The sequence below is a fragment of the Aliirhizobium wenxiniae genome, from assembly GCF_014201355.1.
In the GTDB taxonomy this organism is placed as follows: domain Bacteria; phylum Pseudomonadota; class Alphaproteobacteria; order Rhizobiales; family Rhizobiaceae; genus Neorhizobium; species Neorhizobium wenxiniae.
Map to the genome: position 1 here is coordinate 1 of NZ_JACHEG010000002.1, position 55788 is coordinate 55788.

At 58.9% G+C, this 55788-nt stretch carries 55 protein-coding genes and 3 tRNA genes (1 of these 58 only partly in view); 32 read left to right on the forward strand and 26 right to left on the reverse strand.

From position 1 onward, the window contains the following. The 3 genes from HNQ72_RS08040 to HNQ72_RS08050 form a co-directional block, all read right to left on the reverse strand. On the reverse strand, positions 1 to 278 hold a 278-nt coding region (locus HNQ72_RS08040), incomplete at its 3' end, for a GTP-binding protein (RefSeq protein ID WP_246450301.1). 202 nt (positions 279 to 480) lie between these two features. Next, positions 481 to 554, reverse strand: a tRNA-Gly gene (locus HNQ72_RS08045). Positions 555 to 583: 29 nt separating this feature from the next. Next, positions 584 to 668: transfer RNA gene (locus HNQ72_RS08050), tRNA-Tyr, on the reverse strand. 197 nt (positions 669 to 865) lie between these two features. Here HNQ72_RS08050 and rlmB point away from each other — a divergent pair. The 3 genes from rlmB (at position 866) to cysQ (ending at position 3353) form a co-directional block, all read left to right on the forward strand. Further along, positions 866 to 1744 (forward strand): 23S rRNA (guanosine(2251)-2'-O)-methyltransferase RlmB, encoded by an 879-nt coding sequence (gene rlmB / locus HNQ72_RS08055; RefSeq protein WP_183991439.1) that lies wholly within the window; start codon positions 866 to 868, stop codon positions 1742 to 1744. 93 nt (positions 1745 to 1837) lie between these two features. Further along, a complete protein-coding gene (locus tag HNQ72_RS08060) occupies positions 1838 to 2419 on the forward strand; it encodes a DUF982 domain-containing protein (protein WP_183991441.1) in 582 nt (193 codons plus the stop codon). A gap of 115 nt (positions 2420 to 2534) precedes the next feature. Continuing rightward, complete coding sequence (gene cysQ, locus HNQ72_RS08065) at positions 2535 to 3353, forward strand: 3'(2'),5'-bisphosphate nucleotidase CysQ (protein WP_210319545.1); 819 nt, start codon at positions 2535 to 2537, stop codon at positions 3351 to 3353. Positions 3354 to 3411: 58 nt separating this feature from the next. Here the strand turns inward: cysQ and HNQ72_RS08070 are convergent. Continuing rightward, a tRNA-Thr gene (locus HNQ72_RS08070) sits at positions 3412 to 3487 on the reverse strand. 258 nt (positions 3488 to 3745) lie between these two features. On the opposite strand from HNQ72_RS08070, the gene HNQ72_RS08075 reads away from it, so the two are divergent. Beyond that, positions 3746 to 4519, forward strand: a complete 774-nt coding sequence (locus tag HNQ72_RS08075) for an NAD kinase (RefSeq protein ID WP_183991443.1) — start codon at positions 3746 to 3748, stop codon at positions 4517 to 4519. Positions 4520 to 4614: 95 nt separating this feature from the next. Here the strand turns inward: HNQ72_RS08075 and prfB are convergent. The 3 genes from prfB to HNQ72_RS08090 all read right to left on the reverse strand — a co-directional run bounded on the left by prfB (position 4615) and on the right by HNQ72_RS08090 (position 9824). Continuing rightward, positions 4615 to 5746, reverse strand: a protein-coding gene (gene prfB, locus HNQ72_RS08080; RefSeq protein ID WP_183991445.1) for a peptide chain release factor 2 whose coding sequence is annotated in 2 segments (ribosomal slippage) — positions 4615 to 5676 and positions 5678 to 5746 — 1131 coding nt in all. Because the reading frame shifts where the segments join, the coding sequence is not laid out codon by codon here. 109 nt (positions 5747 to 5855) lie between these two features. Further along, the gene (locus tag HNQ72_RS08085; protein ID WP_183991446.1) at positions 5856 to 8327 is read right to left on the reverse strand and encodes a penicillin-binding protein 1A; all 2472 of its coding nucleotides are present in this window, start codon (positions 8325 to 8327) and stop codon (positions 5856 to 5858) included. A gap of 261 nt (positions 8328 to 8588) precedes the next feature. After that, the gene (locus HNQ72_RS08090; protein WP_183993046.1) at positions 8589 to 9824 is read right to left on the reverse strand and encodes an N-acetylmuramoyl-L-alanine amidase; all 1236 of its coding nucleotides are present in this window, start codon (positions 9822 to 9824) and stop codon (positions 8589 to 8591) included. 629 nt (positions 9825 to 10453) lie between these two features. Between HNQ72_RS08090 and HNQ72_RS08095 the strand changes: the two genes are divergently transcribed. The 6 genes from HNQ72_RS08095 (at position 10454) to aat (ending at position 17493) form a co-directional block, all read left to right on the forward strand. Beyond that, positions 10454 to 13345 carry an Rne/Rng family ribonuclease gene (locus tag HNQ72_RS08095; protein WP_183991449.1) on the forward strand — a complete coding sequence of 964 codons (2892 nt, stop codon included), beginning with the start codon at positions 10454 to 10456 and terminating at the stop codon, positions 13343 to 13345. A 282-nt stretch (positions 13346 to 13627) separates the two neighbouring features. Continuing rightward, positions 13628 to 14386 (forward strand): DsbA family protein, encoded by a 759-nt coding sequence (locus HNQ72_RS08100; RefSeq protein ID WP_183991450.1) that lies wholly within the window; start codon positions 13628 to 13630, stop codon positions 14384 to 14386. Positions 14387 to 14529: 143 nt separating this feature from the next. Next, positions 14530 to 14967, forward strand: a complete 438-nt coding sequence (gene aroQ, locus HNQ72_RS08105; RefSeq protein ID WP_183991452.1) for a type II 3-dehydroquinate dehydratase — start codon at positions 14530 to 14532, stop codon at positions 14965 to 14967. Positions 14968 to 14996: 29 nt separating this feature from the next. Further along, positions 14997 to 15464 (forward strand): acetyl-CoA carboxylase biotin carboxyl carrier protein, encoded by a 468-nt coding sequence (gene accB, locus HNQ72_RS08110; protein ID WP_183991454.1) that lies wholly within the window; start codon positions 14997 to 14999, stop codon positions 15462 to 15464. A 10-nt stretch (positions 15465 to 15474) separates the two neighbouring features. Beyond that, positions 15475 to 16821 (forward strand): acetyl-CoA carboxylase biotin carboxylase subunit, encoded by a 1347-nt coding sequence (gene accC, locus HNQ72_RS08115; RefSeq protein ID WP_183991456.1) that lies wholly within the window; start codon positions 15475 to 15477, stop codon positions 16819 to 16821. A 54-nt stretch (positions 16822 to 16875) separates the two neighbouring features. Continuing rightward, on the forward strand, positions 16876 to 17493 hold the full coding sequence (gene aat, locus HNQ72_RS08120) for a leucyl/phenylalanyl-tRNA--protein transferase (RefSeq protein WP_183991458.1): 618 nt from the start codon (positions 16876 to 16878) through the stop codon (positions 17491 to 17493). A gap of 17 nt (positions 17494 to 17510) precedes the next feature. Here the strand turns inward: aat and HNQ72_RS08125 are convergent, their stop codons facing one another. From HNQ72_RS08125 to gatB, 5 genes are all read right to left on the reverse strand, one after another. Continuing rightward, on the reverse strand, positions 17511 to 17930 hold the full coding sequence (locus HNQ72_RS08125) for a DUF2155 domain-containing protein (protein ID WP_373289333.1): 420 nt from the start codon (positions 17928 to 17930) through the stop codon (positions 17511 to 17513). Between the two features lie 102 nt (positions 17931 to 18032). Beyond that, a complete protein-coding gene (locus HNQ72_RS08130) occupies positions 18033 to 18431 on the reverse strand; it encodes an NADH:ubiquinone oxidoreductase subunit NDUFA12 (protein ID WP_183991462.1) in 399 nt (132 codons plus the stop codon). Between the two features lie 113 nt (positions 18432 to 18544). Beyond that, complete coding sequence (locus HNQ72_RS08135; protein ID WP_183991464.1) at positions 18545 to 19006, reverse strand: GNAT family N-acetyltransferase; 462 nt, start codon at positions 19004 to 19006, stop codon at positions 18545 to 18547. A 22-nt stretch (positions 19007 to 19028) separates the two neighbouring features. Then, positions 19029 to 19532: a GNAT family N-acetyltransferase gene (locus HNQ72_RS08140; protein WP_183991466.1), complete on the reverse strand. Its 504-nt coding sequence runs from the start codon at positions 19530 to 19532 to the stop codon at positions 19029 to 19031. Between the two features lie 3 nt (positions 19533 to 19535). Beyond that, entirely contained in the window at positions 19536 to 21038 is a 1503-nt protein-coding gene (gatB, locus tag HNQ72_RS08145) for an Asp-tRNA(Asn)/Glu-tRNA(Gln) amidotransferase subunit GatB (RefSeq protein ID WP_183991468.1), read from the reverse strand. Between the two features lie 125 nt (positions 21039 to 21163). Between gatB and HNQ72_RS08150 the strand changes: the two genes are divergently transcribed. After that, positions 21164 to 21484 (forward strand): DUF1294 domain-containing protein, encoded by a 321-nt coding sequence (locus tag HNQ72_RS08150; protein ID WP_183991470.1) that lies wholly within the window; start codon positions 21164 to 21166, stop codon positions 21482 to 21484. On the opposite strand, the gene HNQ72_RS08155 is transcribed toward HNQ72_RS08150, so the two are convergent. Next, a complete protein-coding gene (locus tag HNQ72_RS08155; RefSeq protein WP_183991472.1) occupies positions 21481 to 21993 on the reverse strand; it encodes a GNAT family N-acetyltransferase in 513 nt (170 codons plus the stop codon). The two genes, HNQ72_RS08150 and HNQ72_RS08155, sit on opposite strands and share 4 nt — an antisense overlap. Positions 21994 to 22294: 301 nt before the next feature. On the opposite strand from HNQ72_RS08155, the gene HNQ72_RS08160 reads away from it, so the two are divergent. Beyond that, entirely contained in the window at positions 22295 to 24724 is a 2430-nt protein-coding gene (locus HNQ72_RS08160; protein ID WP_183991474.1) for a membrane-bound PQQ-dependent dehydrogenase, glucose/quinate/shikimate family, read from the forward strand. A gap of 285 nt (positions 24725 to 25009) precedes the next feature. Then, a complete protein-coding gene (locus HNQ72_RS08165) occupies positions 25010 to 25267 on the forward strand; it encodes a YjhX family toxin (RefSeq protein WP_183991476.1) in 258 nt (85 codons plus the stop codon). A 54-nt stretch (positions 25268 to 25321) separates the two neighbouring features. Here HNQ72_RS08165 and HNQ72_RS08170 read toward each other — a convergent pair whose 3' ends face one another. Genes HNQ72_RS08170 through gatC form a run of 4 tightly spaced genes read right to left on the reverse strand, consistent with a single transcriptional unit; the run spans position 25322 to position 27919 of the window. After that, on the reverse strand, positions 25322 to 25588 hold the full coding sequence (locus tag HNQ72_RS08170) for a hypothetical protein (RefSeq protein ID WP_183991478.1): 267 nt from the start codon (positions 25586 to 25588) through the stop codon (positions 25322 to 25324). A 21-nt stretch (positions 25589 to 25609) separates the two neighbouring features. Further along, entirely contained in the window at positions 25610 to 26074 is a 465-nt protein-coding gene (locus HNQ72_RS08175; RefSeq protein ID WP_183991480.1) for a GNAT family N-acetyltransferase, read from the reverse strand. Positions 26075 to 26094: 20 nt separating this feature from the next. Then, the gene (gene gatA / locus HNQ72_RS08180) at positions 26095 to 27576 is read right to left on the reverse strand and encodes an Asp-tRNA(Asn)/Glu-tRNA(Gln) amidotransferase subunit GatA (protein WP_183991481.1); all 1482 of its coding nucleotides are present in this window, start codon (positions 27574 to 27576) and stop codon (positions 26095 to 26097) included. A 55-nt stretch (positions 27577 to 27631) separates the two neighbouring features. Beyond that, positions 27632 to 27919, reverse strand: a complete 288-nt coding sequence (gene gatC / locus HNQ72_RS08185; protein WP_183991484.1) for an Asp-tRNA(Asn)/Glu-tRNA(Gln) amidotransferase subunit GatC — start codon at positions 27917 to 27919, stop codon at positions 27632 to 27634. Between the two features lie 263 nt (positions 27920 to 28182). Between gatC and HNQ72_RS08190 the strand changes: the two genes are divergently transcribed. Continuing rightward, positions 28183 to 29040, forward strand: coding sequence for a M48 family metallopeptidase (locus tag HNQ72_RS08190; protein ID WP_183991486.1), 858 nt, complete (start codon positions 28183 to 28185; stop codon positions 29038 to 29040). A 60-nt stretch (positions 29041 to 29100) separates the two neighbouring features. Here HNQ72_RS08190 and HNQ72_RS08195 read toward each other — a convergent pair whose 3' ends face one another. Beyond that, a complete protein-coding gene (locus tag HNQ72_RS08195; RefSeq protein ID WP_183991488.1) occupies positions 29101 to 29814 on the reverse strand; it encodes a metal-dependent hydrolase in 714 nt (237 codons plus the stop codon). Between the two features lie 238 nt (positions 29815 to 30052). Here HNQ72_RS08195 and HNQ72_RS08200 point away from each other — a divergent pair, with 238 nt between their 5' ends. Both HNQ72_RS08200 and ruvX read left to right on the forward strand, forming a co-directional pair. Next, positions 30053 to 30358, forward strand: coding sequence for an alkylphosphonate utilization protein (locus HNQ72_RS08200; protein WP_183991490.1), 306 nt, complete (start codon positions 30053 to 30055; stop codon positions 30356 to 30358). Between the two features lie 19 nt (positions 30359 to 30377). Continuing rightward, complete coding sequence (gene ruvX / locus HNQ72_RS08205) at positions 30378 to 30872, forward strand: Holliday junction resolvase RuvX (protein ID WP_183991492.1); 495 nt, start codon at positions 30378 to 30380, stop codon at positions 30870 to 30872. On the opposite strand, the gene HNQ72_RS08210 is transcribed toward ruvX, so the two are convergent. From HNQ72_RS08210 to HNQ72_RS08220, 3 genes are all read right to left on the reverse strand, one after another. Further along, on the reverse strand, positions 30809 to 31141 hold the full coding sequence (locus tag HNQ72_RS08210) for a DUF6105 family protein (protein ID WP_183991494.1): 333 nt from the start codon (positions 31139 to 31141) through the stop codon (positions 30809 to 30811). The two genes, ruvX and HNQ72_RS08210, sit on opposite strands and share 64 nt — an antisense overlap. Next, positions 31138 to 31317, reverse strand: a complete 180-nt coding sequence (locus HNQ72_RS08215; RefSeq protein WP_148148002.1) for a hypothetical protein — start codon at positions 31315 to 31317, stop codon at positions 31138 to 31140. Before HNQ72_RS08215 ends, HNQ72_RS08210 begins: the two co-directional genes overlap by 4 nt. Positions 31318 to 31439: 122 nt before the next feature. Next, complete coding sequence (locus HNQ72_RS08220; RefSeq protein ID WP_183991496.1) at positions 31440 to 32084, reverse strand: TetR/AcrR family transcriptional regulator; 645 nt, start codon at positions 32082 to 32084, stop codon at positions 31440 to 31442. A gap of 171 nt (positions 32085 to 32255) precedes the next feature. Between HNQ72_RS08220 and HNQ72_RS08225 the strand changes: the two genes are divergently transcribed. Beyond that, positions 32256 to 33191: an AEC family transporter gene (locus HNQ72_RS08225; protein ID WP_183991498.1), complete on the forward strand. Its 936-nt coding sequence runs from the start codon at positions 32256 to 32258 to the stop codon at positions 33189 to 33191. Here HNQ72_RS08225 and HNQ72_RS08230 read toward each other — a convergent pair. Beyond that, positions 33173 to 34825: an acyl-CoA dehydrogenase family protein gene (locus tag HNQ72_RS08230; protein WP_183991500.1), complete on the reverse strand. Its 1653-nt coding sequence runs from the start codon at positions 34823 to 34825 to the stop codon at positions 33173 to 33175. The genes HNQ72_RS08225 and HNQ72_RS08230 overlap by 19 nt on opposite strands. A gap of 195 nt (positions 34826 to 35020) precedes the next feature. Here HNQ72_RS08230 and HNQ72_RS08235 point away from each other — a divergent pair, with 195 nt between their 5' ends. The 3 genes from HNQ72_RS08235 to plsY are packed head-to-tail and all read left to right on the forward strand — an operon-like array spanning position 35021 to position 37871. Continuing rightward, positions 35021 to 35959, forward strand: a complete 939-nt coding sequence (locus HNQ72_RS08235; protein WP_183991502.1) for an aspartate carbamoyltransferase catalytic subunit — start codon at positions 35021 to 35023, stop codon at positions 35957 to 35959. Beyond that, positions 35956 to 37257, forward strand: a complete 1302-nt coding sequence (locus HNQ72_RS08240; protein ID WP_183991504.1) for a dihydroorotase — start codon at positions 35956 to 35958, stop codon at positions 37255 to 37257. Before HNQ72_RS08235 ends, HNQ72_RS08240 begins: the two co-directional genes overlap by 4 nt. Beyond that, entirely contained in the window at positions 37224 to 37871 is a 648-nt protein-coding gene (gene plsY / locus HNQ72_RS08245) for a glycerol-3-phosphate 1-O-acyltransferase PlsY (RefSeq protein ID WP_183991506.1), read from the forward strand. The genes HNQ72_RS08240 and plsY overlap by 34 nt, the downstream gene beginning before the upstream one ends. Positions 37872 to 37972: 101 nt before the next feature. On the opposite strand, the gene HNQ72_RS08250 is transcribed toward plsY, so the two are convergent. Together HNQ72_RS08250 and HNQ72_RS08255 are read right to left on the reverse strand one after the other, a co-directional pair. Then, the gene (locus HNQ72_RS08250; RefSeq protein WP_183991508.1) at positions 37973 to 39322 is read right to left on the reverse strand and encodes an oligogalacturonate lyase family protein; all 1350 of its coding nucleotides are present in this window, start codon (positions 39320 to 39322) and stop codon (positions 37973 to 37975) included. Continuing rightward, complete coding sequence (locus tag HNQ72_RS08255) at positions 39297 to 40811, reverse strand: MFS transporter (RefSeq protein ID WP_280518251.1); 1515 nt, start codon at positions 40809 to 40811, stop codon at positions 39297 to 39299. The genes HNQ72_RS08250 and HNQ72_RS08255 overlap by 26 nt, the downstream gene beginning before the upstream one ends. A gap of 619 nt (positions 40812 to 41430) precedes the next feature. Here HNQ72_RS08255 and HNQ72_RS08260 point away from each other — a divergent pair. The 9 genes from HNQ72_RS08260 to HNQ72_RS08300 all read left to right on the forward strand — a co-directional run bounded on the left by HNQ72_RS08260 (position 41431) and on the right by HNQ72_RS08300 (position 51455). Beyond that, entirely contained in the window at positions 41431 to 41658 is a 228-nt protein-coding gene (locus tag HNQ72_RS08260) for a hypothetical protein (protein ID WP_183991512.1), read from the forward strand. Further along, the gene (gene dprA, locus HNQ72_RS08265) at positions 41619 to 42764 is read left to right on the forward strand and encodes a DNA-processing protein DprA (protein WP_183991519.1); all 1146 of its coding nucleotides are present in this window, start codon (positions 41619 to 41621) and stop codon (positions 42762 to 42764) included. Before HNQ72_RS08260 ends, dprA begins: the two co-directional genes overlap by 40 nt. Before the next feature lie 417 nt (positions 42765 to 43181). Then, a complete protein-coding gene (gene topA, locus HNQ72_RS08270; RefSeq protein ID WP_183991521.1) occupies positions 43182 to 45863 on the forward strand; it encodes a type I DNA topoisomerase in 2682 nt (893 codons plus the stop codon). A 68-nt stretch (positions 45864 to 45931) separates the two neighbouring features. Continuing rightward, positions 45932 to 48235 carry a ribonuclease R gene (gene rnr, locus HNQ72_RS08275; RefSeq protein WP_183993047.1) on the forward strand — a complete coding sequence of 768 codons (2304 nt, stop codon included), beginning with the start codon at positions 45932 to 45934 and terminating at the stop codon, positions 48233 to 48235. A gap of 2 nt (positions 48236 to 48237) precedes the next feature. Beyond that, positions 48238 to 48672: a DUF983 domain-containing protein gene (locus HNQ72_RS08280; protein WP_183991523.1), complete on the forward strand. Its 435-nt coding sequence runs from the start codon at positions 48238 to 48240 to the stop codon at positions 48670 to 48672. Continuing rightward, positions 48669 to 49352, forward strand: coding sequence for an NUDIX hydrolase (locus tag HNQ72_RS08285; protein ID WP_183991525.1), 684 nt, complete (start codon positions 48669 to 48671; stop codon positions 49350 to 49352). The genes HNQ72_RS08280 and HNQ72_RS08285 overlap by 4 nt, the downstream gene beginning before the upstream one ends. A 10-nt stretch (positions 49353 to 49362) precedes the next feature. Beyond that, entirely contained in the window at positions 49363 to 50547 is a 1185-nt protein-coding gene (locus HNQ72_RS08290; protein WP_183991527.1) for an MFS transporter, read from the forward strand. Between the two features lie 90 nt (positions 50548 to 50637). Continuing rightward, the gene (gene rpmG / locus HNQ72_RS08295) at positions 50638 to 50805 is read left to right on the forward strand and encodes a 50S ribosomal protein L33 (RefSeq protein WP_112457312.1); all 168 of its coding nucleotides are present in this window, start codon (positions 50638 to 50640) and stop codon (positions 50803 to 50805) included. Positions 50806 to 51245: 440 nt separating this feature from the next. Continuing rightward, on the forward strand, positions 51246 to 51455 hold the full coding sequence (locus tag HNQ72_RS08300; protein ID WP_183991529.1) for a hypothetical protein: 210 nt from the start codon (positions 51246 to 51248) through the stop codon (positions 51453 to 51455). Positions 51456 to 51549: 94 nt separating this feature from the next. Here the strand turns inward: HNQ72_RS08300 and HNQ72_RS08305 are convergent, their stop codons facing one another. Continuing rightward, positions 51550 to 52920, reverse strand: coding sequence for a PleD family two-component system response regulator (locus HNQ72_RS08305; RefSeq protein ID WP_183991531.1), 1371 nt, complete (start codon positions 52918 to 52920; stop codon positions 51550 to 51552). Positions 52921 to 52936: 16 nt separating this feature from the next. Further along, a complete protein-coding gene (locus tag HNQ72_RS08310) occupies positions 52937 to 53308 on the reverse strand; it encodes a response regulator (RefSeq protein ID WP_093003064.1) in 372 nt (123 codons plus the stop codon). Between the two features lie 131 nt (positions 53309 to 53439). Between HNQ72_RS08310 and HNQ72_RS08315 the strand changes: the two genes are divergently transcribed. The 3 genes from HNQ72_RS08315 to HNQ72_RS08325 form a co-directional block, all read left to right on the forward strand. Next, complete coding sequence (locus HNQ72_RS08315; protein ID WP_183991533.1) at positions 53440 to 53748, forward strand: DUF3572 domain-containing protein; 309 nt, start codon at positions 53440 to 53442, stop codon at positions 53746 to 53748. Position 53749: 1 nt separating this feature from the next. Next, entirely contained in the window at positions 53750 to 54391 is a 642-nt protein-coding gene (locus HNQ72_RS08320; RefSeq protein WP_183991535.1) for a hypothetical protein, read from the forward strand. A 117-nt stretch (positions 54392 to 54508) separates the two neighbouring features. Further along, a protein-coding gene (locus tag HNQ72_RS08325) for a DNA polymerase IV (protein ID WP_183991537.1) crosses the window boundary here: on the forward strand, positions 54509 to 55788 show its 5' portion. 7 nt of this gene lie beyond the right edge of the window; only the first 1280 of its 1287 coding nucleotides appear in the window; it begins with the start codon at positions 54509 to 54511; its stop codon lies beyond the right edge, outside the window.

Genomic DNA, 55788 nt, shown 5'->3' on the forward strand with positions numbered 1-55788 from the left:
TGTGCGGCACCGGTGATCATGTTCTTGACGTAGTCGGCGTGGCCGGGGCAGTCAACGTGAGCGTAGTGACGGTTCGGGGTCTCATATTCAACGTGCGCCGTCGAAATGGTGATACCACGGGCCTTCTCTTCCGGTGCTGCGTCGATCTGGTCATACGCCTTGAATTCACCGAAAAACTTCGTGATCGCAGCCGTCAAAGACGTCTTGCCGTGGTCAACGTGACCGATCGTGCCGATGTTGACGTGAGGCTTATTGCGCTCAAACTTGCTCTTTGCCATTGAATGCTTCCTGTGAACATAGAGGTGGACCCGGAACCGGGTTTGGTGCAGCCGTTTAAGGCTTTCCACTAGAATGCGCAAGACATAATTACGGCAGGCCAAAGTACAAGGGCGCGGGCGACGAATCGCGGCAAGAATGGCGGAAAATCAACGCCAATCGTCGACTTTTCGAACGCTAACTGCCAATGCTGTGGAGATGATTTGGAGCGGGTAGCGGGAATCGAACCCGCGTATTCAGCTTGGAAGGCTGCTGCTCTACCATTGAGCTATACCCGCGGTATGTTTGGTCCGATCCGGAAACAGAATGGTGGAGGGAGTTGGATTTGAACCAACGTAGGCTGAGCCAACGGATTTACAGTCCGTCCCCTTTAACCACTCGGGCATCCCTCCAGTATTCCGTCTGGATCGTGAGACCAAGTTCGTCAGACCCGGTAGCGTGTCGCCCCGTCGTCTGTGGCGGCTATATGACCGGCTCGTTTCCTTCTGTCAACACGACCTTATTGAAAAAATGACGAAAAAATTACGTTGTCCACCGAGCCCCCTGTGGAAAGGCTTTGCCGGACAGATGCGCGCCTATATAAGGCGGCATGAGCACAAAAGACCCCAAAGACAAATCCGCCCGCGACACCCATTACGCGACGCTGCGCCGTGCGGTGCGCGACCAGAAGCGTGAACGTGGCGAAATCCCGACGCCGCAGCAACAGAGGCGACCTAAGTCCAACAAGGACTGGACCCCGCCACAGCTGCAGCAGGATCAGGTATTACTGTATGGCCTGCATACCGTGCGCGCCGCGCTGGACAATCCAGAGCGCAAGCTGATCAAGCTGACGGTGACCCAGAACGCGTTCGTGCGTCTGGATATCGGTGATTCCACCGCCCAGCCTTTCCCGGTGGAATTTGTATCGCCTCAGGATATCGACAAGGTGCTCGGCCCCGAGGCGATCCATCAGGGCGTGATGCTCGAGACACGGCCGCTGCCGGTTCGCCGGCTCGATGCCCTAAAGGAGAGCCCTCTCCTTCTCGTGCTCGACCAGGTGACCGATCCGCACAATGTCGGCGCTATCATGCGGTCTGCCGTGGCATTCGGCGCAGGCGCCGTTATCACCACCCAGAGACACAGCCCGACGGAATCCGGTGTGCTTGCCAAATCTGCATCAGGTGCGCTGGAACTGATCCCCTACATCCAGATCACCAATCTCGCCGACGCGCTAAACGAGCTGCACAAGCTGGGATTCCGGACGATCGGCCTTGATTCGGAAGGGCCGGCACCGCTGGAAGAAACGCTTGCCGGCGAAAAGGTCGCTCTGGTGCTCGGATCCGAAGGCAAGGGCATTCGGCAAAAGACGCGGGAAACGGTTTCGGCACTTGCCCGCCTGGACATGCCCGGCGCGATCAAGTCGCTCAACGTCTCCAATGCGGCAGCAATCGCTCTTTATGCAACGCGTCTGCACCTAGCGAAGGCATAACCGCCCACGCAGAAACATTAGCAATCACTGATTAATCCATCCTCGCGCAAGCTATCCGTGATCACCTCCTAATACAGAGTTGGGGAGATGCACATGGAAACAGGAGCATGGAAAAATCCCGTCGTGATAGAGATGTATGGCCGGCCGGGAGCGGTGATCGTCATCGGCACACTTGATGCCGCGCTGATGCTGATCGGCGCATGGCCGAAGAAACGGACGGACGCCCATATAGCGGCCGTCCTTTGCTGCCGCGACGTTTTGATGGGCCAGGCAGATGCGGGACTTGCCCGCGTCAATTTCATAGAAGCGGCGCTCGAGGCCGGTTATCGGATCGAACCTGAGACCTTTCTGGGCGACCGATGGGATTTCACTCCGCGGCCGGTGGAGAATACCCGGCCCGCACTCGGGCTGGCCGAGCTAATAAGAAAGCGCGCAACGGCAACCATCGACAGGCATGCCACCGCGGTACTGAACGAAATCCATCAACCGGAACTCTGCACGGTCGCCAACAGCCAACCGTCAATTTTAGCGCCGGAAAGCCGACGTCCCCGTCTCAGGGATCTCCTGGCGCGACTTCTTCAGCTGCTCGGGCTGATCGGAATGGAAATCGGGCGATCGATCTTCATGCCACTCGGTTTTGGCACGGCACGACGCACGAATCGGCAGCCGCAATAAACCCACCAGCCACTTCCGGCTGACCAGATAGAACAGTGACGCGGTCAGCAGCCGAAGGCAAATAGCCAGCCTTCAGACTCCCCTCGCCCGCAAAATCGTGGCATGGGATGTGATCATGACGATCAGCCAACCCAAATCCTCATCGTGGAAATCAATAGCCGCCGTCTTTGAAAAGGCCGCACTTGCAGCCGGCCGGCCAATTCTTGCCATCCACCGGGCCGGAGCGCATGCGCGCTACAAGGCGGATGCCTCGCCAGTGACCGAAGCGGACGAGCAGGCTGAGGCTGTCATTCTGTCGGAACTGCATAAAAGCTGTGCCGGCATTCCGATCGTTGCGGAAGAGCAGGCTGCGGCGGGCCACATTCCGGATATTGCGAGCAAGGCCTTCATCCTCGTCGATCCGCTCGACGGAACGAAGGAATTCATCAACGGGCATCCCGATTTCACCGTCAATATCGCCCTGATCGAGAATGGCGCTCCCGTTATCGGCTTCGTCTATGCGCCGGCACTCGAGATCGCCTATGTGGGCCACCCGGAAGGCGCCGAAAAGCTTTGGGTCGATGAGGAGTTTCGCATCTCCCGCCGTGAACCGATGCGCGCCCGCACGACGCCCGTTCCGAACATAGCCGTGGCGAGCCGCTCCCATCGTTGCGCCCAGACCGACGATTTTCTCAATCGCTGTGGCGCGAAGGAAATCAGAACCGTCGGTTCATCACTGAAATTCTGCCTGATTGCAGAAGGTGCTGCCGATATTTATCCCCGCTTCGGCCGAACCATGGAATGGGACACGGCAGCAGGCGATGCGGTACTGAGAGCCGCTGGCGGCATTACGGTCGATCTTGCGGGACAGCCACTGGTTTACGGCAAGACGGGACGCGAGGGATGCTCGGATTTCGCCAACCCGGATTTCGTGGCGAGGTGCGGCGGCACATAGACGCCTTAGCCGGCCTAAGGTCTATGCAATTTATCAATATTTGAAAAAAGGAAAAAAGTGGTGCCCCCGGCAGGGTTCGAACCCGCGACCCCCTGATTACAAATCAGGTGCTCTACCAACTGAGCTACAAGGGCATCCGTTAGATGCGGGAGTTACCATATTTTATTCTGCTGTAAAGCGAAAACGTCGCAGCGGAACAGATTTGTCCAGTATCTTCAACCGGGAAGGACGGTTGGCAGGGGCCAGAGCGCTTGTCGGGCTGCCGTCTTTTCCTGTACCACTGCTGTGCCAGAGGCTGTTGATCCTCGGGCGATCGACAAATTCAGCCAACGCCATTGAGGGCGGCCCCAAGGGGCTTCATTCAGGGCGACGTTTCAAAGGTCCGCCTTTTCATGCCCATTCATTGCGAGAAGTTATCCTTTATCGCGTCCCCGGCAGCCGAGGCGCAAGCGGCGCTGGAGGAGCTCTCCCGGCTTTACGGCAATCGGCCGGTTGGCGAGGCCGATGTTATCGTGGCACTCGGTGGCGACGGCTTCATGCTGCAGACACTGCATGAAACGATCACGTCCGGGCCGCGCGTCTATGGCATGAACCGCGGATCAGTCGGCTTTCTGATGAACGATTATCGCGTCGAAAATCTTCCGGAGCGGATCTCTGTTGCAGTCGAGAACGAATTTCACCCTCTGCAAATGACCGCGACGGATACGGACGGCGCGATCTCCACGGCGCTTGCCATCAACGAAGTCTACCTGTTCCGCCAGTCCTATCAGGCAGCCAAGCTCAAGGTCGAGGTCGATAGCCGCGTCAGGCTCGACGAACTGATCTGCGACGGCGTGATGGTCGCCACACCTGCGGGGTCGACGGCCTATAATCTATCCGCCCACGGGCCGATCCTGCCACTCGAAGCGCCGCTTCTGGCAATGACGCCGGTTTCGCCCTATCGGCCGCGGCGCTGGCGCGGCGCGCTTCTGCCCAATCATGTCTGCGTCGACATCAGCATTCTCGAGCCGGAGAAACGCCCCGTGAACGCGGTTGCCGACAATGCCGAGGTCAAGTCGGTACTGCATGTGCGCATTGCCCAGTCGACCAAACTAACCGCACGCATTCTCTCCGATCCCGATCATTCCTGGTCCGACCGCATTCTGGCGGAGCAGTTCAGCAACTGATTCGTTTCGCCGTTCGCAAACGATGCCGCTACATCCCCGAACCAACAAAAAAGCCGGACTTTCGCCCGGCTTTTTTCCGTTCATTTGAATGCTGATCAGTCGACGTCGGCGACATCGACATCCGGCTTGCCGCTGATGCGATGTGCGAGGGCCGCTTCCATGAATTCGTTCAGGTCACCATCGAGCACGTCGTCCGGCGCCGTCGAGGAAACGCCGGTGCGCAGATCCTTGACCAGCTGGTAGGGCTGCAGAACGTAGGAACGGATCTGGTGACCCCAGCCGATATCGCTCTTGGACGCGGCTTCGGCATTGGCTGCCTCTTCACGCTTCATCAATTCGGCTTCATACATGCGGGCGCGCAGCATTTCCCACGCCTTCGCGCGGTTCTTGTGCTGCGAGCGTTCCTGCTGGCAGGCGACCACGATGCCGGTCGGGATATGGGTGATACGCACGGCCGAGTCCGTGGTGTTGACGTGCTGACCACCGGCACCCGAAGAACGATAGGTATCGATGCGGCAATCGCTTTCGTTGATCTCGATGTTGATCGAGTCGTCGACCACCGGATAGACCCAGATCGACGAGAAGGACGTGTGCCGCCGCGCATTCGAATCGTAAGGAGAAATACGGACGAGACGGTGAACACCCGATTCGGTCTTCATCCATCCGAAGGCATTGTGTCCCTTGACGAGAATGGTTGCTGACTTGATGCCGGCTTCTTCACCGTCATGCACTTCGAGCAGCTCGACCTTGTAGCCCGAGCGTTCGGCCCAGCGCGTGTACATGCGCAAAAGCATGTTCGCCCAGTCCTGGCTCTCGGTGCCGCCGGCGCCGGAATGCACTTCGACATAGGTGTCGTTGGCATCGGCCTCGCCAGAAAGCATGGCTTCCACCTGACGGCGTGAGGCTTCGGTCTTCAACGCCTTCAGAGCCGCCTCGGCATCCTTGATGATGTCTTCATCGCCTTCCTCTTCACCAAGCTCGATAAGCTCGATGTTGTCGGCAAGCTGCTGCTCCATCGACCTGACGCCGCTCAACGCTTCGTCGAGCTGCTGACGCTCGCGCATCAGCTTCTGGGCTTCCTGTGCATCGTTCCAGAGGGTCGGATCCTCTGCCTTGTTGTTCAACCAGTCCAGTCTTCTTACAGCCTGGTCCCAGTCAAAGATGCCTCCTCAGCAGGCTTATGGCCTGCTTGATTTCGTCGACGACATTCAGCATTTCCGCGCGCATGGCGTATTCTTCTCTCTCTGTGATCTCTGAGGGATTAAGATGCGGTGGGACATAGTTGCGCCGGGGCCGGATGTAAAGGCCGCCCCGGCCGCCGAGCACTCAGACCAGGTCAGTAGAGACCCGAGGCACCGGAGGTGATGGCCTGCTGGGCCTGAGGCGACGAATCCAGAATTTGCTCCTGGCTCATATATTCGCCCTCGCCGATGACCTGGAAGACATCGGCCGGGCCGGTGCCAGGCTTGAAGGCTTCGACAATCGTGTCGGGCTCGCCGTCAAAGGCCATCATGCCGGTCTTGCGGTTGACCGCTATGAACTTCATGCCATCCGGAACCTGGAATTTTTCGGCTGGCATAAGCTTTGCCGCCTGCTCCAGGAACGTCCCGAAGATCGGCGCGGCCAGGCCACCGCCGGTCGCACGGGCTCCAAGCGGAGCTGGCGTGTCAAAACCGAGATAAAGACCTGCGACGATGTTGGGCGTGAAGCCGACGAACCAAGTGTCCTTCGCATCGTTGGTGGTACCCGTCTTGCCAGCAACCGAACGATCCTTGACCGGGATTTTGCCCGCAGCGCTGCCGCGCTGGACGACGCCTTCCATCATCGAGGTGATCTGGTAGGCGGTCATCGGGTCGAGAACCTGCTCGCGATTGTCGACCAGGACCGGTTCTTCCTGGTTTGCCCATCCGCTGGCATTGCAGGCTTCGCAACCACGCTCCTCGTGGCGGAAGATCGTCTTGCCGTAACGGTCCTGAATACGGTCGATGACAGTCGGCTTGATCTGCTTGCCGCCATTGGCGATGACGGCATAGGCCGAGACCATGCGCATGACCGTCGTTTCACCGGAACCGAGAGCCATCGGCAGATAGGGCTGCATCTTGTCGTAGATGCCGAAACGCTCGGCATATTCGGCCACGAGATCCATGCCCATGTCCTGCGCAAGACGCACGGTCATCTGGTTACGGGATTTTTCGATACCGGTGCGCAGCGTCGCCGGGCCGGTGCCATCCTCTTCACCATAGTTGGACGGACGCCAAACCTGGTTGCCGGAAACGATTTCGATCGGCGCATCGAGGACGACGGATGCCGGCGTATAGCCGTTGTCGAGTGCCGCTGCGTAGACAAATGGCTTGAAGGACGAACCGGGCTGACGCATGGCCTGCGTGGCGCGGTTGAACTCCGACTGCGAATAGGAGAAGCCGCCGACCATGGCCAGAACGCGGCCGGTATTTGGGTCCATGGCAACGAAACCGCCCTGAACCTTCGGAGGCTGGCGCAGGCGATAGGCGTTGCCACCAGCCTTCAACGGCTCGACATAGATCACGTCGCCGGCCTTCAGCACGCCATCGGGGCCTTTTGCCGTCTTGCGTTCGTTGGCGGCATCCCGGTAAGCCCATTTCATGTCGTCGGCAGCGATCGTACCGGTATTGCGCTCCGGATCCGTCTTGCTGCCATTCTGAGATTCCAGGCCGATTTCCACTTCATGTGCGGAAGCGTTGAGCACGACGGCAATCGTCCATTCGGGCACGTCGCGCAGCTCGGGAATCTTGTTTTCCGAGAGAAGCTTGCCAAGCGACAGGGCCCAGTCGGGCGAAGTTTCGATCGAGGCAAGCGCGCCGTGGAAACCCCGGCGCTCATCGTAATCCACAAGAGCGTTCTGCATCACGCGGCTGGCGATGACCTGGAGATCGGGATCCAGCGACGTGCGCACGGAAAGCCCACCTTCGTAAAGCGCCTTGTCACCGTAACGCTCGATGAGCTGACGACGGACGGCTTCGGAGAAGTATTCCGACGCCATAACGCTGCCGGAGCCGCGACGCGGCTTGACGCCGAGCGGCTGGGTCTTGGCTTCATCGGCATCCACCTGGGTGATGTAGCCATTCTCGGCCATGCGATCGATAACCCAGTTACGGCGCTCGAGTGCCGCCTGTTCATGGCGGAACGGATGATAATTGTTCGGGCCCTTAGGCAGGGCTGCGAGATAGGCAGCTTCCGCCGTCGTCAGTTCGGTCACCGACTTGTCGAAATAGGTGAGCGCCGCACCGGCGATGCCATAGGCGTTCAAGCCGAAAAAGATCTCGTTGAGGTAAAGCTCGAGGATCTTGTCCTTGGAATAGGCCTGTTCAATGCGGAAGGACAGGATCGCTTCCTTGATCTTGCGGTCCATCGTCTGGTCGGCGGAAAGCAGGAAGTTCTTTGCCACCTGCTGCGTGATGGTCGAGGCGCCTTCAGGGCGACGGCCGGAACCGATATTCTGCAGGTTGTTCAACACAGCGCGGGCAAGACCGAAGGGATCGACGCCCGGATGGTTGTAGAAATTCTTGTCTTCAGCGGAAAGGAACGCCGCCTTGACGCGATCGGGAATGGCCTGGATCGGCAGGAACAGACGGCGCTCGCGGGCATATTCCGACATCAGCGCGCCGTTACCGGCATGAATGCGCGTCGCGACCGGCGGCTCGTAAGAAGCCAGCACTTCGTAGTCAGGCAAATCCTTGGTCATGCCAGTCAAATAGATGGCAGCAGCCGCGGCAACGCCCAAAAAGAGCACGCAGGCCATTCCAAAGAAATATCCAATCAGTCTGATCATATCTGAGCTACCGTTCAGCTTTTTTCTCGGCGCGAAAAGCACCATCGCACGCCAACAGGCCTTTTGCACGACGTTTACGTCAGTGCAAGGGAGACCGGATCAACTCCGCGAAACCGGAGACCGTACGAAATCCATTACCGCGACCTGCTCTTCGAATGTGAGGAAAGTAGGGCTTTTCACAGGTAATTCCGTATCTTCGCAATGCTTCAAGGCAATCGCTGGACCGATGTGGCATCGCAGCCACGTCGCTTGTCCCTGCCCTCACCCGCCATTCGCGACGGAACGGCGGCGGTAACGGTCGACGGCATTGGCAACAAGTCCCGCCACCTTGGCTCTCCAGGCTTCATCGAGCAGAAGCTTCTCGTCCTCAGGATTGGAGAGGAAGCCCATTTCCAGAAGGACGGACGGAATGTCCGGCGCGCGCAGGACCTGAAAGTTGGCTTGCCGGTGCGGATTGTTGATCAGGCCGACCTGTCCCTCGAAGGATTTCACCACGTTATCGGCGAGCGCGACCGAGAATGCCTGGGTTTCGCGACGCGTCAGGTCGAGCAGGATGTCGGCAACTTCCGGCGGGCCGCTCTCGATACTGAAACCGGCCAACTGGTCGGAAAGGTTTTCGCGGACAGCCAGATTTTCAGCCATACGGTCCGAAGCCTTGTCGGAAAGCGTATAGATGGTCGCGCCGCGAATATCCTTCTGCGCCAGGGTGTCGGCATGGAGAGATATGAAGAGATCGGCGTGTTTCTGCCGGGCAATGGTGACGCGCTGCGACAATGACAGGAAGGTGTCGTCCTCACGGGTCAGGAAAGCCTTCATGCCCTCGACCTTGTTCAGACGCTCGGCAAGCAAACGGGCAAAATCCAGCGTCACCGTCTTTTCCGGCGTCTTCGTCGTCGCACCGCTCGCACCGGCATCGATACCGCCATGCCCGGCATCGACCGCAACGGTAAAGACCCCATCCTCGACCACCGGCCCGACATCCTGTGGCGGGACGGCAGCAGAGGTATTCCAGTCCTGCGACTTGAGGATTTCGGCAAACTGTTCCTTGCTGGTCATCTCGGCATCCAGCACGAGGCGAAAGCCCCTATCCTCATTCTTCTGCACTTCCGCCATTACCAGCTTCACTGGCCGATTGACGGTGAATACCATGCGGGCGCTGTCGCTACCCATCGTGCCGTAACGGATATCCTTGAACAGACCGCGTGGAGCGAGATCTGCGGCAGGAAAGCCGAAGGCGGACGCGGAGAGATCGACGATTATCCGCTCGGGACTATCGACATAGTGGATGACGAATTCAGGTTTCTGTTCGAAATCGATGACGACGCGGGTACGGGCATCATCGCCGGCGACCCTTGCCGAAAATGCAAGTATGGGTTGCTGAGATGCATAGGAAGCGGTCGAGACCGTGAGCAGAGCCAGAACTGCCAGAAGACCGATTCGGCTGACGATTCGCAGTTTTTTCGCCGCAACAGGCATCCGGATCGCCTTGCCGATCATCAACACTTCATTCAATTTCAAGCCGCATCCCGCCTCTTTATCCTCCATGCAGCGCCCGTCCGCGCATGAAAGGCCTGCATTTCAGGCATTTCTGTTACAAAGCCTCAGAATCGACGTTGCAACACCACTTTCGATAAGGCCGCTAAATCCATCCACAATATGGCGGATACGGCTTTTCCCTTGCTATTGTGACAGATAAACCATACAAAGCCAGTGAGGTTAGAGGGTTGACGGGATAGTCTGCCGATGGGCTTGCCAGCCTTAAAGGACTGGCGCCAAGTACCGGTAAACATCCGCCGTCGCAACTCTTGGCCTTGCGTAACCGATCACTCCGGCTACGGCCGGAAAAATGCCGGGTGGCACGCCACCCACCGCTCGCACGGAGCACCCCATCGGACCCGCAAGGGTTCAGTTATCGTCATTCTCGCTTGGTCCTTAATGTTGCGGCAAATTTTTCAAGTCTCGGAAAGAAGGAAGAAGCCCACGGCTTCGCTGCCTCTCCGCTTGCCGTCTCGCCTTGACCCCGCGGGATCACCCTTATCCGGCGTAATGACCGTTGTGCATAACGAGCCTGTCCTCGCGGCAGGCTTTCGTGCATTTGTACGGCGGCGCCGAGGAGCAGAATTTCAATGGCAGACAAAATGCTTATCGACGCGTCTCACGAAGAGGAGACGCGCGTAGTCGTTGTACGCGGCAACCGCATCGAAGAATTCGATTTCGAATCACAGCACAAGAAGCAGATCCGGGGCAATATTTACCTCGCCAAGGTAACGCGCGTCGAACCTTCGCTTCAGGCGGCTTTCGTGGATTACGGCGGCAACCGTCATGGCTTCCTGGCCTTCGCGGAAATCCACCCGGACTACTACCAGATTCCGCTCGCGGACCGTCAGGCTCTGATGCAGCAGGAAGCGGAAGACCAGCGCAAGATCGCGGAAGCTGATGCTGCCGATCCGGTCGTGGATCTCGCCAACGAAGAACAGCCGGATGTCGGCATTGCGACTCCTGCAGCCCCGGTGGTTGCAGAAACGGTAGAAGCCAAGGAAGCTCCGGTCGCCGAGGCTGCAGCAGAAGCCGAGCCTGAAAAGAAGGCCAAGCCGAAGCGCACCCGCTCGCGCAAGAAGGTCGTGGAGGCAACTCCGGAAGAAGCTGTAGCCGAAGCAACGGAAACCACGCCTTCCGATGAAGCCGACGATTCGACGCCGGAAAGCATGGCGGCGATGATTGAAACCGATTCGATCTCCGAAGATGTCGATGCCCGCCGCGGCCACGACAGCGACGATGATGACGACGATGACGACAATCACGAGAAGGAAGTAATCGAATCCGTCGGCGCAGAAGATGCCATGGAAGAGGTTCCGGATCGCGTCGTCCGCAAGCCGCGCAAGCAGTACCGTATTCAGGAAGTCATCAAGCGCCGCCAGATCCTGCTCGTTCAGGTCGCCAAGGAAGAGCGCGGCAACAAGGGCGCTGCTCTCACCACCTATCTGTCGCTTGCCGGCCGTTATTCGGTTCTGATGCCGAACACTGCGCGTGGCGGTGGTATTTCCCGCAAAATCACCCAGCCGCAGGACCGCAAGCGCCTCAAGGAAATCGCCAAGGAGCTCGACGTGCCGCAGGGCATGGGCGTTATCCTGCGTACTGCCGGCGCCAACCGCACCCGCGTCGAGGTAAAGCGCGACTTCGAATACCTGATGCGCCTGTGGGAAAACGTCCGCACGCTGACGCTACAGTCGACCGCGCCTTGCCTCGTCTATGAAGAAGGTTCGCTGATCAAGCGCTCGATCCGCGATCTCTACAACAAGGATATCGGCGAGATCATCGTGTCCGGCGAAGACGGCTATCGTGAAGCGAAAGACTTCATGAAGATGCTGATGCCGAGCCATGCCAAGGTAGTTCAGCCTTACCGCGACCTGCACCCGATTTTCTCGCGTTCCGGTATCGAGGCGCAGCTCGATCGCATGCTGCAGCCGCAGGTGACGCTGAAGTCCGGCGGTTACCTGATCATCAACCAGACTGAAGCTCTGGTCGCTGTCGACGTCAACTCCGGTCGTTCGACCCGCGAACATTCGATCGAAGACACGGCACTTCAGACGAACCTTGAAGCCGCTGAGGAAGTTGCGCGCCAGCTTCGCCTGCGTGACCTTGCCGGCCTTATCGTCATCGACTTCATCGACATGGAAGAAAAGCGCAATAACCGCGCCGTCGAGAAGAAGCTCAAGGATTGCCTGAAGAACGATCGTGCGCGCATCCAGGTCGGCCGTATCTCGCATTTCGGCCTTCTGGAGATGTCGCGTCAACGTATCCGCGCTTCGGTTCTCGAATCGACGACACAGATCTGCTCGCATTGCGGCGGAACCGGCCACGTCCGTTCGCAATCTTCCGTTGCCCTGCACGTGCTGCGCGGCATCGAGGAGTACCTGCTGAAGAACACCACGCATGACATTACCGTGCGCACCACTCCGGACATCGCGCTCTTCCTGCTGAACCATAAGCGCGGCACAGTGGTGGATTACGAGAACCGCTTCGGTGTTTCGATCTTCATCGAATCCGACGTCAGCATCGGCTCTACCCATTTTGCGATCGATCGCGGTGAAGCCGTTGAAAATCCGATCAAGATTGAAAGCCTGATGCAGTTTGCCGCGATCCCGGTCGAGGAAGACGATGATGTCGTCATCGACATGGAGGAAGACGAGGAAGAAAACGATATCGAGCCGGCCAAGGCTGTCAGCAAGCCGGAACGCGCCGAGGGCGATGATCAGAACGGTCGCAAGCGCAAGCGCCGCCGCCGCCGTCGCAACCGCAACGGTGAAAAGAACGGCGATAGCCAGGCACAGGGCAGCAATATCGAGGAAATCTCCGAGGACGCCGAGGATGGCGATGACGAGAGCGAGGACGATGCAGCCGAGGTATCCGCAACCTCCGAGGGTTCGGTCGATGCTGAGATGGACGAAAATGGCCGTCGCAAGCGCCGTCGCCGTGGCAAGCGTGGCGGTCGCCGCAATCGCAATGGCGAGGACGGTGTAGAGACGAGCGCGGAAGACGATTCGGATGCCGAAGACGGCGCTGTTGCCGAGGTAACCGAAGTGGTCGAGGCTACGATTGAAGCCGTAGACCCCGCACCTGCAGAAGCAGTTGCGGAAACTGCACCGGCAGAAGTTGTAGTAGAGGCAGAAGCTCCGGCAAAGCCGAAGCGCGCACGTCGTAGCAAGAAGGCCATCGAAGCCGAAGCTGCTGCGGCAGCCGCAGCGACCGAGGCGGCAGAGGTTGTTGCCGAAACGGTGGAAGCCGCTCCGACAGCCGAGACCAAGGCCGAGGAGCCTGCAACCGAGACCGCACCGGTCGAAGCTACGCCGGCAGTAGATGAAGACGCCAAGCCTGCCCGCGCGAACCGCGCCTCCAACATCTCATCCTCTAGCGAGGCTGTCGTGAAAAGCTCGGAAGGCAATTCAACGCCGGAAGGTGACGCTGACCAAGCCAAGCCGAAAAAGGCCGGCTGGTGGCAACGCCGCGGGTTCTTCTGATCCGCAACCGACTTGATAGAAAAATGGCCGCTCACGCGGCCATTTTTGTTTTCGGCTTTCCATTCTCGGCCGTTAGAAAAACAGTTTAGGAAACAGCCGCAAGCTCCTGTATGTTTTTACCTGTCGAAATCTCCGTCGTGCAGTCGCCATACGGAGAATTGAAGCCTTGCTCATGCCGCAATGCACATTTCCTATTTCCCGGATGCGCCGGCTGGCTTAGCCTTGCGGCACAATTACGCCGGCGGCACGAGATTCGTGGTGCCTAGCTTCAAGAGGAATTTCATGACGCGCCTGTTCAAAACCTTCGCCGCAGGAGCGGCGATTGCCGCTTCTCTCGCTGCAGTACCGGCTTTTGCGCTCGACGACAGCCAGAAGAAGGAAATGGGCGCGTTCATCCGAGAATATCTGATCCAGAACCCCGAAGTTATGATCGAGGTCCAGAACGCATTGGAAGCGAAGCAGCAGGCGCAGCGGACGGATCAGTCGACCAAGGCGGTTGCCGCCAACAAGGACGAGATTTTCTCGTCTCCCAATGACATCGTGCTTGGAAACCCCAAGGGTGATGTCACCGTTGTCGAATTCTTCGATTACAATTGCGGTTATTGCAAACGGGCCATGAGCGACATGGACGACATCCTTGAGAAGGACAAGAATATCCGTTTCGTGCTGAAGGAATTTCCGATCCTCGGCCCGGATTCCCTGGCGGCGCATAAGGTGGCCGATGCGGTGCGCATTCTCGCACCTGAAAAATATCCGGAATTCCACCGCGAGCTTCTCGTCGGCCAGGAGCATGCTTCCGAAGCAACGGCGATTTCCGTTGCGACCGAACTCGGCGTCGATGAGGCCCGGATTCGCAAGACGATGACCGAGAAGCCAAATGACGACATCGTTCGGCAGGCCTACCAGCTGGCAAACGCGATCGGAATTACCGGCACGCCGACCTATGTCGTCGGCGATGAAGCGGTGTTCGGCGCTGTAGGCCTGCAGCAGATAGAGGAAAAGGTCGGCAATGTCCGCTCCTGCGGCAAGGCAAGCTGCTGAGACCGGTCTGCCTTCCCACTGTCTTTGACGAATTGCGAATCGATTAGTGGACCAGCGGCGTTTCGGCGCGGCGGGGGCTTTCCCTTGCCGGCCTACCGGTCTATAGGTGGCCGCTGAATTCGGATGGAACAAAAGACTAAGTGATGAGCAAAACGGTTTTCGTCCTCAACGGCCCCAACCTCAACATGCTGGGTAAAAGAGAACCCGGCATCTATGGTGGCCAGACGCTTGACGATGTGAAGCAACTTTGCCTTTCGGCGGGAGCCGATCTTGGTTTCGATGTCGATTTTCGACAGAGCAACCATGAGGGCACGCTGATCGACTGGATTCACGAAGCCGGCGACAAGGCCGTCGGCGTCGCCATCAATGCCGGTGCCTATACGCACACGTCTATCGCGCTTCACGATGCGATCAAGGCGGTGTCGGTGCCGGTCATCGAGCTGCACATCTCGAATGTTCATGCACGGGAAGAGTTTCGCCATCACTCGATGATCGCGCCGGCTGCCAAGGGCGTCATCTGCGGCTTCGGCACGGCGAGCTACATTCTGGCGCTCCATGCCTTGAAATACACAATCGCCTGACAAGATAGAACAGAACAATAGGGTTTGCCATGTCTGAGAAGAAGAACGGGATCGACAAGGGACTGATCCGCGACCTCGCTGACATCCTCAACGATACCGATCTCACCGAGATCGAAGTCGAGCAGGACGATCTGCGCATCCGCGTTTCGCGCGCTTCGGCAACGCAGTACGTACAGGCTCCGATGGCGGCAGCCGCTCCGGTTGCAGCAGCAGCCGTTGCTGCCGCTCCGGCCGCAGCAGCGCCGGTCGCAGCAGCCGACAATAAGAATGCAGTCACAGCACCGATGGTCGGCACGGCTTACCTGTCGCCTGCTCCGGGCGCCAAGGCATTCATCGAAGTCGGTGCGACCGTCAAGGAAGGCCAGACGCTGCTCATCATCGAAGCGATGAAGACCATGAACCAGATCCCCGCGCCGCGCTCCGGCAAGGTCACTGAAATTCTGGTCAACGACGCGCAGCCCGTGGAATACGGTCAGCCGCTCGTCATCGTCGAGTAAGGCGCTTTTCATGATTTCCAAGATCCTCATAGCCAATCGCGGTGAGATCGCGCTGCGTGTACTGAGAGCCGCCAAGGAACTCGGTATCGCAACCGTCGCCGTGCATTCCACGGCCGATGCGGACGCCATGCATGTCCGCCTCGCCGACGAGAGCGTGTGCATCGGCCCTCCGCCGTCGCGCGAGAGCTATCTCAACATCCACCAGATCGTTGCAGCCTGCGAGATCACCGGCGCTGACGCCGTGCATCCGGGCTACGGCTTCCTGTCGGAGAATGCCAAGTTCGCGGAAATCCTCGAAGCGCATGGCATCACCTTCATTGGCCCGACCGCCGAGCACATCCGCCTGATGGGTGACAAGATCACCGCCAAGCAGACGGCTGTCGAACTCGGTATCCCGGTCGTTCCGGGTTCTGAAGGCGAAGTGACGGCGGAAAACGCCATGGAGATCGCCAAGAGCATCGGGTTCCCGGTCCTGATCAAGGCGACCGCCGGCGGCGGCGGACGCGGCATGAAGGTCGCCAAGACCGAAGCCGACCTGCAGGAAGCGTTCGACACCGCCCGCACCGAAGCGCTCAATGCTTTCGGCAATGGCGCAGTCTACATGGAAAAGTACCTCGGCAAGCCGCGGCACATCGAAATCCAGGTGGTCGGTGACGGCGAAGGCAATGCGATCCACCTCGGCGAACGCGACTGCTCGCTGCAGCGCCGTCACCAGAAGGTCTGGGAAGAAGCCAATTCCCCTGCCCTGACGGTCGAGCAGCGCATGAACATCGGCCAGATCTGCGCCGACGCGATGAAGAAGATGAAGTATCGCGGTGCCGGTACGATCGAATTCCTCTACGAAAACGGCGAGTTCTATTTCATTGAAATGAACACCCGCCTGCAGGTGGAACACCCGATCACCGAAGCGATCACCAATATCGATCTCGTTCACGAGCAGATCAGGGTCGCTTCCGGCGACGGACTTTCCGTTTCTCAGGATGAGATCCAGTTCCAGGGCCACGCGATCGAATGCCGTATCAATGCCGAGGATGCGCGCACCTTCGTGCCGTCGCCCGGCACGATCACGCATTTCCATGTACCGGGCGGTCTCGGTGTTCGCGTCGATTCGGGCGCATATGCCGGCTACAAGATCCCGCCTTATTACGACAGCCTGATCGGCAAGCTGATCGTGCATGGCCGTACCCGTGAGGAATGCATGAGGCGTCTGCGCCGCGTGCTCGACGAGTTTGTCGTCGATGGCATCAAGACGACGCTGCCCCTCTTCCGGGATCTGGTGGACAATCCAGATATCCAGAAGGGGGACTACGACATTCACTGGCTGGAAAACTATCTGGCTGGCGGCAACCAACGCTAGGTATATTATGTGCCCGGAGCAGACAGGTTCCGGGCACATTCTTCAGGGAGCGAAATGGCAGGGCGGCGCGGCAGATATTACCCGGCAATTACACCGGACGTTCTGTTGCGAGCGTATTCCATAGGCCTTTTCCCGATGGCGGAATCCGCCGATGACCCGGAGATCTTCTGGGTCGAGCCCGAGATGCGCGGCATCATCCCTCTCCACGATTTCCACATCTCGAAAAGCCTCACAAAAACCATCCGTAGGCAACCATTCGAAATCCGTTTCGACACGGCCTTCGAAGACGTGATCGGCATGTGCGCCCAATCGGCGCTCGACCGCCCAAGCACCTGGATCAATGCGACCATCCGCCAGCTCTATGGCGAGCTTCACCGCATGGGCCACGCGCACAGCGTCGAAGCCTGGGAGGACGGTGTTCTGGTCGGCGGTCTCTATGGAGTGTCTCTGGGGGCCGCCTTTTTCGGGGAAAGCATGTTCTCCCGGAAAACCGACGCATCGAAGATCTGCCTCGTGCATCTGGTCGAACGCCTGAACCGGAACGGTTTCAGATTGCTCGACACGCAATTTACCACCGACCACCTGAAGACATTCGGCGCGATCGATATCCCGAAAGACGAGTATCTAGTCCTGCTGCGCGACGCCGTCGACCGGCCGCACCTGCCCTTCTGAGGGAATGTTCCAATCGATCAATTGGTGGCTTTTGCCGGCGCAGGAATATCGGACTGCGGCTTGCAGCCGGTCAGCCAGACGTCATAGATCGGGTGCTCGACGGCGTTAAGGCCAGGGCTGTCTGCGAACATCCAGCCGGAAAAGATCCGGCGGATCTTGCGGTCGAGGGTGATCTCGTCGACTTCGATAAAGCCGTCGATCTTCTGTGCCTCGGTGTCGTCGCGTGAGTAACAGACCTTGGGCGTCACCTGCAGCGCCCCGTATTGCACCGTTTCGTTGACATAGACGTCGAAGGTGGTGATGCGACCTGTGATCTTGTCGATGCCTGCAAACACGGCAACCGGATTGGAAATCCGGGCAGCAAAAGCCTGTTCCGAGGCAAGCAGCGGTGCTACCGCGATTAGCGCACCGAGAATGAGTTTGCGTGGAAAAGGCATAGTCCGTGTCATTTTCATCCCGTCTCGGCCGCTTTGACGGTCGATGACTAGATTGCGATTATGGCCAAATGACCGTCAAGGTCGGGCCGATCTCCGGCAGTCTCAGTTGCCGGGCGTCCAGGCGTCGTAGTCGCCGGTGACGCGCGGGCGTTCGCCCGTGGAAGCCAGAGAGCCTTTGGGGTGATAGGCGAGCGGCGTGCCGGTCATGTTCGGCTTGTGCGGCTTCTGCCATTCGCGGGCCGCGTAGTTTTCCTGCGACGGCGGAACGTCGGTGCGATAATGCATCCAGCCGTGCCAGCCGGGAGCAATGGCGGAAGCGTCCGCGTAGCCTTTGTAGATGACCCAGCGCTTGGGCTTGCCCCAGGAGGTCATCGGGCCTTCGTAATAGACGTTGCCCATTTCGTCTTCGCCGACCTTCTTGCCGTGCCGCCAGGTGAAGAAACGCGTCCCCATCGTCTGACCGTTCCACCAGGTGAATATCTGCAGCAGAAGTTCTTTCATGGGGTATTCCGTCGCTTTGACAATCGTCGAATTGGACTTGTGGACGCCGAAAGATGGCTATCCTGCTTATGACGCCTGCCGCCGGTCCTGTCCAGCGATTCTAGGCTTCAAGACTACTTGAGCTTCATCTTGAAACCGGTATGGGTCCTGGCAAAGCCCTGCCGCTCGTAGAAACGATGCGCATCGGTTCGAACTGCATTGGAGGTCAATTGCGCCAGCTGACAATCGTGGCGCCTTGCCTCTTGCACAGCATAATCGATCATCCGACCGCCAATACCGCGGCTGCGCATATCCGAGCGCGTCTGCACCGCCTCGATGATCATCGACAGGGATCCTCGCGAGGTGAGCGTGCGGGTATAGAGCAACTGAAACGTGCCGACGACCTCGCCATCCAACTCCGCCACGAACAGCTGTTCGTTGGCGGAAGCATCGATCATGTGGAAGGCGCGAAGATAATCCTCATAGGCTTCGGGATCGGTCGTGTCGCCGTGACCACCTTTTTGGTCATCAGCAAACATGGCAACGATCGCGCTCAGATCCTCCTCATGTGCGCGTCGGATGATCACGTCGGTCATAGCTCTTCCCCCTCGTCCGCATTCAATGCTGCTGCAGGCGTTTTTCCATGATGATGGCGGGCAGGCCCGAATTCGGCGCTCCCCATTCCTCCATGCGGTCGACCTCGGAAAAACCGAGGCGCTCGTAAAAAGACATGGCGCGGACATTCGGAAGGGCAACCTCGACGCGCATGATTTCCGCATCCGGGAAGCAGGTTTCCATCTCGGCGAACAGATCGCGGCCGATACCCTCGTTCTGGCAGGAAGGGCGAACGTAGAGTTGGTGCAGCATCACGGTCTTGGCCATCTTGGGGTAGATGGCCGCATAAGCGATGCCGCCGAGCTTGCGGCCGTCGTCGGCCACCAGAAACTCGCCGTCGCGTTTGCCGATGCGCGAGCGGATCGCATTCGCTGAATGCCAACCGCTCACCATCTTGGCCACCTGATCAGCCCCGTAAAACGGATCATAAGCATCATGAAACGTTTCGCCTAAAAGGACGCGGATTTTCTCCACGTCCTCGTCGCCGGCGGTGCGTACGAAGAACAAGGCTTATTCCTCGATGCCGAGCTTGGCCTTGACCAGCGCCTGCACGGCCTGGGGATTGGCTTTGCCGCCGGTCGACTTCATCACTTGGCCGACGAACCAGCCGGCGAGCGTCGGCTTGGCCTTGACCTTCTCGACCTGATCCGGATTTGCGGCGATGATCTCGTCGACGGCCTTTTCAATGGCACCGGTATCCGTCACCTGCTTCATGCCGCGAGCCTCGACGATTTCCGCCGGGTCACCACCTTCGTTGAGCACGATTTCGAACAAATCCTTGGCAATCTTGCCCGAAATGGTTTCAGCCTTGATGAGATCGATGATGCCGCCGAGCTGAACAGGCGAAACCGGAGTCTCTTCAATGTCTTTGCCGAGTTTGTTCAAGGCGCCAAGCAAGTCGTTGATGACCCAGTTTGCGGCGGTCTTGCCGTCACGGCCTTCGGCCACGGCTTCGAAATAATCGGCAATCGCCTTTTCCGAAACCAGCACCGAAGCGTCGTAGACAGACAGGCCGAGTTCCGCAACAAACCGGGCCTTTTTGTCGTCCGGCAATTCCGTCAGATCGGCGCGCAGGGCGTCGATGAAGGCGTCGTCGAACTCGAGCGGCAGCAGGTCCGGATCGGGGAAATAACGGTAGTCATGCGCATCTTCCTTGGAGCGCATCGAGCGGGTTTCGCCCTTGCCCGGATCGAAGAGACGGGTTTCCTGGTCGATGGAACCACCATCCTCGAGAATGCCAATCTGGCGGCGTGCCTCGTATTCGATCGCCTGACCGATGAAGCGAATCGAGTTGACGTTCTTGATCTCGCAGCGCGTGCCGAACTCTGCGCCCGGACGACGAACGGAGACGTTGACGTCGGCCCGCATCGAGCCTTCGTCCATGTTGCCGTCGCAGGTGCCGAGATAGCGCACGATCGAGCGCAGCTTGGTCATGTAAGCCTTGGCTTCGTCAGAGGAGCGCATGTCGGGCTTCGAGACGATTTCCATCAGGGCGACGCCCGAACGGTTGAGGTCGACATAGGACATGGTCGGATGCTGGTCATGCATCGACTTGCCGGCATCCTGTTCCAGGTGCAGACGCTCGATACCGATCTCGATATCCTCGAACTGCCCCTGACGGTCCGGGCCGAGCGAGATGACGATCTGGCCTTCGCCGACGATCGGGTCCTTGAACTGCGAAATCTGGTAGCCCTGCGGCAGGTCCGGATAGAAATAGTTCTTGCGATCGAAGATCGAGCGCTTGTTGATCTGCGCCTTCAGGCCAAGGCCGGTGCGCACGGCCTGCTTGATGCATTCCTCGTTGATGACCGGCAGCATGCCCGGCATGGCGGCATCGACGAGCGACACGTTACCATTGGCCGGCTTGCCGAATTCGGTCGAGGCGCCGGAGAAGAGCTTCGAATTGGAGAGGACCTGGGCGTGAACCTCCATGCCGATGATCACTTCCCAGTCGCCGGTGGCGCCGGGGATGAAGCGTTTCGGATCAGGGGTACGGACGTCGACTAGGGTCATCTTGAGCTCGTCTCATGCGTGAATTCTTAGAAGTCGTGAGGTAGAACAAATGCCGTGGTGGCGCAAGACTTGAGGGCCTTCGCCGCGCCGTTCATCCGCGGCATGCGGGCAGAAGGAAGAATTTCATGGGGATCAACCCGATCCTGCCGCTGGCGGCACTGGCTGTTGCCTATAACGCGCTCGTATTCGGCGTCTATTGGTGGGACAAGCGGGCGGCGCGTAACGGCAGCTGGCGCGTCAGGGAATCGACGTTGCTGCTGATGGCGTTTACCGCCGGCGGGCCGGGCGCGCTCGCGGCACAGCGACTGCTGCGCCACAAGACCCGCAAGCCGCCTTTCAACTTCGCCTTGCCCTTGTTCTTCGTCCTGCAAATGGCATGGCTTGTGGTGGCGATAACAGCACCGGAGGCAGCAATCACGCTGCTGGAAAAGCTTGGCCTCGGCTAGAATTCCTGACCGTACATCGCCGTCGGCGGCACTTCGACAAGCATCTTGGACAGCCCGACGGACTGGACGTCGCGATCGATCTTAGGAGAATAGGCCACTGACAGCCAATGGATCGCGTAGCCGTGCTTTTCGAAAAAGCCGATAGCCTCATTGTTCTGCGCATGTGTCTCGATACGCGCTTTCTTGAACCCCTGGCGGAGGATTTCTGCCTCGACCTCCTCAAGCAGCGCCCTGCCCAGACCTTGTCCCTGATATTGCGGATCGATCCAGAAATCGGAGATCAGTTCGTCCAGATGCTCGCGCGCAGCCCATCCGGCAACAGTTGAGAACTCCTCCACCACCGTGATTGTGAGCCAGGAGGAGCGGGTGAAATTGGTGAAGGCTTCGCGTGCGCTCGCTCGCATATCAGCCATCTCGCCTATCGCTTCCATCGCCTTCTCCCAAGCGCGAAATCCGATTTCGGCCAGGACATCGACATCATCTTCCCGTGCGTTGCGTGTCGTGGCCATTCTTTCCCCTGTCACCTGCCTTTTTTCCCCGGGCGAGAGAACATGATGCGCGAAATCCGGCCAGCGAGATGGTCCCGTACCGCCGTTTCATCGACAAAACCACTCTCAATTGCAGCACCTTGCTTGGCAATTGACAAAACGCACGACAACACAACTTTGAAAGCATTGTGTCCAAGAATTATGCGGCTTACCTCCTTCATCGTAGGGCCGCGGCCTTACGCCGCACCGACTAAGGTCGCTTGACCCTCTCAAATTCAATTTTCGACCGCAATTCCTGAACCCAATAAAGGAGCACATCGAAATGATGTCTCGTATCGGAGGGGTTATTACCGCTCTGCTTGGCCTGGCTATTCTCTGGTATGGAGCAAAGCTGGCGCTGGCGGGTGGCTCCCCATTTTATGTTATCATGGCCCTCGGCCTCATCGTCTCGGGCGTATTGCTGATTGCGCGACGCCAGGCCGGTCTCTGGATCTATGCGCTGACGCTGGCAGTCACCTTCATCTGGACGCTTTACGAAGTCGGCTTCGACAAGTGGCAGTGGATCCCCCGCGGAGCGCTGGTCATTTTCCTCGGCCTGCTGCTGAGCCTCTCCTTCGTCACCAACAGCCTGAGTGACCGCCCGCAGAAGCCCTGGGCACCGAGCCTCAAGAATGGTGTCTTTGCCCTGCGCGCCGTCGTCGCCGTGATTGCCGTTCTTGGCGTCGTCGCCTGGTTCTACGATCCGCTCTCGATTACCGGGAAGCTTGAAAAGACGGCTTCCGTAGATGCTGCGACCGATCCGAGCGGTATTGCCTATCCGGCAGACGACTGGACGGCCTATGGCGGCACCAATCTCGGCCAGCGCTATTCGGCTCTGAAGGACGTCAATATTGAAAACGTCAAAGGCCTGAAGGTCGCCTGGGAACATCACACCGGCGACCTGCGCAAGGAAGATCAGGACTCCAAGGAATACACGTTCGAAGCAACGCCGATCAAAGTGAACGGCGCGCTCTATTTTTGCTCGCCGCACAACATCATCCAGTCGCTCGAGCCGGAAACCGGCAAGGTGCGCTGGTCGTTCGACCCGATGATGAAGCGTGATCCGTTCTACCAGCACCAGACATGCCGCGGCGTGTCGTGGAACGATTCGACGGCCTATGCCAGCCCCGCAGACAGCACGCCGGAACAACAGGCGGCAACGACTGCTGCGGTTGCCGAGTGCCCACGCCGCATCCTTGCCTCGACAGTCGATGCCCGCCTGTTTGCACTCAACGCCGATACCGGCGAGCTGTGCAAGACCTTCGGCACCGACGGTTATGTCGACCTGATGGAAGGCATGGTCGATACCAATCGCGCCACCTATCAGCAGACCTCCGCTCCGCTGGTGACCAAGGATCTGATCATCCTCGGCAGCGCGATTGCCGACAACTACTATGAAAACAATCCGTCGGGCGTCATCCGCGCCTTCGACGTGCGCACCGGCAAGGTCGTGTGGAAGTTCGACGCCAGCAAGCCGAACGACACCGCTCCGCTTGCACCCGGCGAACATTACGAACCGAACTCGGTGGTCGCCTGGACGCAGTTTGCAGCCGACGAAACTCTCGGTCTCGCCTATATCCCCTTCGGCAACGCCTCGCCCGATCAGGTCGGCATTGCGCGCACGCCCGAGCAGGAAGCCTTCGTCGATGCGCTTGCAGCTCTCGATCTCAAAACCGGTCAGCTGAAGTGGAAATTCCAGACTTCGCATCACGATCTATGGGACCGCGACAACCCTTCCCAGCCGGTTCTCCTGAACCTGCCGAAGGATGGCGTCGATACACCGGCGATCATCATTCCGACCAAGATCGGCAATCTGTGGGTTCTCGACCGTACCAACGGCAAGCCGATCCTGCCGATCAGCGAAGTGCCGGTAAGCACCAATACCGACATTGCCGGCGAGAAACTTTCGCCGACACAGCCGATGTCCTCGCTCAACTTCACACCGGCACCGCTGCGCGAAGCCGACATGTGGGGCGCAACGCCGTTCGACCAGATGGCATGCCGCACGACCTACAACCAGTATCGCTATGACGGCAATCCGTGGACGCCGCCGACAACGACCGGTTCGCTCGTATGGCCGGGCAATATCGGAGTGTTTAACTGGGGTTCTGTCGCGATCGACCCGGTCAACAAGTGGCTGATCGGCACGCCGCAATATCTCGCCTATCTCTACAAGCTCTATCCGCGTCAGGCAGGCGACCTCAACAAGCGCGTGTTCGGCGGAGATAACTCGGGCGGCGAATCCAAGCCGGGCAACGAAAACCTCGGCGGCCCTTATGCCGTATCGATCCAGCACTTCCGTTCGGCGCTCAACGCTCCGTGCAATGCCCCCGCCTGGGGTGTGCGTGTCGGCGTCGACCTGAAGACCGGCAAGACCGCCTGGAAATATCGCAACGGTACGGTGGCCGGCCAGCAGTTTGCAGGCATCAAGTTCCCGATCCCGTTCGAAATGGGCATGCTCGCCCATGGCGGAACGCTGACGACCGCCGGCGGCGTTGCCTTCACGGCAGCAGCCCTCGACGACTCGATCCGCGGTTACGACATGCAGACCGGTGAAGTGCTGTGGAAAATGGCTCTTCCGGCCGGTGGTCAGGCAACGCCGATGACCTATCGCGGCAAGGACGGCAAGCAGTATATCGTGGTTGCCGCTGGTGGCCACGGCTCGCTTGGCACCACGCCCGGCGATTCGGTTATCGCTTACACGCTCGACTGAGCGGAGCGATCATTCCGAACCTGAAAACGCGTCGGGCAACCGGCGCGTTTTTTTGTGCCTGGCAGCAAGCACTGCGACGGTTGCAAAACTTGACCGCCGCCCGCAAGGCGTTTAACCGGAAAGAGCATTCATGGAGTTTTGATGTTCTCGTCCCAAGAGGCCCGTTGAGGGGCCGGTAGCCGTCAGGCGACTGGCCCAGACAAAAACGCAAGCCCCGGCACCTTCACGGGTATCGGACACGTTTTTGCGCGCTTTCAGTCAAGCGCATCTCCGGACATCGAAACAATGGACATTTCCCGCGCTGAACAGCGCATTCTGCACCTGCTCGCCCAGGGCGGCAGGATCGAAATCACCCGTGACGAAAATCACAGAATAGAAAAACTGCAGTTGATTACCCGCGAAGGCTGGATCTTTTCGGCTCTCGATCTCATCACCTTCCGCAAGCTGAAGCAGAAGAAGGCGATCAGATCTCAGGCCGGAAAGCCATACCGGATCACAGAAAGAGGTCTGGTTCTGGTGAGAGCCGAGCAAGACAACCGGTAAAGCAGTAGATTCCGCCGCGCGTCGCCATATGGCGCGCGGCGAACCTCACGCATCTCAAGCAGCAGACAGTTCCGCCCTCATGGCCGCCCATTCTTCGCCGATAGCGCCCATACGCCGCTTGCCTGCACGGCGATACCAGTAATCGGCATTCCAGTCGTCACCTTCAATACGGTGGCAGAGAGCATGCCCCCAATCGAAAACCTGTTCGCCTTCGTGCCGCTGACAGAGATCATGTACCTCTTCCCACTCGGCACTCACCGTAAAACCGGCAGCGGCCAAGCCGTCGAAAGCTGCGATCAACGAAGTCAATTCGGAATTCATTGCAGTCCCCTCAGCGATTGGTCAGGTCAGTGACTGTTCCAGATGAACCTTTTCCAGGTCCATTCCCATGCTCTTGGAATATTCCGTGCCACGCCAGACGATCGTAAAGCCGCAGCGCTGGTAGAGCCTGATCGCACCAACGTTTCTGGCATGCGTGTGGATGGTGGCGGTGGCGTGACCTTCCGCCTTGATGCGGTCGATCGAATGCAGGACCAGAGCCTTGCCTATCCCTTTGCCCTGGTGATCCGGCGAAACCCAGACATCGGAAATGTAATTGGGTGCGCCATCCCGGGCTGACCAGCCGACGACCTCGCCATAGAGATCAGCAATCCAGACTTCGCCCTTGGTTTCGCCGGCGAAGATCTCGTAGGCCTTGGCGGTCCGCCCCAGCACGTCGGCTGAAAGTTCAACGCCCTTGAAAGCATCGCTGGAATTCCAGGCCGCAAAACCGACTTCGCCGACCACAATGTGATCGGCGACAGTCATTTTCCGAATTTTAAGTCCGCTTACCACCACTTGGCCGGCGTGAACTTGCCGGCAGCCTGTTCGATGACATGGGCGGTGCGGAAGAGTGTTTCTTCCTCGAACGGCTTGCCGATGAGCTGCAGGCCAAGCGGCAGGCCCTTCTTGTCGAGGCCGGCGGGAACGGCGATGCCCGGAAGGCCGGCCATGTTCACAGTCACCGTGAAGATGTCGTTCAGGTACATGGCGACCGGATCGGCTGCGAGATTTTCGTCAGCGATGCCGAAGGCGGACGACGGCGTGGCCGGCGTCAGGATCGCGTCGACGCCTGCGTGGAAGACGGTCTCGAAGTCGCGCTTGATCAGCGTACGAACCTTCTGCGCCTGCAGGTAATAGGCATCGTAATAACCAGCCGACAGAACATAGGTGCCGATCATGATACGGCGCTTGACCTCGGTGCCGAAGCCGGCGGCGCGGGTCTTTTCATACATGTCGGCAATGTCCTTGCCGTCTACGCGCAGGCCGTAACGGACGCCGTCATAACGGGCAAGGTTGGACGAGGCCTCTGCCGGAGCGACGATGTAGTAAGCCGGCAAGGCGTATTTCGTGTGCGGCAGGGTGATGTCGACGATCTCGGCACCGGCATCCTTGAGGAAGGCGATGCCCTGTTGCCAGAGCGCCTCGATCTCTTCCGGCATGTTGTCGACGCGATATTCCTTCGGAATGCCGATCTTCATGCCCTTGACCGACTGACCAAGCGCCGCCTCGTAATCCGGGATCGGCAGGTCGACAGACGTCGTGTCCTTTTTGTCGACGGATGCCATCGACTTCAGCATGATCGCGGCATCACGCACGTCGCGAGCGATCGGACCTGCCTGGTCGAGCGAGGATGCAAAGGCGACCGTGCCCCAACGCGAGCAACGGCCGTAGGTCGGCTTGATGCCGACGGTGCCGGTAAAGGCTGCCGGCTGGCGGATCGAGCCGCCGGTGTCGGTTGCGGTAGCGCCGGCGCAGAGATGGGCAGCAACGGCTGCGGCCGAACCGCCGGAGGAACCGCCCGGAACGAGCTGCTGGTTCGAGCCTTCAGCCTTCCACGGGTTGATGACCGGGCCGTAGAAGGAGGTCTCGTTCGACGAGCCCATTGCGAATTCGTCCATGTTCAGCTTGCCGAGCATGACGGCGCCATCGTCCCAGAGGTTCTGGGTGACGGTCGATTCGTATTTCGGCTTGAAGCCGTCGAGGATGTGGGAGCAGGCCTGGGTATGGATGCCTTCGGTGGCGAACAGGTCCTTGATGCCGAGCGGAATGCCTTCCAGCGCGCCGACCTTGCCGGATGCACGGCGTTCGTCGGAGGCCTTGGCCATGTCCATCGCCTTTTCCGGCGTGGTGGTGATGTAGGCGTTGAACGTGCCGTTGAATGCGTCGATCGCGTCGACATAGGCCTTGGTCAATTCGACCGAGGTGATTTCCTTCGAGGCGAGCTTTTCGCGGGCTTCGGCAATGGTGAGGCTGGTGAGTTCGGTCATGGGCTCTTCAAAATGTTCGAATGCGTGGAGAGGGTCGGAAGCGCTTTGAAGCGGCTTATTCGACGACCTTCGGCACCAGGAAGAAATTGCGATCGGTGGACGGCGCGTTGGCAACGATGTCGTCGGCCTTGTCGCCATCGGTCACGGCGTCAACGCGCTTGCGCATGTCCATCGGGGTGACAGACGTCATCGGTTCGACGCCGGTCACATCGACCTCGCCCAATTGCTCGACGAAATTGATGATACCATTCAGCTCGCCGACCATGCGATTGGCGTCGTCTTCAGTGACGGCAATGCGGGCAAGGCGCGCAACGCGCTTTACGGTGGCGAGATCGACGGACATGGCTCAACTCCGGGCAATAAAAATCTACTTCGCTATAATGGCCATGCACGACCTTCGCAACTGCCTAAGCCTCGGGTAGCGCGGTAAATCCAATGAACGGCGTACACTGCCCGCGGCCTGCCAAGTTTCAATCCACATGGATTGATAGTTGCAAATTTCTCGTAGGTTGCAGATTTTTTCCCTTCCTTTTCAATCAGTCACTGATTAATCGGGACTCGCAAAATACTTGAATAAAAAAATCATATATATGGAGAGGGTAATCCATGGATTTCAAAATCTCGAAAGTTCGCCATTCCAAGGAGAAGCTATACGGCAGCGTAATGCTGGTGATCGGCATCCTGATCTGGGCAATCGCTGCAATTGCAATCATAGCCGTCGCGATGCTTCAAAGCGTTGCCATCGTTTTTATGGTAGCGGTCTATATCGCGATCTTCTGGTTCATCAGCTTCGTAGGACGCGCACTCGTACGCGCCTACATGATCGGCCACTACGTGATGGTCAGCGAACAGCAGTTTCCACATATTCATGCAATGGTCCAGGACGGTGCAAAGGCGCTTGGCCTGAAGGAAGCTCCGCAGGCTTTCGTCTACAATTCCAGCGGCGTCATGAACGCCATGGCGCTGACACTGGTCGGTCGCAAGCGCTATATCTGGCTGACGTCTCAGCTGATCGATGCCGACAATGACGAGCAGGTGAAATTTGTGATCGGCCATGAGCTCGGCCATCACGTCGCCGGTCACCTCGACACCTTGCCGGGCATCCTGCGGCTTCCGGCCTATATCGTGCCGTTTCTCGCCCAGGCCTATTCCCGAGGTCGCGAGCTGACCTGCGACCGCGTCGGCCTGATCGTCTGCCGCAACCTGCAGGCTTCTCGCACCGCATTGCAAATGCTGGCATGCGGCAGCGCCAAGCTGAATGCGCAGATGAACCCGGCAGCCTTCGAGGCACAGGAGCGCATGGTGCCGTCGATCGCCGGTTTTTTCCTGCACATCTTCTCGCTCTACCCGCGTCTCACCCGCCGCGTTGAGGCCGTGAGCCAGTTCGCGCAACAGCTGTCTGCCGGGGCCTCGGCTTCCAGGACACGTGAGCCGGGCGTTCGTACCGACGCTCAGCCGGCCTGAACCAGCGACCTCAAGAGAAATGCATGCCATGCCGGTCCTGCCGGCATGGCTTTTTTATATTCAATCGTAGCTCAGCACCGTGCCCGGTGTCGGCGTCTCGACACGGGTGCGGCTGCCTTCCATGCCCTTGACGAATTTTTCCGGAGTCTGGTCGATGATCGGGAACGTACCGTAATGGCAGGGGATGGCGTGCTTGAAATCGAAGAAGCGCTGGCAGGCGAGAGCCGCCACCGCGCCGCCCATGGTGAAGCGATCACCGACCGGCACGATGCCGATATCGGGCTGATGCAACTCGTTGATCAGGCCCATGTCGGTGAAGATGTCGGTATCGCCCATGTGGAGAACCGAAAACTCATCGTCGAAATGCAGCATCAGGCCGTTGGCCGAACCGAGCGAGTGGGCAACGCCCATTTCATCGACCTGGCCGGAGGAATGCAGCGCCTGGGTGAAGGTAGCGGTAAAGCCATCGAAACCGACGGTACCACCGGTATTTCCCATCTCAATCTTTTCGACGCCCTTGGTGCCGAGCCATGAGCCGAGATCGGCGTTGGCTAGAACGACCGCCCCCTTTTCCTTGGCAATCGCAACCGTGTCGCCGACATGGTCCGCGTGGCCGTGGGTGAGCAGGATATGGGTGACACCTTCGCTGACATCCTTGATGTTCAAACCGGCATCAGCAAATGGCTGGTTATAGCTGAGGAAGGGATCGATCAGAATTTTCGCCTTGGCGGTCTCGATACGGAACGCGGCATGGCCGAGCCAGGTGATCTTCATGGGGAACTCCTCGAAATACAGGGGAATATGAGGGGCGAATATAAGGTGGTTCGTGCCTGCGGCAACGCTCTTCGACCTCTACTCCATTCTGGCGGTCTGGCGACAGACCAGAAGTAGAGAAGCTTTCCGGCAGCGGTTGCAAGCGATGGGAGCGTAAGCTAAGCGACGCCAGGCCGTTGCTACCTTCTACGAGGAATATCGGCAGCGGAACGATTTTCATAACGTTCAAGGAAAAAACATGGCCGGTAATGACGACGAATATATCTATGACGAAGCGACAGGCGAATGGCTGCCTGCTTCGGAAGCAGCAGCAAAGGCGGCCGCAGCTTCGGCTGTGTATGACAGCGCCGGCAATGTGCTCGCGGATGGCGACGCCGTCACGCTGATCAAGGATCTGAAGGTCAAGGGTGCCGGCCAGACATTGAAACAGGGCACGGTCATCCGCTCGATCCGCCTGACGGATAATCCGGAAGAAATCGACTGCCGTCATGATACGATCAAGGGACTGGTGTTGCGCACCGAGTTCGTGCGCAAGAAGAATTAAAGTTTAGGACTGAAAAGACATGGCAACATTGACGATCGAGGAACTCGCCGAGGCACTTCAGCCGAACCAGGCAATTGCCGGGCTCGACCTCGGCACGAAAACGATCGGGCTTGCCATGTCTGATCTCGGCCGTCGTTTTTCTTCACCACGGCCGGTGATCAAGCGGGTGAAATTCACGCAGGACGCCGAAGTGCTTCTGGCATTTGCGGAAAAGGAAAAGGTCGCGGCCTTCATCATCGGCCTGCCGATGAACATGGATGGCTCGGCGGGCCCTCGCGTTCAGGCGACCCGCGCCTTCGTGCGTTCCATGTCGGACAAGACCGCCCTACCCTTTGTCTACTGGGACGAACGGCTCTCGACCGTCGCGGCTGAAAGGGCCTTGCTGGAAATGGACGTTTCTCGCGCCAAGCGGGCCGAACGGATCGATTCGGCTGCGGCAAGCTTCATTCTTCAGGGGGCGCTGGACAGGCTCTCGTCTCTGCGTACGGCAACGACGTCTTCCTTCGAAGACTGACGCTTGCGCCACCAGGCAGCAATCGCCTTGCGCTTTCTGAAGGCGATGATCGCAAAGACGATCAGGCTATCGAACGCAATCGCCCTTGCAACGAGTGGCGGGATGGTTTCGGGCGGAATGCCGAGGATGTTTCCATAGACCTCGAAGACGAGATCGTGGGTGTGCCGCGTCAGCATGAAAAAGCCGAAGCTCATGTCATAATAGGATAAGCCGTACCAGCTCGACAGTAGAGCGACCGGACCTGCCCAGAGTATCAAGAACCACTTCATGCGGCCTTACCTTCAAGCTCTGCCAGACCCAAATCCGCCGAGACAACCCATCTCGACAGCGCCATAACACTCAGCACCAACGCAGGGACCGCGATGTTGAGCGCCAATGCGGCGAAAGCCCCCGTCAGGACGATCAGCAAAAGGCGCTCTCTGAGGAATGTTACCACAGCTGGCATTTGTCTTACGAAACTCGGTTAACAATACATTAACCAGCCTAAAGACGCAGCAGTTCAGCGCAACGGAAACCCATGGTTATGGTTAATTTCCGAGGTGTGACTGTGGACAATGAGGGTTTGGATCAGCCGTATATGGCCCGAACGAGGCGGCGCACCGCGGCAGCCACCTTTTCCCAGTCCTTTTCCGTCTTCAGCGGAACGCCTGCGAACTGGCCGCTTACCGAAGCGGAAATCACCAGATGCTGGATGGACGCAAATAGGAGCGCATTGGTCGTGGCGGTATCGACGCCTTTCGGCGGCTTCAGATTGCCCTGCATCCGCTCCAGCCATTTGCCGAGCGCCTTCATGCGCGACTCGGAAAGGCGACGAACCTGCGGCGTGTCCTGAGAGACTTCCCAGGCAACAATCTTGCAGACCAGTGGATCGTCGCGCAGTGCTTCCATGAAATACATGGAGAGCTTTTCCATCAGGTCGCCATAGGTGAGGACGAACATGCCGCCGGTATCCTGCGGGATCTTGTCGCTCACCCAGCTGCCGAGCTCTTCGCCGATCGCATCGAGCAAACCATCGAGACCGCCGTAATAGCGGTAGATGAGTTGCTTGTCGCAGCCGGCACGACGCGCCACCGCGTTGATCCCGAAACCCTGGAAACCGTGTTCGGACAGGAGGTCACGCGCCGCCAGAAAAATCGCACGCTCGGTATTGGCGCGATTGCGCGGCCGTAATGGCTGGTTCTGTTGCGCGGTCATCTCGGGGATCTGCAGCATCGTCGGCCTATTCTTCAAGAAACACAGCATAGGCGATAATCCCCCGGCCGGCGAGCAGCAAGCGCGTTGCGACATGATGCACAGAATTGCGGCCATTGCCTTGCCAAGGATTACATGCAGAGTATCGCACGGGAGGAATAACATATAAACTGATAAGCGCGCCCCCGGCTCATGCTGACCATATTCGAAAGCATTTTACCTGTCTTCCTGCTCGTCCTTCTCGGCATCGGCCTCAAGCGGACAACTGTCATCAACGGCAATTTCTGGGAGGGGATGGAGCAGTGCAGCTATTATGTGCTGTTTCCCGCCCTTCTCTTCCAGACCATGGCAAAGGCCGATTTCTCGGATGCAAGCAGCATCCATGTCAGCCTGATCGCCATCCTTGCCTTCACCACGATGTCCATCGTCGTGCTCGCCTCATGGCCGGTTCTCAAACGTGGCCGGATGACGCCATCCACCTTCACCTCGCTCTATCAGACGTCGACGCGCTGGAACGGCTTCATGGCGCTCGCAATCGCGGCCAAGACTTATGACGCACATGGGCTGGTGGTGGTCGGCATGGTCATGGCAGCGGTCATCGTTCCGGTCAATGCCGGAAGCATCGCGGTACTTGCCGTATTCTCCGGGCAGAAACGCGACTATCGCGCCATCGCGATCAAGATCATCAGCAACCCGATGATCATCGCGACCATTCTCGGCATCGGCATCAACCTGATCGGCTTGCCGCTCTATCGGCCGGTGATGGCAACGGTCGAGATGTTGTCGCAGGCTTCCCTCAGCCTCGGCCTGATCACGGTCGGAGCAGGTCTCAAGGTGGCGGATGCGCTGAAGCCGAGCATCGGCGTGCTGTCGGCCGTAGTCATGAAACTGGTCGTATTTCCGGCTCTCGCCATCGCAGTCGGCCTTGCGGTCGGACTTACCGGCACCAATCTGGCGCTGCTCGCCCTCAGCGCCGCAGTCCCTACCGCGATGAATGGCTATGTGCTTGCCAAGCAGATGGGCGGCGACGCAGATTTTTACGCTGCAGCCGCAACCGTGCAGACGGCGCTCGCCTTCTTCTCCATTCCGGTCGCGATGTTCGTCGCGAACTACGCTGCCGGCGGATAAAGAAGGTCGACGATATAGCTGGCGTCGAAACGGGCATCGAGCATGCCGTAGGTCGAGCGCCAGCCACCAGCCAGACGGGTTTCGAGATAGGCATCGGCAATCTTGCCGGCGCCCAGGCGCGCCAATTCGGCGGCACCGGCGGCAAGCGCCAGTTGCTCGACAAGCAGGCGCGCCGCGCCCTCATCCCGTTCGCAAAGCGCCATGGCGGCCCTCAGAACCTCGATTGTCTTGCGGCCGGATGCCCCCAGATCCCGCTCGAAACCGGAGAGCACCAGTTCGAACAGGTCGCGACCGCGTGAGAGGACGCGCAGGACATCGAGCGCCATGACGTTGCCGGAGCCTTCCCAGATCGCGTTGACCGGTGCTTCCCGGTAGTGACGCGCGATCGGGCGTTCCTCGACGTAACCGTTGCCACCGAGGCATTCCATTGCCTCGTAGATCAGCGACGGGGCGATCTTGCAGTTGAAATATTTGACGACCGGGGTCATGACGCGGGCAAAGGCCGCGTCCGCCGGATTGCCGGCGGCGCGATCGAAGGCTTCGGCAAGACGGAAACCGAGCGCCGTCGCTGCAGCAACGTCCAATGCCATATCGGCAAGCACGCGCGTCATCAAAGGCTGATCGACGAGCTTGCGGCCGAACACATTGCGGCCGCGGGTGAAATGAACGGCCTCGGCGAGCGATGCGCGCATGATACCAGCAGAAGCGACTGCGCAATCAAGCCGCGTGAGCGTGACCATATCGAGGATGGTGCGAATACCCGCACCCGGTTCACCGAGCAGATAACCGAATGCATCGGAGAACTCGACTTCGGCCGACGCGTTGGAGCGATTACCAATTTTGTCCTTCAGTCGCTGGAACTGCAGACCGTTGGCCGAACCGTCTTCCAGAAGACGGGGAACGAGGAAGCAGCTGATATCATCCTTGGTCTTTGCCAGCATGACGAAACCGTCACTCATCGGTGCTGACATGAACCATTTATGGCCATTCAGGCGATAGATGCCCTCACCTACCCGCTCGGCAGAGGAGCGGTTGGCGCGCACATCGGTGCCGCCCTGCTTTTCCGTCATGCCCATGCCGAGCGTGATCGCGCTTTTCTGCATGGCCGGACGATTTGTTGAATCATACTTGCGCGACAGGATTTTCGGAGCCCATTCCTTTTGCACCCGTGGCGACGCCATCAGGGCTGCAACGGAAGCGCTGGTCATGGTCAACGGGCAAAGGTGGCCGCTTTCAAGCTGCGCTGTCAGATAGAATCGGGTCGCACGCGCCTTGTGTTCGCTGCCCTTCGCTTCCGGGATGTTTTCCCATATGGAGGAATGAAGGCCCGTCTGCATCGAACGGCGCATCAGCGCATGCCATGCAGGATGGAATTCGGTTACATCGAGACGCTCGCCGCGCGGACCGTGGGTCTTCAGCTTCGGCGGGTTTTCGTTCGCCATACGCGCCAGCTCCTGCGCTTCTGGCGACGTCACGTAACGTCCGAGCTGGTCGTATTCCTCGCGAATGACGCGATTGAGCCCACCCGTCAAATCGACCAGAAGCGGATCGGAGCGATAGGCATTGATGCCGGACCAGGGCGCAGGCTGGTTCAATTCGGCGAATTTTTCTTCGGCGCGGCTTAACTCGTTCATGCTCCGCTTCTAGCGGAAGTTAACGGGAGTGGGAACGGGCGCACGACCCTAAATTGGGCTTCTCAACAAATGGCCGTTTCCGCCTGCCAAAACACAGGCAGAATGAAGAAAGTGGGATGGTATAATGCACCATGCCGCTTGCAGCTTGCCCCCCCAAACCTTATAGACCGCCGAACGCAAGCGGAGACACGCCCAATGGTCTTCTTCCCTCATCGCCACCTCCTCGGCATCAAGGGTCTCAAAGAACAGGACATCACCTATCTTCTCGACAAGGCCGACGAGGCCGTGAAGATTTCCCGGCAGCGGGAGAAAAAGACGTCCACCCTACGCGGCCTTACCCAGATCAACCTTTTCTTCGAGGCGTCGACGCGCACGCAATCGTCCTTCGAACTTGCCGGAAAGCGGCTTGGCGCGGACGTGATGAACATGTCGGTCGGCAATTCATCGGTAAAAAAAGGCGAAACGCTGATCGATACGGCGATGACGCTGAACGCCATGCGCCCCGACGTGCTGGTGCTTCGCCATTCTTCCGCCGGTGCGGCAGCGCTTCTTGCCCAGAAGGTCGCCTGCTCGGTGGTCAATGCCGGCGACGGCCAGCATGAACATCCGACCCAGGCGCTGCTCGACGCACTGACGATCCGCCGCGCCAAGGGTACGCTGACCGGTATCACGGTGGCGATCTGCGGCGATGTCTTGCACTCGCGCGTCGCCCGCTCGAACATCATCCTTCTCAACGCCATGGGTGCCCGCGTCCGTGTCGTTGCTCCTTCCACCCTTCTCCCATCGGGCATCCGTGACATGAGCGTGGAAGTCTTCCACTCTATGGAAGACGGCCTGAAGAATGCCGATGTCGTGATGATGTTGCGCCTGCAGCGCGAACGCATGGCCGGCTCGTTCGTGCCGTCGGTTCGCGAATACTTCCACTTCTACGGGCTTGATGCGGAAAAACTGAAGGCGGCCAAGGAAGATGCGCTCGTCATGCATCCAGGTCCGATGAACCGCGGCGTCGAGATCGCCTCCGAGGTCGCAGACGGCCCGCAGAGCGTCATCGAACAGCAGGTTGAAATGGGGGTCGCCGTGCGTATGGCCGTGATGGAGACGCTTCTCACATCCAACCAGGGAGAACGCGCATGAAATCAACCGTTCTCAAAAATGTCCGCATCCTTGATCCGTCGCGCAATCTTGACGAGACAGGCACGATCATCATCGGCGAAGACGGACATATCCTTGCTTGCGGCAAAGACGCCCTGAACCAGGGCGTACCGCACGGCGCGAGCGTCCGCGACTGCCAGGGTCTGGTTGCCACACCCGGGTTGGTCGATGCCCGCGTTTATGTCGGCGAACCGGGTGCCGAGCATACAGAAACGATCGAATCGGCCAGCCGTGCGGCGGCTGCCGGCGGCGTCACCTCCTTCATCATGATGCCGGAGACCGATCCGGTGATCGACGATATCGCGCTCGTCGAATTCGTTCACAAGACCGCTCGCGACAAGGCACTCGTCAACGTTCATGCCGCTGCCGCCCTGACCAGAGGGCTCGAAGGCAAGGAGATGACCGAATTCGGCCTGCTGCAGGAAGCCGGCGCCGTCGCCTTCACCAATGGCCGACATGCGCTTTCCGACTCGCTGCTGCTTCGCCGCGCAATGACCTACGCACGGGAGTTCGATGCGGTGATTTCGCTCGAGCTCAGAGAAAAATATCTCGGCAACGGGGTGATGAACGAAGGGCTGTTTGCCAGCTGGCTCGGCCTGTCCGGCGTGCCGAAGGAAGCAGAAATCATTCCGTTGGAACGTGATCTGAGGATCGCGGCTCTCACCAAAGCCAAATACCACGCAGCCAAGATCTCGGTGCCGGAATCGGTCGAGGCGATGAAGGTTGCCCGGTCGCGCGGCGCCAATGTCACCTGCGGCATTTCGATCAATCATCTTTCGCTCAATGAAAACGACATCGGCGAATACCGCACCTTCTTCAAGCTGTCGCCGCCTCTTAGAACCGAGGACGACCGGATCTCGATGGCGGATGCGCTGGCCGCGGGCGATATCGACATCATCGTGTCGTCGCATGATCCGCAGGACGTCGACACCAAGCGCTTGCCGTTTGCCGACGCCGCCGATGGCGCGATCGGGCTGGAGACGATGCTGTCGGCAGCACTTCGCCTGCATCATGACGGACGCGTGCCACTGATGCGGCTGATCGACGCCATGTCGACACGCCCCGCACGGATATTCGGCCTCAACGCCGGCACGCTGAAAGTGGGAGCGAAGGCCGACATCACACTGATCGATCTCGATGATCCCTGGATCGTTTCCAAGGATGCGATCATCTCGCGGTCGAAGAACACACCGTTCGACGAAGCGCGCTTCTCCGGCCGTGCGGTCGCCACCTATGTGGCCGGCAAATGCGTGCATGCAATCGATGGGGGCCGAGCGTGAGCGAACTCTTCAACTGGCAGATCACCCTGCCGATCGCAGCCGGTGCGCTGATCCTGGGCTATCTGCTCGGCTCGATCCCTTTCGGCCTTCTCCTCACGCGTGCGGCAGGCCTTGGCGATATCCGCTCGATTGGGTCGGGGAACATCGGCGCAACCAATGTATTGCGCACCGGCAACAAGAAACTCGCCGCAGCGACGCTTCTGCTCGATGCGCTGAAGGCGACGGTCGCGGCACTCATCGGCTGGCATTTCTTTGGTTTCGAAGCCGGGTTGTTGGCAGGCTTTGCAGCCTTCATCGGCCATCTCTATCCAGTCTGGCTCGGCTTCAAGGGCGGCAAGGGCGTTGCCACCTATATCGGCACCCTGCTTGGCGTTGCGCCATGGATGGTATTGGTCTTTGCCGTAGTGTGGCTGACGATCGCCAAGCTCAGCAAATATTCGTCGCTTTCCGCTCTGGTGGCGACGCTTATTGTCCCCGTTGTGCTGTGGTTCATACAAGAGCCCAAGATTGCGGCCGTGATGGCCGTCATGACCGTGATTTCCTGGGTAAAACACAAGACCAATATCGAGCGGCTGATCGCCGGCACCGAAAGCAGGATCGGCTCTAAGGGATAACCCCTTTCAACCAGACCTCCGGTCATTCAACGAACAATAAAGATTACGACAAGCGGGGCTGAGCAAAATCGTTCAGCCCCATTTTTTTTCAGGTCGATGCGCTAACCGACATCCACGGCATAGGTGTGCACGTCACCATGCATGTTGGAGCGAAACACCAGGCGCTTCCCGTCGGGAGTGAAGGAGAGGTTCGGCTCCAGCCGGTAGTTATGGTGCTTCATATCGACCAAGCGCACAGCGCGTAGCACGCCAGGGCTGATCAGCTCGCCGGCATTGTCTGCAGAGATTCCCGCCACATCCGGAATTGCCTCGGGGACAAATAGCGAGATCCATTTCCCGTCCTTGGCATGAGCGACCATCTCTTCGTCACCCCCATCACCGGCGAAGCAACTGCCGTCGGGTGACACGTTGAAATGAACCGACCAGAAGTCCCGCTCCAGGGCGTACCAATGCCGCCTTCCGCTCTCAAGTTCGTGGCCCGCCAGCCAAAAGACTTCGCCTCGCGGCGTCTGGAGATCGTACCAGATGGTTTTACCGTCATGGCCGAAGAATTCGTGCCCGGCGATCTCCATGTTCATGCTGCGTGTATGCACACGAAGCGGTACGCAGGGATCATTGCCCAGGCGCATTGTCCAGATGCGGTCCACCTTGTGCCACGGACCTTCGTGGCAGAACATGATCTGCTGCGGGTCGGCAGGAGAAAACTGCAGGTGGTTCAGCCAGTCGGTGGCATGGTAGACATCGCGACGCAGACCGGTCTTTAGATCGACGACGAAGATGGTCATCGGAAGGCGTCTCTCAAGTCTCCGATTGATATGCACCTCCTTCTGTTCCGCGAATGTCAGCCGCTGGCCCGTGACGGGGTGGTACATGTCGCTATCGACCATCCACTCACCCTGTGGATTGGCCTTGCCTCCGGCCGCTTCAGACGAACCGGAGGTAAACTCGTCGTTGAACGCCCTGCCCTCATGGGTTTCGCTTCCGAGCAGCAGCGTTTCATCGGCGTTGACCGCGAAGACCGCCTCGGATGGCGACAGCCGATAGTGGCTTCGCTGCAGTCGGCCTTCAAGGTCAATAGTGCGCACTTCACGGCTCGGACCACTGCCATCAATGTACCAAAGCCGCGAAGTTTGCCTGCCGACCATCAGCACTTCGGCGCCTGGGTCGGCCAGGATGAGGTTGTTGCGCCGACTACCCAGTTCGATCACGCCAATTCCGTCAGGTCGGCTGACGACCATGCGTTGTCCATCATGGCTATAGGCATGCTGATGGAAATAGAGGGAGGACGTACCCGCTTGCGCCGACAGCCGGATAATCTTCTTTCCCGTCACCTCATCATGCCATGCGACCGGAATGCCGTCCTTTGCTGTCGGAAAGTCGTCTGGTTCAGCCATCATAATTTGTCCATTCCTTTCAGTGCGGGCTTCAGCGTGCTGCGGCAGCCGCCACATGGTGTTCCGTCGCCGCAGCTGGTTCCTGCCAGCATTGCTCATAGGGAAGACCGGTCAGCAGTTCGACAGTTGCGCGGGTTTGCGGATCAACCGCACTGCGGTCACCGCCATTTTTGAGGCGTGCAATTTCCTGCAGCACGATCAGGTGGTTCTCGCGGTTGAGCTTGAAGCGCTTGGAAATGATGATGCCCCATAGCCCGAAGCAGAATGGCACGCAGGTGTAGATGGCGATGATACTGGTAACGGTGGATTCCGGCTGGACATCCACGCCCTGCTGAAAGCCGGTGGCCGACAAGACCAGACCGAGGGTGAACATGATCGATGCCTGAATGACGGTATCGACAAAGTTGAACACGCCGGAGAACAGAGCTTCACGCCGTTCGCGGGTGACCATTTCGTCGACATCGGGAATGAATGACATCAGGTAGAAAGACGCGTTGGCAATGCCGGTCTTGCCGAAATTCAAGACGATCGTCAGACCGATCAGCCAGATCTCCGCGTGAGGCGGGCGTACCAGTGCCAGCCAGGCGAAAGCGGCAAAGACAAGCAGCGTTACCCATGCGCCGAGGCGGAACGAGGTCGCACCGTCAGTCTTGATCGTGTACCAGAGGAAAAAGGACAGAAACAGCAGGCCTAAAAGGTAAGCGACGCTGTTGGCACCGGCAACGACGGTCGGGCTCATCAACATGACGAAGATGATGAAATAGGTATTGACGTATCCGGAGATGGTACGCTCCGAGATCTGCGCAACGAACATGGCCAGCAACTGACGAAATGCACGGACCCGTAGCGTGGAACCCAGATCGCGGAACATCAACTTCATTTCCTGCCAGGCGCTTCGGCCCGGGGTGAAATGCAGTTCCTCCGCCGGCCGTTCGAAGCTCCACTTGTATTGCAGGAACAACGCCACGCAGGCCAGAACGTCACAGATGATCATGGTCCAGGTGAAGGCAGCCAGATCCTTGCCGAAATAGAGAAACATGATGCCGGGCAGCGCCGAAAGTGCCGTGGTGGCGATCGCACCAACGGCCTGCTTCATACCCTCGATCTTGGCGCGCACGGTCGAATCCGTGGTCATCTCCGTTGTCAAAGTGGGGATGATGATCTGCGGAACACGCAGCACGCAATTATAGAGAATGTAGATGAAATAGTAGTAAGCCACCCCCATGCCCGGGAGCCACACCAACGGAAAGAGGATGGTGTGGACCGGAATGATGGCGAGAAGCCAGAAGCGTCGACGTCCAAATTTTTTCCCGAGGCGGGTCTGGCCAAATTTGTCCGACAGTTCACCGAAGAACAGAGAGAAAAAGGCCCCGGCCAGTTTGCTGATCGCAAACAGGGTCCCCACCGCCATTATCGACAAACCGGCATATGTTGTGTAGTAATACATCAACCATGCAGATAAAACGTTCTGCGTGGTGGCAATAAAAATATTAACGGAAGACACGCCGAAGTAATTCTTCCAGGTTATTTTCCTTGCTGCATTCATTTTCTTGGGTCTTTTCTGTTTTCAGAGAAAAAAGGAAGCCCATCGCATTGTGTCTCTCACCACAATACGGTCGGGAAATTCGTTATTTGATGAAGGCAACGACGCAGCAGATCACGCCGCCGCCATTCGGCAGCGGAAGCTGGTCATCTGGATCAGAGCAAACCGTATGCGCGAGCAGCCGGTTTTGTCCGGGCGTGAAGGCAGAACGGCGCGCTACCATTAAGAACGACGGGCAGCAGATAGCGCTTTCGTCGTCCCAATTGCCGTGCGTAGCCTTACGCAAAATCGCTTACGGCAGCGGCACCAGATACGGCGCGTCTCAAACGCCTTTCGCGGCCTGCCATAACTGTGATGTAAAGATTGTCCTCCCTATCCTCCTGATAGTTTCCGCTCCCTGTCGTCCTGTTTTAATTTTAGGACCCGGCCAGTACCTTAATTTTTTCGCCATCAAATCCGGCTGCTTGGCTTTCCTGTAAAGAAAACCACAAAGGCGGATCAAAGCCGACCGTTCGACGACACGAAAGCCGATAGCCCTTGCGGAAAATCGCCAGCGTCACGTCAAGCGGCGCTCGCTGCTGCTGCCTCACTCGCCGCCACCAGGCCCGGCGGTTCGCAGCGCATGGCACCATTTTCCGCCCTTGCCTTTCCGGTTGCGTCGTGGTTCATACATGCCGTCAGGATTGCAGCCATGCGGACAATCATGACCGTAATCTTCTGGGTGGAGCTCAACACCAATATCGAGCGGTTGATCGCCGGCACCGAAAGCAAGATCGGCTCAAACGGGCAATCTGCCCGAAGAGGCGATTCATGCCTGATGGCAGCGCGCGGAGATCGGGAATTGCGCTGACCGAGAAGCAGAGGATCGCCTGGCTAAGGCTGATCCGCTCCGACAATGTCGGCCCGGCCACTTTCCGGCAACTGATCAACCATTGCGGCTCTGCGGAAAATGCACTCGCCATGATGCCGGAACTTTCTCGGCGAGGCGGCGCCACGCGCTCGTTACGTATTGCCAGCATCGAGGATGCCGAGCGGGAGCTTGAAATCGCCAGCAGACATGGGGCGTGCTTCGTCGGCATCGGAGAGCCGGACTATCCGCCCGCGCTCAGGCATATAGACGGCGCTCCACCGCTCGTCGCGATCAAGGGCGACCTGACAAGAGCCACACGTCCGTCTGTCGGCATCGTCGGCTCGCGCAACGCTTCGGTCGTCGGCGCCAAATTTGCGGCGATGATCGCCAGGCGCTGCGGCCAGAACGGTTATGTGATCACATCGGGGCTGGCGCGCGGGATAGATACCGCCGCACACCGGGCCAGCGTCGAGACCGGAACGATCGCCGTGCTCGCTGGTGGATTGGACCGCCCCTACCCGCCCGAAAATCTCGGACTGCTGGAAGAGATTACCAATGGTGCGGGTCTTGCGATCAGCGAAATGCCGTTCGGCTGGGAACCGAGAGCACGGGACTTTCCCCGCCGGAACCGGCTGATCGCCGGCATTTCGCTCGGCGTCGTCGTGGTCGAGGCAGCGGAAAGATCCGGCTCGCTGATAACTGCGCGGATGGCCGGCGATTTTGGCCGGATCGTGTTTGCCGTGCCCGGTTCGCCGCTCGATCCGCGCTGCCACGGAACAAACGCCCTGCTCAAGCAGGGTGCGGTCGTAACGACAGGACCGGAAGACGTACTGGAAGCTCTCGCGCCGTTATCGCAACTCGATCTTTTCGAACCGCCCATGATCGAGGAGCCAGATACGCAGACAGGCGCCATCGTGCCGCCAGATGACGATGACCGATATGCGATCATCTCAGCCCTCGGCCCGACACCCGCAGAGATAGATGACATCATCCGCCACACGGGTCTTCCCGCGTCGTCCGTCTATCTCGTACTGCTAGAACTCGATCTGGCCGGACGTCTATACCGCCATCCCGGAGGATCTGTTTCCATCGCGCTTTCCGGCTGAGCGCGGCCGCCGGCCGGACTTGATATCACCGGCTTCGACATAGGCCATCTCTATGAGATAGCAGAGCATGTCTGCCCCTTCGGCGAAAGCGACCTGCCGCAGCTCGCCAAGCATCTGGCATATATATGCAACGTTATCGACAGAATGCCCCTCGCGGAGCTCACCTATGTGAATCGACATGCCCCACCCCACCAGAAGTTTCAGTGAATTTTTATTCACTACAAGAAACTTTATGGACTTTATTTGAAATATTCATGATTGCAAGTCCGATTAAAGCAGCTACCGATTGCATCCTTCGAAATGTGCTAATTTCACTTAAGCCCTTGACCGCGGGACAAACGCCCTCCATGTCGGGAAGCAAATCTCCGCCTGGACCGAACTGGGTCCCGGGCCCTGCTCTATTACAGAGAACCAAAAATGAATGTTGTCGTTGTAGAATCTCCAGCCAAAGCCAAGACGATCAATAAGTATCTGGGCTCGGGTTATAAGGTTCTCGCATCCTTTGGCCACGTCCGCGATCTTCCCGCGAAAGACGGCTCCGTGCTTCCCGATCAGGATTTCGAAATGTCCTGGGAGGTCGATAGCGCGTCGCAGAAACGCATGAAGGATATTGCCGATGCCGTAAAAGGCTCCGACGGACTGTTTCTCGCGACCGACCCGGATCGCGAAGGTGAAGCGATTTCCTGGCACGTTCTCGATCTCCTGAAGAAGAAGAAGGTGCTGGGTGACAAGCCGGTGAAGCGCGTCGTGTTCAACGCCATCACCAAAAAGGCTGTGCTCGATGCCATGGCCGCCCCGCGCGATATCGACGTGCCGCTGGTCGATGCCTATCTCGCCCGCCGCGCACTCGACTATCTGGTCGGCTTCAATCTGTCCCCGGTCCTGTGGCGCAAGCTGCCCGGCGCACGGTCTGCCGGCCGCGTGCAGTCGGTGGCGCTGCGCCTAGTCTGCGACCGCGAAAACGAGATCGAGCGTTTCGTTTCCGAAGAATACTGGAACCTGTCTGCGCTGTTGAAGACGCCGCGCGGTGACGAATTCGAAGCAAAGCTGGTGGCGGCCGACGGCAAACGCCTTGCACCCCGCGCGGTCAAGACCGGCGAAGACGCCAATCGCCTGAAGACACTGCTCGAAGGCGCATCTTATGTGGTCGACAGCGTCGAGGCAAAGCCGGTCAAGCGCAATCCCGGCCCGCCCTTCACTACGTCGAGCCTGCAGCAGGCCGCTTCATCGAATATAGGTTTCAACGCTTCGCGCACCATGCAGGTGGCGCAGAAGCTTTATGAAGGCATCGATATCGGCGGCGAGACGGTCGGTCTCATTACTTATATGCGTACCGACGGTGTGCAGATGGCACCCGAGGCGATCGATGCGGCCCGCGCCGCCATCGTCGACCAGTTCGGCAACCGCTACCTGCCGGAAAAGCCACGCTTCTATTCCACCAAGGCGAAGAACGCTCAGGAAGCCCACGAAGCGATCCGCCCGACCGACTTTAACCGGACGCCGGATCAGGTACGCAAGTTCCTCGATGCAGATCAGGCGCGTCTCTACGAACTGATCTGGAAGCGCGGTATAGCGAGCCAGATGGCGTCCGCCGAGATGGAACGCACGACGGTCGAGATCGTCGCCTCCAATGGCGGCGACAAGGCTGGCCTGCGTGCCGTTGGCTCCGTTGTCCGCTTTGACGGCTTCCTCAGCGCCTATATGGATCGTCGCGACGAAGACGAGAAGTCGGAGGATGACGACGAGGATGGTCGCCTGCCGGAGATCAATGCGCGCGAAAACCTCGCCAAGCAGAAGATCAATTCCAGCCAGCACTTCACCGAGCCGCCGCCGCGTTATTCGGAAGCCTCGCTGATCAAGAAGATGGAAGAGCTCGGCATCGGCCGCCCGTCCACTTATGCCGCGACGCTGAAGACGCTATCCGACCGCGAATATGTGGTGACCGAAAAGCGCAAGCTGATCCCGCATTCCAAGGGCCGTCTCGTTACCGCATTCCTGGAAAACTTCTTCACCAAGTATGTGGAATACGATTTCACTGCCGATCTGGAAGAGAAGCTCGACAGGATCTCCGCCGGCGAGCTCGACTGGAAACAGGTCCTGCGCGATTTCTGGCAGGATTTCTTCGCCCAGATCGAAGACACCAAGGAATTGCGCGTCACCAACGTACTGGACGCTCTGAACGAAGCTCTTGCGCCGCTGGTGTTCCCGAAGCGCGAGGACGGTTCGGATCCACGCATCTGCCAGGTCTGCGGCACCGGCAACCTGTCGCTGAAGCTCGGCAAATATGGCGCCTTCGTCGGTTGCTCGAACTATCCGGAATGCAATTTCACCCGCCAGCTTTCCTCCGATGGCGCGGAAGCCGATGCCTCCGGTCTCAATGAGCCGAAGGCGCTTGGCGCCGATCCGCATACGGGCGAAGAACTGACGCTGCGGTCTGGCCGTTTCGGACCCTATATCCAGCGCGGTGAAGGCAAGGAAGCCAAGCGCTCCTCGCTGCCGAAAGGCTGGAAGCCGGAAGACATAGACCATGAAAAGGCGCTGGCTCTGATCAACCTGCCGCGCGACGTGGGTCAGAACCCGGAAACCGGAAAGATGATCTCCGCAGGTCTTGGCCGCTACGGGCCGTTCCTGCTGCATGACGGCACCTATGCCAACCTTGAAAGCATCGAGGACGTGTTCTCGATCGGCCTCAACCGCGCCGTGACCGTGCTTGCCGAAAAGGTTGCCAAGGGTCCTGGTGGCCGTGGCCGCGGCACTCCGGCAGCGCTCAAGGAACTCGGCGATCATCCGGACGGCGGCGCGGTCACCGTACGTGACGGTCGTTATGGTCCCTATGTCAACTGGGGCAAGGTCAATGCGACCCTGCCGAAGGGCATGGACCCGCAGTCGGTGACGATGGAACAGGCCATGGCGCTGATCATCGAGAAGGGCGGTAAGCAGCCTGCGGCAAAATCCAAGGCGAAGCCGAAGAAGGCCGCAGCCAAGGCTGACGGCGAGACCAAGAAGGCGGCACCGAAAAAGGCGGCAGCCAAGACCACTGCGGCCAAAAAAGCGCCGGCGAAGAAGACTACCGCGAAAACAAAGAAGACGGATACGTGAGCGAAGAGCAGGACGACGACATCAGATCGCACCGGCAGCGGAAGCGCGCCGAAAGAGCCGAACGCGGAATGGCGACCGGCTCGAAAGGCCAGCCCGCCATCATCCAGGGCGTTATCCCACCGCGCGAAGTCCTGCTCGAATTCATCTCCGACAGCCCAGACAAGGCCTCGAAGCGCGAAATCTCCAAGGCTTTCGGGCTGAAGGGCGAGACGCGTGTCGAGTTGAAGGACCTGCTTCGCCAGCTCGAAGACGAAGGTCTGCTGACGAAGAACCGCAAGTCCCTGGCGCGTCCCGGCGCCCTGCCCCCGGTAACCGTTCTCGACATCACCACCCGCGACAAGGATGGCGAGTTGATCGGTCGTCCGGCGGAATGGCCGGAAGATCTCGGTGCGGCACCGGCCGTGCTGATCCGCCAGTCGTCGGAACAACGCGGCAAGGGCAAGGCGCCCGCCGCCGGTCTCAACGACCGGATTCTGGCAAAAATCTTCCCCAACAAGGACCGTACCGGTCCCGCCTATACGGCGCGCGTCATCAAGGTGATCGACAAGCGGCGCGGCGCGACGATGGGCGTCATCCACAAGCTTGCCGACGGCGAGGTCCGGCTTCTGCCGATCGACCGTCGCGGCGAGGAGATGGTGATCGAGCGCGATGGTCTGGGCGAGGCCAAGGACGGTGATCTGGTCGAGACGGAAACCGTTCGTTCCGGCCGTTTCGGCCTGCCGCGTGCGCGTGTGCTCTCGGTAGTCGGCTCCGTGGCGTCGGAAAAGGCGATCTCGATGATCGCCATCTATTCGCATGGCATTCCGCATATCTTCCCCAAGCAGGTGATGGATGAGGCGGAGGCTGCAAAGCCCGCCTTGATGTCGAAGCGCGAGGACTGGCGCGATGTGCCGCTCGTCACGATCGACCCCGCCGACGCCAAGGATCATGACGACGCCGTTTACGCCGAGCCGGACCCGTCTGCCGACAATCCGGGTGGCGTGATCGTCACCGTCGCGATCGCCGATGTCTCCTGGTATGTGCGCACCGGCTCGCCGCTCGACCGTGAAGCGCTGAAGCGCGGCAATTCCGTCTATTTCCCCGACCGCGTCGTGCCGATGCTGCCGGAGCGGATTTCCAACGACCTCTGCTCGTTGCGCGAAGGCGAAGACCGGCCGGCAATGGCCGTCAGGATGGTGTTTTCCAAGGAAGGCCGCAAGGCCGGCCACACCTTCCATCGCATCATGATGAAGAGCGCTGCCAAGCTGTCATACCAGCAGGCACAGGCTGCGATCGACGGCAAGCCGGACGACAAGACCGGGCCGCTGCTCGAACCGATCCTGAAGCCGCTCTGGGCCGCCTACAAGATCATGAAGATCGGCCGCGACCGCCGCCAGCCGCTTGAACTCGATATGCCGGAGCGCAAGATCCTCCTGAAGCCCGACGGCACTGTCGATCGCGTCTTTGTGCCGGATCGGCTGGATGCACACAAGCTCATCGAAGAGATGATGATCCAGGCGAATGTCTGTGCCGCCGAAACGCTGGAGAAGAAGCGCCAGCCGCTGATCTACCGCGCCCATGACGGCCCGTCGCTTGCCAAGCAGGAGACGTTGCGCGAGTTCCTCAACACCCTTGGCATCTCCATGGCCAAGGGCGGCAACATGCGCTCCAATTCGTTCAACGGCATCCTGTCGCAAGCGCAGGGCACGCCGCATCAGGTGATGGTCAACGAGATGGTGCTGCGCTCCCAGAGCCAGGCCGTCTACAGCCCGGACAATATCGGGCATTTCGGCCTCAACCTGATGAAATATGCGCATTTCACCTCGCCGATCCGCCGTTACGCGGACCTGATCGTGCACCGCGCACTGGTCGGTTCGCTGGGTCTCGGCGAAGGCGGGATTACGCCCGAGGAAGAAGCGCAGCTCGACGATATCGCCGCGGAAATCTCCACCTTCGAACGCCGCGCCATGGCTGCCGAACGCGACACGATCAACCGTCTTGTCGCCCATCATCTCGCCACTCGTATCGGCGAGGAATTCGAAGGACGGATTTCCGGCGTCACCAAGGCCGGGCTGTTCGTTTCGTTGCCGACCTATGGGGCTGACGGTTTCGTGCCGGTCTCGACAATCGGCAATGATTATTACATCTATGACGAGGCGCATCAGGCACTGACGGGCGAACGCTCCGGGCTTGGCTACCAGCTGGGCGATACGGTGGATGTGCGCCTGAAGGATGCCATTCCGCTTGCCGGCGCGCTGCAGTTCGAGATGCTGAGCGAAGGCAAGAAACTGCCGACGGCAATGCGATCCTTCCACAAGGCGGGCAAACGCAACAGGCCGGGTGGCGGACCGAAGAAGCCGGGCACACGCCCTCCCCGTGGACGCAGGAGATAGCAATGGACCAGCGCGCCGGATCGACCATCAAATATGGCGGTGAAGGCGCGCCCGAGCGTCCCTTGGGGCGCTCCATCAAACGCGGCCTTGCCTGCCGCTGCCCGAATTGCGGTGATGGCCGCCTGTTCCGCGCCTTTCTCAAGCCAGTCGATCACTGCGCCGTCTGCGGCGAGGATTATACGCCTCAACGCGCCGACGACCTGCCGGCCTATCTCGTCATCGTCGTTGTCGGCCATGTGCTGATGACGGGCTACCTTTTGACCGACATGATCTGGCGCCTCTCACCCTTCATTCACATGGCAATCTGGATACCGCTTGCCGTGCTGACCGCAATCGCGACGGTTCAGCCTATCAAGGGTGGTGTCATTGGCCTGCAATGGGCTTACAGGATGCATGGCTTCAGCAAGGAGCCGGAGCACGGCGATCCTTCCGCATGAAGCCGACAGGCGCAGATGTCGTGGAGCCTGACGATCGTTTTGAGGTGCCTAATCGCGTCCGCACGCAGGATGCGGCCTGCCTGATCCTTGTTGATCGCTCCGGCCCTCAACCGAAGATCCTGATGGGCCGCAGGGCGGCCAAGCATGTGTTCATGCCGGATGTCTATGTATTTCCCGGCGGACGGCGTGACCGTGGCGACCATGCGCGCCCCTTCAACAACGATCTCCATCCACAGGTAATGGAGAAGCTGCTAGCCCACACACCTCGCCGCATGGGACCGGCGCGCGCTAGGGCGCTCGCGCTTGCGGCGCTTCGCGAATTGCAGGAGGAAACAGGCATCCGTCCGGTCAATGCCGATGGCCCCAACCTCGGCATGTTACGTTATGTCGCGCGGGCAGTGACCCCGCCTGGAGCCGTTCGCCGCTATGACACCCGGTTCTTTCTTGGGTTTTGCGAAGAGACTGTCTTCGACATGTCGCATTTCGGCGATACGGACGAATTGGAGGACTTGCAATGGCTTGACATTGCAGCGGTTTCCAGTCTGAAACTCGCGCGGATCACTCAGACGGTACTGGAGGACGTCAAGGACCTGTTGAAACTCGATCCTTCCGTCTCTTTCGGAAATCCCGTCCCCTTCTATTCGATGCGTCGCGGGCGCTTCGTCCAGACAAGACTGTAAGGAAGAATGAATGCCGCAGCCTGCGACCGACGAAAACGGGCATGTCGAGAAAATCCACTGGCCGTCCCTCGTTGCTGCGATTGCGGCCATCAGTGCGGTCGGCATAGCGATCGGGCTCGGACTTCCGCTTCTTTCCATCATTCTTGAAAAGCGCGGTATCCCCTCGACGCTGATCGGCCTCAATGCGGCCATGGCCGGCATAGCCTCGATGCTGGCGGCGCCGGTTACCACCAAGCTCGCGCATGATTATGGCGTGGCGCGCACGATGATGTTCGCCGTGGTCGTAGCCTCCGTCAGCGGGCTCGGTTTCTATTACGCGCAATCCTTCTGGATGTGGTTCCCGTTGCGCTTCGCCTTTCACGGTGCGACGACCACGCTGTTCATCCTGTCCGAATTCTGGATCAACGACGCAGCCCCGCCGCGCCGCCGCGGGCTGGTTCTCGGCATCTATGCCACCGTACTTGCAATCGGCTTTGCAATAGGCCCCCTGCTCTTCTCGACGCTGGGCAGCGACGGCATTCTTCCCTTCCTGGTGGGCGCCATCATCATCCTGCTCGCATTGATCCCGATTTTCATCGCGCGGCACGAGAGCCCGGTCCTCAACACCAAGCCGGATCGCCATTTCTTCCACTACATCTTCCTCGTGCCGACAGCGACGGCAGCCGTCTTCGCCTTCGGCGCGGTTTCTGCCGGCGGGCTTTCGCTGTTTCCTATCTATGCGCTGCGCGAGCAGTTGCAGGAATCACAAGCTGCCGTGCTTCTGACCGTGATGGGCATCGGCAACATGGCATTCCAGATCCCGCTCGGGCTTTATTCCGACAGATTGAAAGACCGTCGCCCATTGCTCGCAGCCATGGCCATTCTCGGCGTCATCGGTTCGCTGGCCTTGCCGATGCTGATCCACAACTGGATCTTGATGGCTGTCGTGCTGTTTTTCTGGGGCGGCTGCGTCTCCGGTCTCTACACGGTGGGCTTGGCACATCTGGGTGCGCGACTCAGCGGTGCGGATCTCGCAGCCGCCAATGCAGCATTCATTTTCTGTTATGCGGTCGGCACGGTGGTCGGTCCGCAGGGCATCGGGGCCGCCATGGATGTCGTCGGAAACGACGGTTATGCGTGGGCGCTGGCCTCATTCTTCGGCTTTTACGTGCTGATTGCCCTGTGCCGTACGCTTTTCCATTCAAAACGGAGTTGACTTTTGGCGCGCGATTTGTAATTTCGCGCCAGATTTAGCCGGGGCGCACGCTGCGCTCGCGGCTTCCTATTTTCTAGAGGCAGAACAACCATGGCGAAAGCTACGACCATCAAGATCAAGCTGCTGTCGACGGCTGACACCGGTTTCTTCTACGTCACGACGAAGAACAGCCGTACGTTCACGGACAAGATGACCAAGACCAAGTACGACCCGGTTGCCAAGAAGCACGTTGAATTCAAGGAAACCAAGATCAAGTAAGACTTGATCTTTAGGGTTTGAACAAGGCGCCGACCGCAAGGTCAGGCGCCTTTTCTTTTGCCTGCTGATCTGCCGAATAGCGCGCCTTAAGCTGAAACGAAAAAACGCCGCGTCCCGTCAGGGAGCGGCGTTTTAGATTGGGGGTCGACCAGCCTGCAATAACGGCACGAGGAACCGCATTCATATGCCTGCCGGTCGACCGACCCCACGACCCAGGAGATGCGGCGGACCTGAGCATCATGGGGTATGGCAGTGCCGCATATGGCACATATTTGTCGTTAGGTTCAAAATTGCGCAAAGGAAAAAGAAAATCAATAGATTCTTAACTGGGAGAAAAAAATGGATTCGCTGTTGGTTAAAATTTGCGCCTCACGGCGCCCAACCACTTAACGCTCTTCAATAGCAGCGAAGTAAAACGGACCCGAAGGCGGGGTGTTTTCTTGACCGGTACAACCGCAACGGAATTAATTCCGCGGGAAAATGAAATTCAAGCACAACCGACCGTCGAATTACCATCAACTAAACTCGGCTATCCTTTTCACAGCAATTCCATCCGAGGATTTCAACCAGTCGGAAACAATGAAACAGCGTGCGGCATTTTGCACCGGCTCATTACGCTCAAGAATTTCCAGATCACTACAAAACTGTGATTAATCCCGTCGGTAAATCGCCACCACGGTACGCAACCATTGAACGAGATCAACCGCTTACGAAACAGCTGTCATTTCTGTCGCTGATTCGTGATCAAGCCGCGTTTGCAACGACGCGGTTTCGTCCGTCGGCCTTGGCCTTATAAAGTGCCTGATCGGCCTGCTTCAGCAATTGTTCCGGTGTCTCGGCATCGCCGGTACTGCAGGAGAGACCGAAAGATGCCGTCAGCTCGATTGCGGTTCCGGCAGTTTTGAGCACGAACGGCGTCTTCTCGATGATGGCGCGCAAACGCTCTGCGACAGCAGCCGATGCTGTCGCATCTGTGTCCGGCATGACAACGACAAACTCTTCACCGCCGTACCGGCAGGCAAGATCAGCCCCTCGAACCGTCGAGCGGACCCGGGAGGCGAACTCGCGCAGCACTTCATCGCCGGCATCGTGGCCGTAGGTGTCGTTCACTGACTTGAACCGATCGATATCCATGAGGCAGATCGACAGAGGGCGCGAGCGAACTGCGGCTCGGCTGAAGAGTATCTTGAGATGATTGTCGAGATATCGACGATTATTCAAACCCGTCAGGGCATCTGTGACGGCGAGCTCGATCGTGTGCTTGACGCTCATCCGCAGGCGATCGTTATAACGCTTGCGCTTGATTTGGGTGAGCGTGCGCGCCAGCAGTTCATTCGGGTCGACCGGACGAACGATGTAGTCGTTGACGCCTAGATCGAGCGCGCGAACGATCATGTCCTCGGCACCAGCTTCGGCCGCCAGCAGAATCGGCAGGAAGCGCGTACGTTCCAGTGAACGCAGCTGGGAGCATAGTCGCAGAGGATCGTAGTCGTCGAAATTGGCATTGACGATGACAAGATCGAAACTGTTTTGCGCGGCTTCGAAGATCGCGGCCTGCGGATCAGACATCGCGACGACGTTGCAGACGGGCTTCAGCGCCTTGGTGATACGTTCCTGCGAGCTTGCGCGACCGTCGACAAGCAAAACCTGGCCGATATCGTCGCGGCCGTCTACGCCCTTGAGTATATCCTCAATGACGAGGCTATGAGCCGTGTCGGCCCGAATGCGCAACTCGTCGCTCAGCGCCTTGAGGCGCACGAGGCTGCGAACGCGGGAAATGAGCTGGACGTCATTGACCGGCTTGGTGAGAAAATCATCGGCACCGGCTTTGAGCCCGCGCACGCGGTCCGAGGGCTGGTCGAGCGCCGTCACCATGACGACGGGGATATGGGCAGTCTTGGGATTGGCCTTCAGCCGCTCGCAGACCTCGAAACCATCGATGCCGGGCATCATGATGTCGAGGAGGATCAGATCCGGTGGGGTGCTTTCGCAGATCGCCAGCGCCTGGTAGCCGTCATCGGCCGTCAGCACGTCGAAATATTCGGCCAGCAGACGCGCTTCGAGAAGCTTCACATTGGCCGGGATGTCATCGACCACCAGTATCCGCGCCGTCATGCCCATGCTCCCCGCATCATGCGTCGCCGAGGTAAGTCTTGATTGTTTCTATGAATTTCGGCACCGAGATCGGCTTGGAAACATAGGCTTCGCATCCACCCTGACGAATGCGTTCTTCGTCGCCCTTCATGGCAAAGGCCGTGACGGCGATGACCGGTATGACGTGAAGTTCGTCGTCTTCCTTCAGCCATTTGGTGACTTCCAGGCCAGAGACTTCCGGCAGCTGGATATCCATCAGGATAAGGTCGGGGCGATGCTTGCGGGCAAGATCGAGCGCTTCCATGCCGTTGCGGGTCTGGATTGTTTCATAGCCCGACGCCTCGATCAGATCGCGGAAGAGCTTCATGTTCAGCTCGTTGTCTTCGACAATCATGACCCGTTTGGGCATTGCGATCCATTCCTCAAATCGCGCCTTCAAAAGCGTATGTTCGATATATAAGCTTCAAGATGGTTGATTCCATCGAGCTCTGTTTCCTCAAGACTAGGGCCATTTGGTTGAGAAGAGGTAACTCCCCGACAATGCCGCCAAAAACGACTGAACAGGACGCAAGACGCATCAATGCCGAAGAGACGGCTGCTGCCGTGCTCGGCTGGATGGCCGGCGAGCCGGACATGATGCAGCGGTTCCTCGCCTTGTCGGGCGTCGCGCCGGATCAGATACGGTCCGCCATCTCCGATCCCGGCTTTCTGGCCGGCGTGATCGACTTCATCATGAGCCACGAGCCGACGCTACTTGCCTTCTGCGAAGCAACAGGCACCAAGCCGGAAACGGTCATTGCCGCCCATCAGCATTATTCCGGCCCCTATTTCGGGCCCGGAGACTATTGAGATGAGCGAGATCCTCGATCTTTCGCATGTCAGCCTGAAGGACCGGCCTCTGATCGTCTGCGACGTGGATGACGTGGTGCTGCAATTCTTCGCACCGTTCGAAACCTATCTGAAACAGGACGGGCTGGAGCTTCTACCGCGGTCATTCCGGCTAACCGGCAATATAGTTTCGGTCGGCACCGAGATCGCAGTCGAAGACGTGGCGGTCAAACAACTGATCGGTTCGTTCTTCGAGCAACAGGAAGAATGGCAGACACCTTTCGATCTCGCGCTCGATACGCTGAATGCGCTTGGCGCCGACGCCGACGTCATGTTCCTTACCGCGATGCCGCCACGCTACAGCGAGCCACGACGACGCCTGCTCGACCGGCTCGGCTTCGACTTTCCGCTTGTCGCAACGGAAGAACCAAAGGGACCGGTAATGCGACGCATCCATGGCGAACGCGCCCTGCCCTGCGTCTTCATCGACGACATGGCCCATAATCTTCACTCGGTACGCGACCATGTCGGTAACTGCCTTGTCCTGCACATGATGCCGGATTCCCCGCTACATCTTCTGGCGCCGAAGCCGGATGACGGCATTACAAGGGCGATGGACTGGGCACAGGCCGGAAATCTTATTCGCGCGCATATCGGCCGTTAGTTCGTAAAAGAGCAAAACGAGCATCCACCGGCAACAAACCGTTGTAGACCTGCCTCATCCCCTTGAGTGCCGATCGATTGCGGCCTATCGTGCAGATGTTCAATCTTTGTTCCTGACATGACTTCTTCGACCGACACACTATCCGGTTTCTGTCGCGACTGCCTTACCGAGCAGAATGTCGAAACGCGTCGTTGCCGCAAATGCGGCTCGCCACGTCTCCTCTATCACCGTGAACTCTACGACCTGACGCTGGCGCATATCGATTGCGACGCCTTTTACGCGACGATCGAAAAACGCGACAATCCGGAGCTTGCCGACAAGCCGGTCATTATCGGCGGCGGCAAGCGCGGTGTCGTATCAACGGCCTGCTACATCGCCCGCATCAGCGGTGTCAGATCGGCAATGCCGATGTTCAAGGCACTGGAGCTCTGCCCCAACGCTGTCGTCATCCGCCCCGACATGGAAAAATACGCAGGCGTCGGCCGGCAAGTGCGGCAGATGATGATGGAGCTTACTCCCCTAGTTCAACCGCTTTCGATCGACGAGGCGTTTCTCGAACTCGCAGGGACCGAAAGGCTGCACCGCGATCCGCCAGCACGCATCCTCGCGAAGTTCGCGAAGCGTGTCGAAAGCGAAGTCGGAATTTCGATTTCCATCGGGCTTTCCTATTGCAAGTTCCTCGCCAAGGTCGCTTCCGACCTGCAGAAACCGCGCGGTTTTTCTGTCATCGGCGAGGCCGAGGCGAAGGACTTCCTCGCCCCTCGTCCCGTCACCACCATCTGGGGGGTCGGCAAGGCGTTCAACGCCACGCTCGAGGCCGATGGCATCCGCACGATCAGCCAGTTGCAGCAGATGGAGGAAGGCGACCTGATGCGCCGCTACGGCTCGATGGGCCAGCGTCTCTACAGGCTTTCCCGCGGAATGGACGAGCGCGAGGTCCATACAAATGACGAGGCGAAAAGCGTCTCCGCCGAAACGACCTTCTTCGAAGACATTTCCCGACATGATGACCTCGTACCTGTCCTGCGACGCCTTTCGGAAAAAGTTTCCGCACGATTGAAAAAGCACGAGATCGCCGGCCATACCGTCGTGCTCAAGATGAAAACGGCCGACTTCAAGAGCCGGACGCGCAACAGGCGGCTGGAAGACCCGACACAGCTTGCCGACCGGATTTTTCGCACCGGCCTGTCGCTGATGGAGAAAGAAACAGACGGAACGAAATTCCGGCTTCTCGGCATCGGCGTCACCGATCTTTGCGATCCGGCACTGGCGGACCCGCCGGATCTCGTCGATCAACAGGCAGGTCGGCGGGCGGCGGCTGAAGCTGCAATCGACAAGCTGCGTGACAAGTTCGGCAAGGCGGCTGTCGAGACTGGTTACACGTTTGGCGACAAACG

What these genes read in the sequence shown, in the direction of transcription:
- rlmB (WP_183991439.1), top strand. Translation starts at nt 866, where the DNA reads ATGAGCACAAAAGACCCCAAAGACAAATCCGCCCGCGACACCCATTAC.
- HNQ72_RS08060 (WP_183991441.1), top strand. Translation starts at nt 1,838, where the DNA reads ATGGAAACAGGAGCATGGAAAAATCCCGTCGTGATAGAGATGTATGGC.
- cysQ (WP_210319545.1), top strand. Translation starts at nt 2,535, where the DNA reads ATGACGATCAGCCAACCCAAATCCTCATCGTGGAAATCAATAGCCGCC.
- HNQ72_RS08075 (WP_183991443.1), top strand. Translation starts at nt 3,746, where the DNA reads ATGCCCATTCATTGCGAGAAGTTATCCTTTATCGCGTCCCCGGCAGCC.
- HNQ72_RS08085 (WP_183991446.1), bottom strand. Translation starts at nt 8,327, where the DNA reads ATGATCAGACTGATTGGATATTTCTTTGGAATGGCCTGCGTGCTCTTT.
- HNQ72_RS08090 (WP_183993046.1), bottom strand. Translation starts at nt 9,824, where the DNA reads ATGATCGGCAAGGCGATCCGGATGCCTGTTGCGGCGAAAAAACTGCGA.
- HNQ72_RS08095 (WP_183991449.1), top strand. Translation starts at nt 10,454, where the DNA reads ATGGCAGACAAAATGCTTATCGACGCGTCTCACGAAGAGGAGACGCGC.
- HNQ72_RS08100 (WP_183991450.1), top strand. Translation starts at nt 13,628, where the DNA reads ATGACGCGCCTGTTCAAAACCTTCGCCGCAGGAGCGGCGATTGCCGCT.
- aroQ (WP_183991452.1), top strand. Translation starts at nt 14,530, where the DNA reads ATGAGCAAAACGGTTTTCGTCCTCAACGGCCCCAACCTCAACATGCTG.
- accB (WP_183991454.1), top strand. Translation starts at nt 14,997, where the DNA reads ATGTCTGAGAAGAAGAACGGGATCGACAAGGGACTGATCCGCGACCTC.
- accC (WP_183991456.1), top strand. Translation starts at nt 15,475, where the DNA reads ATGATTTCCAAGATCCTCATAGCCAATCGCGGTGAGATCGCGCTGCGT.
- aat (WP_183991458.1), top strand. Translation starts at nt 16,876, where the DNA reads ATGGCAGGGCGGCGCGGCAGATATTACCCGGCAATTACACCGGACGTT.
- HNQ72_RS08125 (WP_373289333.1), bottom strand. Translation starts at nt 17,930, where the DNA reads ATGCCTTTTCCACGCAAACTCATTCTCGGTGCGCTAATCGCGGTAGCA.
- HNQ72_RS08130 (WP_183991462.1), bottom strand. Translation starts at nt 18,431, where the DNA reads ATGAAAGAACTTCTGCTGCAGATATTCACCTGGTGGAACGGTCAGACG.
- HNQ72_RS08135 (WP_183991464.1), bottom strand. Translation starts at nt 19,006, where the DNA reads ATGACCGACGTGATCATCCGACGCGCACATGAGGAGGATCTGAGCGCG.
- gatB (WP_183991468.1), bottom strand. Translation starts at nt 21,038, where the DNA reads ATGACCCTAGTCGACGTCCGTACCCCTGATCCGAAACGCTTCATCCCC.
- HNQ72_RS08150 (WP_183991470.1), top strand. Translation starts at nt 21,164, where the DNA reads ATGGGGATCAACCCGATCCTGCCGCTGGCGGCACTGGCTGTTGCCTAT.
- HNQ72_RS08155 (WP_183991472.1), bottom strand. Translation starts at nt 21,993, where the DNA reads ATGGCCACGACACGCAACGCACGGGAAGATGATGTCGATGTCCTGGCC.
- HNQ72_RS08160 (WP_183991474.1), top strand. Translation starts at nt 22,295, where the DNA reads ATGATGTCTCGTATCGGAGGGGTTATTACCGCTCTGCTTGGCCTGGCT.
- HNQ72_RS08165 (WP_183991476.1), top strand. Translation starts at nt 25,010, where the DNA reads ATGGACATTTCCCGCGCTGAACAGCGCATTCTGCACCTGCTCGCCCAG.
- HNQ72_RS08170 (WP_183991478.1), bottom strand. Translation starts at nt 25,588, where the DNA reads ATGAATTCCGAATTGACTTCGTTGATCGCAGCTTTCGACGGCTTGGCC.
- HNQ72_RS08175 (WP_183991480.1), bottom strand. Translation starts at nt 26,074, where the DNA reads ATGACTGTCGCCGATCACATTGTGGTCGGCGAAGTCGGTTTTGCGGCC.
- gatA (WP_183991481.1), bottom strand. Translation starts at nt 27,576, where the DNA reads ATGACCGAACTCACCAGCCTCACCATTGCCGAAGCCCGCGAAAAGCTC.
- gatC (WP_183991484.1), bottom strand. Translation starts at nt 27,919, where the DNA reads ATGTCCGTCGATCTCGCCACCGTAAAGCGCGTTGCGCGCCTTGCCCGC.
- HNQ72_RS08190 (WP_183991486.1), top strand. Translation starts at nt 28,183, where the DNA reads ATGGATTTCAAAATCTCGAAAGTTCGCCATTCCAAGGAGAAGCTATAC.
- HNQ72_RS08195 (WP_183991488.1), bottom strand. Translation starts at nt 29,814, where the DNA reads ATGAAGATCACCTGGCTCGGCCATGCCGCGTTCCGTATCGAGACCGCC.
- HNQ72_RS08200 (WP_183991490.1), top strand. Translation starts at nt 30,053, where the DNA reads ATGGCCGGTAATGACGACGAATATATCTATGACGAAGCGACAGGCGAA.
- ruvX (WP_183991492.1), top strand. Translation starts at nt 30,378, where the DNA reads ATGGCAACATTGACGATCGAGGAACTCGCCGAGGCACTTCAGCCGAAC.
- HNQ72_RS08210 (WP_183991494.1), bottom strand. Translation starts at nt 31,141, where the DNA reads ATGAAGTGGTTCTTGATACTCTGGGCAGGTCCGGTCGCTCTACTGTCG.
- HNQ72_RS08215 (WP_148148002.1), bottom strand. Translation starts at nt 31,317, where the DNA reads ATGCCAGCTGTGGTAACATTCCTCAGAGAGCGCCTTTTGCTGATCGTC.
- HNQ72_RS08220 (WP_183991496.1), bottom strand. Translation starts at nt 32,084, where the DNA reads ATGCTGCAGATCCCCGAGATGACCGCGCAACAGAACCAGCCATTACGG.
- HNQ72_RS08225 (WP_183991498.1), top strand. Translation starts at nt 32,256, where the DNA reads ATGCTGACCATATTCGAAAGCATTTTACCTGTCTTCCTGCTCGTCCTT.
- HNQ72_RS08230 (WP_183991500.1), bottom strand. Translation starts at nt 34,825, where the DNA reads ATGAACGAGTTAAGCCGCGCCGAAGAAAAATTCGCCGAATTGAACCAG.
- HNQ72_RS08235 (WP_183991502.1), top strand. Translation starts at nt 35,021, where the DNA reads ATGGTCTTCTTCCCTCATCGCCACCTCCTCGGCATCAAGGGTCTCAAA.
- HNQ72_RS08240 (WP_183991504.1), top strand. Translation starts at nt 35,956, where the DNA reads ATGAAATCAACCGTTCTCAAAAATGTCCGCATCCTTGATCCGTCGCGC.
- plsY (WP_183991506.1), top strand. Translation starts at nt 37,224, where the DNA reads ATGCGTGCATGCAATCGATGGGGGCCGAGCGTGAGCGAACTCTTCAAC.
- HNQ72_RS08250 (WP_183991508.1), bottom strand. Translation starts at nt 39,322, where the DNA reads ATGTGGCGGCTGCCGCAGCACGCTGAAGCCCGCACTGAAAGGAATGGA.
- HNQ72_RS08255 (WP_280518251.1), bottom strand. Translation starts at nt 40,811, where the DNA reads ATGAATGCAGCAAGGAAAATAACCTGGAAGAATTACTTCGGCGTGTCT.
- HNQ72_RS08260 (WP_183991512.1), top strand. Translation starts at nt 41,431, where the DNA reads ATGGCACCATTTTCCGCCCTTGCCTTTCCGGTTGCGTCGTGGTTCATA.
- dprA (WP_183991519.1), top strand. Translation starts at nt 41,619, where the DNA reads ATGCCTGATGGCAGCGCGCGGAGATCGGGAATTGCGCTGACCGAGAAG.
- topA (WP_183991521.1), top strand. Translation starts at nt 43,182, where the DNA reads ATGAATGTTGTCGTTGTAGAATCTCCAGCCAAAGCCAAGACGATCAAT.
- rnr (WP_183993047.1), top strand. Translation starts at nt 45,932, where the DNA reads ATGGCGACCGGCTCGAAAGGCCAGCCCGCCATCATCCAGGGCGTTATC.
- HNQ72_RS08280 (WP_183991523.1), top strand. Translation starts at nt 48,238, where the DNA reads ATGGACCAGCGCGCCGGATCGACCATCAAATATGGCGGTGAAGGCGCG.
- HNQ72_RS08285 (WP_183991525.1), top strand. Translation starts at nt 48,669, where the DNA reads ATGAAGCCGACAGGCGCAGATGTCGTGGAGCCTGACGATCGTTTTGAG.
- HNQ72_RS08290 (WP_183991527.1), top strand. Translation starts at nt 49,363, where the DNA reads ATGCCGCAGCCTGCGACCGACGAAAACGGGCATGTCGAGAAAATCCAC.
- rpmG (WP_112457312.1), top strand. Translation starts at nt 50,638, where the DNA reads ATGGCGAAAGCTACGACCATCAAGATCAAGCTGCTGTCGACGGCTGAC.
- HNQ72_RS08305 (WP_183991531.1), bottom strand. Translation starts at nt 52,920, where the DNA reads ATGACGGCGCGGATACTGGTGGTCGATGACATCCCGGCCAATGTGAAG.
- HNQ72_RS08310 (WP_093003064.1), bottom strand. Translation starts at nt 53,308, where the DNA reads ATGCCCAAACGGGTCATGATTGTCGAAGACAACGAGCTGAACATGAAG.
- HNQ72_RS08315 (WP_183991533.1), top strand. Translation starts at nt 53,440, where the DNA reads ATGCCGCCAAAAACGACTGAACAGGACGCAAGACGCATCAATGCCGAA.
- HNQ72_RS08320 (WP_183991535.1), top strand. Translation starts at nt 53,750, where the DNA reads ATGAGCGAGATCCTCGATCTTTCGCATGTCAGCCTGAAGGACCGGCCT.